55 protein-coding genes, 1 tRNA gene and 2 pseudogenes (2 of these 58 only partly in view) are annotated in these 54,028 nt (G+C 70.3%); 33 read left to right on the forward strand and 25 right to left on the reverse strand.

All coding sequences use genetic code 11. From position 1 onward, the window contains the following. A protein-coding gene (locus ACZ5SK_RS19885) for an RDD family protein (protein ID WP_468576359.1) crosses the window boundary here: on the forward strand, window positions 1–654 show its 3' portion. Its footprint begins 51 nt before the window's first position; the window shows 654 of its 705 coding nt (coding positions 52–705); the start codon falls outside the window, past its left edge; it ends in the stop codon at window positions 652–654. A gap of 121 nt (window positions 655–775) precedes the next feature. Here the strand turns inward: ACZ5SK_RS19885 and ACZ5SK_RS19890 are convergent, their stop codons facing one another. After that, on the reverse strand, window positions 776–1,123 hold the full coding sequence (locus ACZ5SK_RS19890; protein ID WP_334579525.1) for a hypothetical protein: 348 nt from the start codon (window positions 1,121–1,123) through the stop codon (window positions 776–778). A gap of 355 nt (window positions 1,124–1,478) precedes the next feature. Between ACZ5SK_RS19890 and ACZ5SK_RS19895 the strand changes: the two genes are divergently transcribed. Then, window positions 1,479–3,830, forward strand: coding sequence for an immune inhibitor A domain-containing protein (locus ACZ5SK_RS19895; RefSeq protein ID WP_468576360.1), 2,352 nt, complete (start codon window positions 1,479–1,481; stop codon window positions 3,828–3,830). Between the two features lie 157 nt (window positions 3,831–3,987). Next, the gene (locus ACZ5SK_RS19900) at window positions 3,988–4,341 is read left to right on the forward strand and encodes a hypothetical protein (protein ID WP_334579527.1); all 354 of its coding nucleotides are present in this window, start codon (window positions 3,988–3,990) and stop codon (window positions 4,339–4,341) included. Between the two features lie 24 nt (window positions 4,342–4,365). Here the strand turns inward: ACZ5SK_RS19900 and madM are convergent, their stop codons facing one another. The 4 genes from madM to ACZ5SK_RS19920 form a co-directional block, all read right to left on the reverse strand. Beyond that, window positions 4,366–5,130, reverse strand: a complete 765-nt coding sequence (madM, locus tag ACZ5SK_RS19905; RefSeq protein ID WP_334579528.1) for a malonate transporter subunit MadM — start codon at window positions 5,128–5,130, stop codon at window positions 4,366–4,368. Window position 5,131: 1 nt separating this feature from the next. Next, window positions 5,132–5,575 carry a malonate transporter subunit MadL gene (madL, locus tag ACZ5SK_RS19910; RefSeq protein WP_334579529.1) on the reverse strand — a complete coding sequence of 148 codons (444 nt, stop codon included), beginning with the start codon at window positions 5,573–5,575 and terminating at the stop codon, window positions 5,132–5,134. Window positions 5,576–5,678: 103 nt separating this feature from the next. After that, window positions 5,679–7,214: an AMP-binding protein gene (locus ACZ5SK_RS19915; RefSeq protein ID WP_334579530.1), complete on the reverse strand. Its 1,536-nt coding sequence runs from the start codon at window positions 7,212–7,214 to the stop codon at window positions 5,679–5,681. After that, on the reverse strand, window positions 7,211–8,617 hold the full coding sequence (locus ACZ5SK_RS19920; protein WP_334579531.1) for a malonyl-CoA decarboxylase domain-containing protein: 1,407 nt from the start codon (window positions 8,615–8,617) through the stop codon (window positions 7,211–7,213). Before ACZ5SK_RS19920 ends, ACZ5SK_RS19915 begins: the two co-directional genes overlap by 4 nt. Window positions 8,618–8,765: 148 nt before the next feature. Between ACZ5SK_RS19920 and ACZ5SK_RS19925 the strand changes: the two genes are divergently transcribed. Then, window positions 8,766–9,416: a GntR family transcriptional regulator gene (locus ACZ5SK_RS19925; RefSeq protein ID WP_334579532.1), complete on the forward strand. Its 651-nt coding sequence runs from the start codon at window positions 8,766–8,768 to the stop codon at window positions 9,414–9,416. A gap of 27 nt (window positions 9,417–9,443) precedes the next feature. Here the strand turns inward: ACZ5SK_RS19925 and ACZ5SK_RS19930 are convergent, their stop codons facing one another. The 4 genes from ACZ5SK_RS19930 to clpS form a co-directional block, all read right to left on the reverse strand. Beyond that, a complete protein-coding gene (locus ACZ5SK_RS19930) occupies window positions 9,444–9,866 on the reverse strand; it encodes a M67 family metallopeptidase (protein ID WP_334579533.1) in 423 nt (140 codons plus the stop codon). 171 nt (window positions 9,867–10,037) lie between these two features. Continuing rightward, the gene (locus tag ACZ5SK_RS19935; RefSeq protein ID WP_334579534.1) at window positions 10,038–11,489 is read right to left on the reverse strand and encodes an amino acid permease; all 1,452 of its coding nucleotides are present in this window, start codon (window positions 11,487–11,489) and stop codon (window positions 10,038–10,040) included. A 337-nt stretch (window positions 11,490–11,826) separates the two neighbouring features. Beyond that, window positions 11,827–12,435: a DUF2017 domain-containing protein gene (locus ACZ5SK_RS19940; protein ID WP_334579535.1), complete on the reverse strand. Its 609-nt coding sequence runs from the start codon at window positions 12,433–12,435 to the stop codon at window positions 11,827–11,829. An 11-nt stretch (window positions 12,436–12,446) separates the two neighbouring features. Next, a complete protein-coding gene (clpS, locus tag ACZ5SK_RS19945) occupies window positions 12,447–12,764 on the reverse strand; it encodes an ATP-dependent Clp protease adapter ClpS (protein WP_334581322.1) in 318 nt (105 codons plus the stop codon). Between the two features lie 58 nt (window positions 12,765–12,822). Between clpS and ACZ5SK_RS19950 the strand changes: the two genes are divergently transcribed. The 8 genes from ACZ5SK_RS19950 to ACZ5SK_RS19985 all read left to right on the forward strand — a co-directional run bounded on the left by ACZ5SK_RS19950 (window position 12,823) and on the right by ACZ5SK_RS19985 (window position 20,593). Further along, window positions 12,823–14,178, forward strand: a complete 1,356-nt coding sequence (locus ACZ5SK_RS19950; protein ID WP_334579536.1) for a nicotinate phosphoribosyltransferase — start codon at window positions 12,823–12,825, stop codon at window positions 14,176–14,178. A gap of 99 nt (window positions 14,179–14,277) precedes the next feature. Then, the gene (locus tag ACZ5SK_RS19955; protein WP_079661961.1) at window positions 14,278–14,862 is read left to right on the forward strand and encodes an isochorismatase family protein; all 585 of its coding nucleotides are present in this window, start codon (window positions 14,278–14,280) and stop codon (window positions 14,860–14,862) included. Between the two features lie 114 nt (window positions 14,863–14,976). After that, window positions 14,977–16,068 carry a LacI family DNA-binding transcriptional regulator gene (locus tag ACZ5SK_RS19960; RefSeq protein ID WP_361700996.1) on the forward strand — a complete coding sequence of 364 codons (1,092 nt, stop codon included), beginning with the start codon at window positions 14,977–14,979 and terminating at the stop codon, window positions 16,066–16,068. A gap of 106 nt (window positions 16,069–16,174) precedes the next feature. Beyond that, complete coding sequence (locus tag ACZ5SK_RS19965) at window positions 16,175–16,270, forward strand: putative leader peptide (protein WP_020132206.1); 96 nt, start codon at window positions 16,175–16,177, stop codon at window positions 16,268–16,270. Between the two features lie 99 nt (window positions 16,271–16,369). Further along, window positions 16,370–16,648 (forward strand): MoaD/ThiS family protein, encoded by a 279-nt coding sequence (locus ACZ5SK_RS19970; RefSeq protein ID WP_079661963.1) that lies wholly within the window; start codon window positions 16,370–16,372, stop codon window positions 16,646–16,648. Between the two features lie 15 nt (window positions 16,649–16,663). Continuing rightward, a complete protein-coding gene (locus ACZ5SK_RS19975) occupies window positions 16,664–17,614 on the forward strand; it encodes a PLP-dependent cysteine synthase family protein (RefSeq protein WP_457495081.1) in 951 nt (316 codons plus the stop codon). 276 nt (window positions 17,615–17,890) lie between these two features. After that, window positions 17,891–19,963: a putative Ig domain-containing protein gene (locus ACZ5SK_RS19980; protein WP_334579539.1), complete on the forward strand. Its 2,073-nt coding sequence runs from the start codon at window positions 17,891–17,893 to the stop codon at window positions 19,961–19,963. A 135-nt stretch (window positions 19,964–20,098) separates the two neighbouring features. Beyond that, the gene (locus ACZ5SK_RS19985; RefSeq protein ID WP_361700988.1) at window positions 20,099–20,593 is read left to right on the forward strand and encodes a hypothetical protein; all 495 of its coding nucleotides are present in this window, start codon (window positions 20,099–20,101) and stop codon (window positions 20,591–20,593) included. A 15-nt stretch (window positions 20,594–20,608) separates the two neighbouring features. Here ACZ5SK_RS19985 and ACZ5SK_RS19990 read toward each other — a convergent pair whose 3' ends face one another. Further along, window positions 20,609–21,094 (reverse strand): type II toxin-antitoxin system PemK/MazF family toxin, encoded by a 486-nt coding sequence (locus ACZ5SK_RS19990; RefSeq protein WP_334579541.1) that lies wholly within the window; start codon window positions 21,092–21,094, stop codon window positions 20,609–20,611. Window positions 21,095–21,363: 269 nt separating this feature from the next. Between ACZ5SK_RS19990 and ACZ5SK_RS19995 the strand changes: the two genes are divergently transcribed. Beyond that, window positions 21,364–22,116, forward strand: a complete 753-nt coding sequence (locus ACZ5SK_RS19995; RefSeq protein ID WP_361700985.1) for an MBL fold metallo-hydrolase — start codon at window positions 21,364–21,366, stop codon at window positions 22,114–22,116. Between the two features lie 101 nt (window positions 22,117–22,217). On the opposite strand, the gene ACZ5SK_RS20000 is transcribed toward ACZ5SK_RS19995, so the two are convergent. Together ACZ5SK_RS20000 and ACZ5SK_RS20005 are read right to left on the reverse strand one after the other, a co-directional pair. Then, window positions 22,218–23,468: a PTS transporter subunit EIIC gene (locus tag ACZ5SK_RS20000; protein WP_334579543.1), complete on the reverse strand. Its 1,251-nt coding sequence runs from the start codon at window positions 23,466–23,468 to the stop codon at window positions 22,218–22,220. A gap of 139 nt (window positions 23,469–23,607) precedes the next feature. After that, complete coding sequence (locus ACZ5SK_RS20005) at window positions 23,608–24,909, reverse strand: PTS transporter subunit EIIC (protein ID WP_334579544.1); 1,302 nt, start codon at window positions 24,907–24,909, stop codon at window positions 23,608–23,610. A 231-nt stretch (window positions 24,910–25,140) separates the two neighbouring features. Here ACZ5SK_RS20005 and ACZ5SK_RS20010 point away from each other — a divergent pair, with 231 nt between their 5' ends. The 4 genes from ACZ5SK_RS20010 to rdgB all read left to right on the forward strand — a co-directional run bounded on the left by ACZ5SK_RS20010 (window position 25,141) and on the right by rdgB (window position 27,369). Further along, window positions 25,141–25,374, forward strand: a complete 234-nt coding sequence (locus ACZ5SK_RS20010; protein ID WP_079661971.1) for a PTS sugar transporter subunit IIB — start codon at window positions 25,141–25,143, stop codon at window positions 25,372–25,374. Between the two features lie 77 nt (window positions 25,375–25,451). Then, entirely contained in the window at window positions 25,452–26,189 is a 738-nt protein-coding gene (rph, locus tag ACZ5SK_RS20015) for a ribonuclease PH (protein ID WP_079661972.1), read from the forward strand. 126 nt (window positions 26,190–26,315) lie between these two features. Next, window positions 26,316–26,732 carry a hypothetical protein gene (locus tag ACZ5SK_RS20020; RefSeq protein ID WP_334579545.1) on the forward strand — a complete coding sequence of 139 codons (417 nt, stop codon included), beginning with the start codon at window positions 26,316–26,318 and terminating at the stop codon, window positions 26,730–26,732. Window positions 26,733–26,766: 34 nt separating this feature from the next. Beyond that, window positions 26,767–27,369, forward strand: coding sequence for an RdgB/HAM1 family non-canonical purine NTP pyrophosphatase (rdgB, locus tag ACZ5SK_RS20025; protein ID WP_334579546.1), 603 nt, complete (start codon window positions 26,767–26,769; stop codon window positions 27,367–27,369). Between the two features lie 54 nt (window positions 27,370–27,423). Here rdgB and ACZ5SK_RS20030 read toward each other — a convergent pair. The 4 genes and pseudogenes from ACZ5SK_RS20030 to ACZ5SK_RS20045 all read right to left on the reverse strand — a co-directional run. Then, a tRNA-Leu gene (locus ACZ5SK_RS20030) sits at window positions 27,424–27,508 on the reverse strand. Further along, window positions 27,508–28,008: an HNH endonuclease gene (locus tag ACZ5SK_RS20035; protein WP_334579547.1), complete on the reverse strand. Its 501-nt coding sequence runs from the start codon at window positions 28,006–28,008 to the stop codon at window positions 27,508–27,510. The genes ACZ5SK_RS20030 and ACZ5SK_RS20035 overlap by 1 nt, the downstream gene beginning before the upstream one ends. Beyond that, the gene (locus ACZ5SK_RS20040; RefSeq protein ID WP_334579548.1) at window positions 28,005–28,658 is read right to left on the reverse strand and encodes an HNH endonuclease signature motif containing protein; all 654 of its coding nucleotides are present in this window, start codon (window positions 28,656–28,658) and stop codon (window positions 28,005–28,007) included. Before ACZ5SK_RS20040 ends, ACZ5SK_RS20035 begins: the two co-directional genes overlap by 4 nt. Before the next feature lie 156 nt (window positions 28,659–28,814). Continuing rightward, window positions 28,815–29,126: pseudogene (locus ACZ5SK_RS20045) on the reverse strand (GNAT family N-acetyltransferase); the annotation flags it as partial. 4 nt (window positions 29,127–29,130) lie between these two features. On the opposite strand from ACZ5SK_RS20045, the pseudogene ACZ5SK_RS20050 reads away from it, so the two are divergent. Both ACZ5SK_RS20050 and ACZ5SK_RS20055 read left to right on the forward strand, forming a co-directional pair. Beyond that, window positions 29,131–29,226: pseudogene (locus ACZ5SK_RS20050) on the forward strand (transcriptional regulator); the annotation flags it as partial. 13 nt (window positions 29,227–29,239) lie between these two features. Next, window positions 29,240–29,830 carry an HD domain-containing protein gene (locus ACZ5SK_RS20055; protein WP_457495083.1) on the forward strand — a complete coding sequence of 197 codons (591 nt, stop codon included), beginning with the start codon at window positions 29,240–29,242 and terminating at the stop codon, window positions 29,828–29,830. A 93-nt stretch (window positions 29,831–29,923) separates the two neighbouring features. Here ACZ5SK_RS20055 and bcp read toward each other — a convergent pair whose 3' ends face one another. Continuing rightward, window positions 29,924–30,391, reverse strand: a complete 468-nt coding sequence (bcp, locus tag ACZ5SK_RS20060; RefSeq protein WP_457495084.1) for a thioredoxin-dependent thiol peroxidase — start codon at window positions 30,389–30,391, stop codon at window positions 29,924–29,926. Window positions 30,392–30,587: 196 nt separating this feature from the next. Between bcp and ACZ5SK_RS20065 the strand changes: the two genes are divergently transcribed. From ACZ5SK_RS20065 to ACZ5SK_RS20075, 3 genes are all read left to right on the forward strand, one after another. Then, entirely contained in the window at window positions 30,588–32,216 is a 1,629-nt protein-coding gene (locus tag ACZ5SK_RS20065) for an IS200/IS605 family accessory protein TnpB-related protein (protein WP_468415509.1), read from the forward strand. 80 nt (window positions 32,217–32,296) lie between these two features. Next, the gene (locus ACZ5SK_RS20070; protein ID WP_334579552.1) at window positions 32,297–32,626 is read left to right on the forward strand and encodes a DUF3618 domain-containing protein; all 330 of its coding nucleotides are present in this window, start codon (window positions 32,297–32,299) and stop codon (window positions 32,624–32,626) included. A gap of 155 nt (window positions 32,627–32,781) precedes the next feature. After that, window positions 32,782–33,084: a GroES family chaperonin gene (locus tag ACZ5SK_RS20075; RefSeq protein WP_244373722.1), complete on the forward strand. Its 303-nt coding sequence runs from the start codon at window positions 32,782–32,784 to the stop codon at window positions 33,082–33,084. Window positions 33,085–33,202: 118 nt separating this feature from the next. On the opposite strand, the gene ACZ5SK_RS20080 is transcribed toward ACZ5SK_RS20075, so the two are convergent. Beyond that, entirely contained in the window at window positions 33,203–35,644 is a 2,442-nt protein-coding gene (locus ACZ5SK_RS20080; RefSeq protein ID WP_468415511.1) for a transglycosylase domain-containing protein, read from the reverse strand. Between the two features lie 297 nt (window positions 35,645–35,941). On the opposite strand from ACZ5SK_RS20080, the gene ACZ5SK_RS20085 reads away from it, so the two are divergent. The 4 genes from ACZ5SK_RS20085 to ACZ5SK_RS20100 are packed head-to-tail and all read left to right on the forward strand — an operon-like array spanning window position 35,942 to window position 39,557. Next, a complete protein-coding gene (locus tag ACZ5SK_RS20085) occupies window positions 35,942–36,742 on the forward strand; it encodes an ABC transporter permease (protein ID WP_334579554.1) in 801 nt (266 codons plus the stop codon). 49 nt (window positions 36,743–36,791) lie between these two features. Continuing rightward, a complete protein-coding gene (locus ACZ5SK_RS20090) occupies window positions 36,792–37,556 on the forward strand; it encodes an ABC transporter permease (RefSeq protein WP_457495097.1) in 765 nt (254 codons plus the stop codon). Between the two features lie 12 nt (window positions 37,557–37,568). Continuing rightward, window positions 37,569–38,654 (forward strand): ABC transporter ATP-binding protein, encoded by a 1,086-nt coding sequence (locus ACZ5SK_RS20095; protein ID WP_334581324.1) that lies wholly within the window; start codon window positions 37,569–37,571, stop codon window positions 38,652–38,654. 9 nt (window positions 38,655–38,663) lie between these two features. After that, window positions 38,664–39,557, forward strand: coding sequence for a DUF1707 SHOCT-like domain-containing protein (locus tag ACZ5SK_RS20100; protein ID WP_334579555.1), 894 nt, complete (start codon window positions 38,664–38,666; stop codon window positions 39,555–39,557). 43 nt (window positions 39,558–39,600) lie between these two features. Here ACZ5SK_RS20100 and ACZ5SK_RS20105 read toward each other — a convergent pair whose 3' ends face one another. Then, entirely contained in the window at window positions 39,601–40,929 is a 1,329-nt protein-coding gene (locus ACZ5SK_RS20105) for an SGNH/GDSL hydrolase family protein (protein ID WP_457495085.1), read from the reverse strand. 161 nt (window positions 40,930–41,090) lie between these two features. Here ACZ5SK_RS20105 and ACZ5SK_RS20110 point away from each other — a divergent pair, with 161 nt between their 5' ends. Both ACZ5SK_RS20110 and ACZ5SK_RS20115 read left to right on the forward strand, forming a co-directional pair. Continuing rightward, window positions 41,091–42,404, forward strand: coding sequence for a DUF445 domain-containing protein (locus ACZ5SK_RS20110; RefSeq protein ID WP_361700958.1), 1,314 nt, complete (start codon window positions 41,091–41,093; stop codon window positions 42,402–42,404). A gap of 136 nt (window positions 42,405–42,540) precedes the next feature. Continuing rightward, complete coding sequence (locus tag ACZ5SK_RS20115; protein ID WP_468576367.1) at window positions 42,541–44,076, forward strand: MFS transporter; 1,536 nt, start codon at window positions 42,541–42,543, stop codon at window positions 44,074–44,076. 72 nt (window positions 44,077–44,148) lie between these two features. On the opposite strand, the gene ACZ5SK_RS20120 is transcribed toward ACZ5SK_RS20115, so the two are convergent. Beyond that, the gene (locus tag ACZ5SK_RS20120) at window positions 44,149–45,594 is read right to left on the reverse strand and encodes an alginate lyase family protein (protein ID WP_468576368.1); all 1,446 of its coding nucleotides are present in this window, start codon (window positions 45,592–45,594) and stop codon (window positions 44,149–44,151) included. 145 nt (window positions 45,595–45,739) lie between these two features. Next, window positions 45,740–46,516, reverse strand: coding sequence for a GbsR/MarR family transcriptional regulator (locus ACZ5SK_RS20125; protein ID WP_468576370.1), 777 nt, complete (start codon window positions 46,514–46,516; stop codon window positions 45,740–45,742). Window positions 46,517–46,740: 224 nt separating this feature from the next. Between ACZ5SK_RS20125 and ACZ5SK_RS20130 the strand changes: the two genes are divergently transcribed. Then, window positions 46,741–47,409 carry a DUF4097 family beta strand repeat-containing protein gene (locus tag ACZ5SK_RS20130; RefSeq protein WP_361700946.1) on the forward strand — a complete coding sequence of 223 codons (669 nt, stop codon included), beginning with the start codon at window positions 46,741–46,743 and terminating at the stop codon, window positions 47,407–47,409. A gap of 40 nt (window positions 47,410–47,449) precedes the next feature. After that, on the forward strand, window positions 47,450–48,268 hold the full coding sequence (locus ACZ5SK_RS20135; protein WP_468576372.1) for an alpha/beta fold hydrolase: 819 nt from the start codon (window positions 47,450–47,452) through the stop codon (window positions 48,266–48,268). An 80-nt stretch (window positions 48,269–48,348) separates the two neighbouring features. Here ACZ5SK_RS20135 and ACZ5SK_RS20140 read toward each other — a convergent pair whose 3' ends face one another. After that, complete coding sequence (locus tag ACZ5SK_RS20140) at window positions 48,349–48,660, reverse strand: hypothetical protein (protein WP_334581325.1); 312 nt, start codon at window positions 48,658–48,660, stop codon at window positions 48,349–48,351. 204 nt (window positions 48,661–48,864) lie between these two features. On the opposite strand from ACZ5SK_RS20140, the gene ACZ5SK_RS20145 reads away from it, so the two are divergent. Further along, window positions 48,865–50,220, forward strand: coding sequence for an alpha/beta fold hydrolase (locus ACZ5SK_RS20145; protein WP_468576373.1), 1,356 nt, complete (start codon window positions 48,865–48,867; stop codon window positions 50,218–50,220). A 74-nt stretch (window positions 50,221–50,294) separates the two neighbouring features. Here ACZ5SK_RS20145 and ACZ5SK_RS20150 read toward each other — a convergent pair whose 3' ends face one another. Together ACZ5SK_RS20150 and ACZ5SK_RS20155 are read right to left on the reverse strand one after the other, a co-directional pair. Continuing rightward, window positions 50,295–51,440, reverse strand: a complete 1,146-nt coding sequence (locus ACZ5SK_RS20150; RefSeq protein ID WP_468576375.1) for a CU044_5270 family protein — start codon at window positions 51,438–51,440, stop codon at window positions 50,295–50,297. Then, the gene (locus ACZ5SK_RS20155) at window positions 51,437–52,132 is read right to left on the reverse strand and encodes an RNA polymerase sigma factor (RefSeq protein WP_334581326.1); all 696 of its coding nucleotides are present in this window, start codon (window positions 52,130–52,132) and stop codon (window positions 51,437–51,439) included. The genes ACZ5SK_RS20150 and ACZ5SK_RS20155 overlap by 4 nt, the downstream gene beginning before the upstream one ends. 337 nt (window positions 52,133–52,469) lie before the next feature. Between ACZ5SK_RS20155 and ACZ5SK_RS20160 the strand changes: the two genes are divergently transcribed. After that, on the forward strand, window positions 52,470–52,820 hold the full coding sequence (locus ACZ5SK_RS20160; RefSeq protein WP_334579565.1) for a hypothetical protein: 351 nt from the start codon (window positions 52,470–52,472) through the stop codon (window positions 52,818–52,820). A 71-nt stretch (window positions 52,821–52,891) separates the two neighbouring features. Here the strand turns inward: ACZ5SK_RS20160 and ACZ5SK_RS20165 are convergent, their stop codons facing one another. Next, a complete protein-coding gene (locus ACZ5SK_RS20165; protein ID WP_334579566.1) occupies window positions 52,892–53,617 on the reverse strand; it encodes an SDR family NAD(P)-dependent oxidoreductase in 726 nt (241 codons plus the stop codon). Between the two features lie 101 nt (window positions 53,618–53,718). Between ACZ5SK_RS20165 and ACZ5SK_RS20170 the strand changes: the two genes are divergently transcribed. Beyond that, window positions 53,719–54,028 carry the start of a helix-turn-helix transcriptional regulator gene (locus ACZ5SK_RS20170; protein WP_334579567.1) on the forward strand. It continues 575 nt past the right edge of the window, so the window shows 310 of its 885 coding nt (coding positions 1–310); its start codon is at window positions 53,719–53,721; its stop codon lies beyond the right edge, outside the window.

The following is a 54,028-nucleotide window of genomic DNA, read 5'->3' on the forward strand; positions in this document are numbered from 1 at the left end:
GACCCGTTCAGGAAACGGCCCTCGCAGCAGCCCCCGCGGTCTCCGTACGGCGAGGGGCAGGGCGGCTCGCCCTACGACACCCCGCAGGGGCCGTACGGCGGCGGTCCCTCCGGCGAAGGTCCGTCCGGCGGCGGTCCGCACGGGGGCGGGGGCGGTCCCTACGGTGGTGACCCTTACGGCGGTTACCCCGAGGACCCGCTGGCCGGGATGCCCCCGCTCGCCGACAGCGGCAAGCGCACGCTGGCGAGGATCATCGACATGATCCTCGTCTTCGCCGTGGTGTCGCTGCTGGCGTGGGCCTTCGGGGTCGCGCAGTACACGACGGACGCGGACAAGATCGAGTTCGGCAAGACCTTCGGACGTGAGCTCGTCGCCGCGATCCTGTACGTCGCGTACGACACGGTGCTGACCGCCCGGTTCGGCCAGACGCTGGGCAAGAAGTGGTTCGGCATGCGCGTGGCCGACCTCGACGACGGCTCCACTCCCGCCGTGCAGACGTCGCTGATCCGCGCCCTGGTGCTGTGGGTGCCGTTCGCGTTCTGCTGCGCCTGTCTGTGGACGGCGGTCTGCGGCGGCTGGAGCTTCTTCGACAAGCCCTACAAGCAGGGCCTGCACGACAAGGCGGCCAAGACGGTGGTGGTCAGCACCACCTGACACACAACCAGCCGACCAGCCAGCCGACCAGCCAGCCGACCGGCCGACCAGCCAGCCGACCGGCACGACCGAGGGCCCGCGTCTGATGCCCGGCGCGGGCCCTCGGTCGTGCCGCTGGGTCTCAGGGAGCCGTGGGCTCCCGGACGGGCTCGGACGCCGAGGCGACCGACGCCGGTACGGGGGCGCTCACGGGCGCGTGCACAGGAACGGGAGCAGGACCGGGCGCCGGAACCGGAACAGGTGCGGTCCGGTTCGCGGGTCGGCGCGTCGCGGAGCGGGCCACGGGGGCCCGCGACGGCTTCGGCGTCGGCACCGTCATGGCGACGAGCACGCCGAGCGCGACCGCGGCGACGACGACGACGGCGATCCCGGGGCCCGAACTCGTCTGTGACAGCAGCAGCATGGCGAGCGTCGAGAGGATGACGGTGCAGGAACCGTATGTGAGCTGTGCAACAGTCGGACGAGGCATGGCAATCGTGTCCTCGGAAGCGGGGGCGTTCTCGACTCTATTCGCCTGCATGCCCGAGTGGACCGAGCGGTAAGCGTGACCTAACCCACGGCGCCGGTGCACAGGGGGCGCACGGAGTCATGGCGTCCACCAAGTGGACTGCCCCGCGCGCCTGTCTCATTACAGTCATGTGTCCGTATTGCGAACACCGGCTTCCAATAATGCAGTTGTCTTGCTCAAGTCAAGGTCTGTCTTTTCTCGTAAACCAGTAGTCAAATGGCGTCACTTGACTACACGCGTATAACAGCGCGCGGACCTTCCTTGACAGGGATCCCCCCTTTCCGCGCGCACGGGCGCGTGCGTGGGAGGACATCAAGTGACCAGTAGATCTTGGACGTTCAGGACGGCCGCGACGGTCGTCGCCCTCGCGGCGGCCTCGGCGACGTTCACGACGTTCGCCGTGGCGCAGGCCGCCGAGACCGGATCGGTGCAGGCCCCCGCCGCGGACGGGCAGGACCCGCAGCCGGCGAAGGCCCGCGAGCACGACTTCGACGGGCCGCTCAGCAAGACCCTGGACGCCCAGCGCCAGGAGGCCCTCAGGCAGGTCATATCCGGCGAGGCGTCGGTGAAGGACCGCGACGGCTCGAAGGTCGTCCAGCTCAAGAGCCGCAAGGGCGCCGGCAAGTACGTCGAGCTCGGCCGGGAGAGGACCGACAAGATCTTCACGATCCTCGTCGAGTTCGGCGACCAGGTCGACCCCCGCTACGGCGGCACCGCCGGCCCGCTGCACAACCAGATAGCCCAGCCGGACCGGGCCGTCAACAACTCCACGGCCTGGCAGGCGGACTACGACCAGAAGCACTTCCAGGAGCTGTACTTCGGCACCGGCAAGAAGACCGAGTCGCTGAAGAAGTACTACGAGAAGCAGTCCTCGGGCCGCTACTCGGTCGAGGGCGAGGTGACCGACTGGGTCAAGGTCCCCTACAACGAGGCCCGTTACGGCTCCAACGACGCCACCACCGGCGCCTGGTACGCGGTCCAGGACGGGGTCAACGCCTGGGTCGCCCAGCGCGAGGCCGCCGGCGCCACCGCTGCCCAGATCAAGACCGAGCTGGCCGCGTTCGACCAGTGGGACCGTAACGACTTCGACGGCGACGGCGACTTCAACGAGCCCGACGGCTACATCGACCACTTCCAGATCGTGCACGCCGGCGAGGACGAGTCCGCGGGCGGCGGCGCCCAGGGCGAGGACGCGATCTGGGCCCACCGCTGGTTCGCCTTCGGCACCGACGCCGGCTCCACCGGCCCCGCCGGCAACAAGCTGGGCGGCGCCCAGATCGGCGACACCGGCATCTGGGTCGGCGACTACACCATCCAGCCGGAGAACGGCGGACTCGGCGTCTTCGCCCACGAGTACGGCCACGACCTCGGTCTGCCGGACGAGTACGACACCTCCGGCGGCGGCGAGAACTCCACCGGCTTCTGGACCCTGATGTCCTCCGGGTCCTGGCTCGGCACCGGCAAGGAGTCCATCGGCGACCTGCCCGGCGACATGAACGCCTGGGACAAGCTGCAACTGGGCTGGCTGGACTACGACACGGCCAAGGCGGGCGCGAAGTCCACCCACACGCTCGGCGTCGCGGAGTACAACACCAAGAACCCCCAGGCCCTCGTGGTCCAGCTGCCGGAGAAGAAGGTCACCACCGAGATCGTCGCCCCGGCGCAGGGCGCCACGCAGTGGTGGAGCGGCAGCGGCAACGACCTGAAGAACACCCTGACCCGGACGGTCGACCTGACCGGCAAGACGTCCGCCGCGCTGTCCCTGGACGCCTGGTGGGACACCGAGAAGGACTACGACTACCTGTACACCGAGGTCTCCACCGACGGCGGCGCCACCTACACGCCGATCGACGGCACCCTGGCCGACGGCAGCGCCGTCCCGCGCGACGGCAGCGGCAAGCCCGCCCTCACCGGCACGGTGGACGCCTACCAGAAGCTGACGTTCCCGCTGGACGCCTACGCGGGCAAGCAGATCAGCGTCCGCTTCCGTTACGCCACCGACGGCGGCGTGGCGCAGAAGGGCTTCACGGCCGACGACATCACGCTGACGGCGGACGGCGCCGCGCTCTTCACCGACAACGCGGAGACGGCGGACGCGGCCTGGACGGCGAGCGGCTTCTCGCGCATCGGCGGCTCCATCACGGACGACTACGCGCAGTACTACATCGCCGAGAACCGCCAGTACGTGTCGTACGACAAGACCCTCAAGGTCGGCCCGTACAACTACGGCTTCTCGACGACCCGTCCGGACTGGGTCGAGCACTACCCGTACCAGAACGGCCTGCTGATCTGGAAGTGGGACACCTCCCAGGCGGACGACAACACCAGCGCCCACCACGGCGAGGGCCTCATCCTCCCGGTGGACGCGCACCCCACCCCGCTGAAGTGGTCCGACGGCACCCTGATGCGCAACCGCGTCCAGGCCTTCGACTCCACCTTCAGCTGGTACCCGACGGACGCGATCACGCTGCACAACGCGGACGTCGCGACCAGGATCAAGTCCCGTCCGGGCGTCCCGGTCTTCGACGACGGCAAGTCGACGTACTACGACCCGACGACCCCGCTCGCGGGCGTCAAGGTCACTGACACCAACACCTCGATCAAGATCGTCGGTGAGCCCCTGAGCGGCTCGACGATCACGGTGAAGGTCGGCCCCTCGGCGAAGTAGCCGACGTTTTCGCAGGTCAGACATGTATCGGCGGTGACCCCCTGGCGGGTTGCCGCCGATCGTGTTTAGGTGCCTCCTGTGCTTCGCTTATTGACACCGACACGGACGCCGGCGCTGACGCCGACCTCGATACCGACTCGCACGGGGGTGTGACCGCATGGCCGCAGGAGGCTTCTGCAAGCTGCCCGACGGCATGGTGGTGGTGGCGCTGAACCTGCCCCGCCCCGCCGCCCGGGAGGGCCTCCCGGGCCCCTCCACGGACGTCCGCGTCCTCGTCCACGCCCACAACCGCGCCAGAGCCCTGACCAGGCTCCGCAACCTGGGCCTGAGAGCCGTCTACCTCCGCGGCAACGCGGCCCCGCCCACCCCGGACGAGATCACGGCGGTCCTCCACCACCCCGACGGCCTCATCTGGCGCACGGCCCCCGACAACGGCGTCCCGGTCGGCGTCATCGCGGTCCCGGAACTGTGGCGCCCGATCCGGTCACTGCTGCGGAGGGCGGCGGCGTAGGCGCCCGCGCCCGGAGGCCGGCTGTCACCCGCCGACGATCGCACGCAGGGTCACATACAGCAGCGAGGGGCCGAGCAGGCAGCCCACGCCCGTGTAGAAGGTGGCCGTCATGGCTCCGTAGGGCACCAGGCGCTTGTCGGTGGCCGCGAGCCCGCCGGCCACGCCGGAGGTCGTGCCCAGCAGTCCGCCGAACGCCATGGCGGACTTCGGGTTGTTCAGGCCGATCAGCGGGGCGACGAGCGGTGTCCCCACCATGACCACCACGGATTTGACCAGCCCGGCCGCCACGGACAGCGCGATCACGTCCGAGCTCGCGCCCACCGCCGTACCCGTCACCGGCCCGACGATGTACGTGGCCGCGCCGGCGCCGATGGTCGCCAGCGACTTGGCGTCCGAGTAGCCGAAGCAGGCGGCGATGACGGCCCCGACCACGAACGACAGGACGACGCCCAGCAGGATCGACAGCCCCCCGGACAGCCCGGCTCGCTTGATCACCTTCAGGTCGACGCCGTAGGCGGTGGAGACGATCGCGAAGTCCCGCAGCATCGCGCCGCCCATCAGCGCGAGCCCGGAGAATGCGGTGACGTCCGCGAGGCCGTGCTGGCCGTCGGTCGCGGCGCCGCCCCAGTAGGCCAGGACCAGGCCGAGGAGGATGGCGATGGCCGAGCCCTGAAGCCGGCCGCGGGTCAGCTTCGCCGACAGCCACCCGCCGACCAGCATCAGCGCCCCGACCAGCGCGAAGGCCACGAGCAGACCGTTGTCCTCGAGAACGGCTTCGAACCGGTCCATGTCAGGCCTCCTGCTTCTCGTCCGCGGCCGGCGTCACCGGCGGCTCCAGTGGTTCCAGCGGTTCGCCCGGTTCGCCGATCCGCGCCAGCGCGGGCACCAGGGCGAACCCCACGGCGACCGCGGCGAGGCCCGCCAGGATCGCCATGGGGCCGCCGGTGACGGCCTTGACCACGTTCTGCGCGGCGGCCATGCCCACGACGATCGGGATGTACATCGCGCTCCAGAAGAGCACGCCCTGTTCGGAGGCCTCGGGGAATTTGCCCCTCTTGCGGAGCTGATGGGTGACCGCGATCAGCAGGATCATGGCGAAGCCCACTCCGCCGACATTGGCGTCGACGCCGACGGCGGCGCCGATCAGTTCACCGACGAGCGTGCCCGCGAGCATGCACACCGCCAGGGCCGCGACTCCATAGATGACCATCGTCTTCTCCACACTGAGAGACATTGGGGGGACAGTTGGGAAACAGGGGATGTGCGGGATGTGCAGGATGTAAGGGGCGAGCGGGATGTACGGGACGAGCAGGATGTACGGGACGAGCGGGGTGGGATCAGGCGTCGGCGCCGGCGTCCGTGCCGGTGAACAGGTCGCGGTAGCGCTCGCGCAGTTCGGCCTTCTGCACCTTGCCCATGACGTTGCGCGGCAGCTCCGCGACGACGCGCACGGCACGCGGGTGCTTGAACCGGGCGAGGTCGCCGGTGATGAAGTCCAGCAGCTCACGGTCCTGGGGCCGCTCTCCCGGCGCCGGGACGACGACGGCCACCACCGTCTCCCCGAAGTCGGGGTGGGGGACCCCGATCACCGCGGACTCCAGCACCTTGGGGTGGGCGTCGAGCAGCTCCTCGATCTCCTTGGGGTAGATGTTGTAGCCGCCGGAGATCACCAGGTCCTTGCCCCGGCCGACGATGCACAGATAGCCGTCCTCGTCGATGCGGCCCAGGTCGCCGGTGATGAACCAGCCGTCCGCACGGAACTCGGCAGCGGTCTTCTCGGGCATCTGCCAGTAGCCGGTGAACACGTTGGGGCCGCGGACCTCGATGCTGCCCACCTCGCCGTCGGCCAGGGCCCGTCCGGTCTCACGGTCCGCCACCCGGATCTCGGTGCCGGGGAGCGGCTTGCCGACGGTGCCGGGCTTGCGCGGCCCGCCGTCGTAGGGGTTGGTGGTGTTCATGCCGGTCTCGGTCATCCCGTACCGCTCCAGGATGGCGTGGCCGGTGCGGGCCTCGAAGGCTTCGTGGTCGCTCGCGAGCAGCGGGGCGGAGCCGGAGACGAACAGCCTCATCGAGGCGCAGGCCCGCGGGGTGAGCCGGTCGTCCTTCAGCAGCCGGGTGTAGAAGGTGGGCACGCCCATGAGCACCGAGGCCCGGGGCAGCAGGTCGATGACCGTCCCGGCGTCGAACTTCGGCAGGTAGTACAGGGAGGCGCCGGCCGTGAGGGTCATGTTCACGGCGACGAACAACCCGTGGATGTGGAAGATCGGCAGGGCGTGGATCAGCCGGTCCTCGGCGGTGAACCGCCAGGCCTCCAGCAGCGCACGGCAGTTGGAGGCGAGGTTGCCGTGGGAGAGCACCGCGCCCTTGGAGCGCCCGGTGGTGCCGGACGTGTAGAGGATCGCCGCCGGGTCGTCGGCCGAGGCGTCGAAGATGTCCTCGTGGCGGCCGTCGCCGTCGAGGAGCGTGCCGTCGCCGGACGTGCCGAGGGTCTCGACGACGAGCCCGTCTGCGGCGCGGTGCGCGTGGTCGGCCCGGTGCTCCGGAGAGCAGACGAGGACGCGGGGCCGGGCGTCCTTGAGGAAGTAGTCCATCTCCGCGCCGGTGTACGCGGTGTTGAGGGGCAGGAAGACACCGCCGATCTGCAGCGTCGCCAGGTACAGCGCGACGGCCTCCGGTGACTTCTCCACCTGCATGGCGACCCGGTCACCGGCGGTGACGCCGTCGGCGACGAGACGGGCGGCGATCCGTTGCACGGTCCGCGCGGTCTCGCGGTAGGTGACGCCCCGCCCGTCGGGCAGCTCGAAGAGCGCCTTGTCCGGCTGTCGCTCCGCCTGCTCCGCGAACGACCGGAGAATGGTCGGGAAGGGTGTCATCGGTGCTGTTCCTCTCTGGTGCTGCACGGCGTCGTCCTGGGCGGCGTCGTCCTGCGCGGGCTCGTTCTCGGGGAGGTCGGGGAGGTCGGGGAGGCCGGGAAGGTCGCGAGGTCGGGGAGGATGCCCCGCAGGGGCCCGTCGACGGCCACGGTGCGGCGGCGGACGAAGTCCTCGTGCCGGCGCTCCAGCCGGTCCGGCTCGTAGCGGTAGTTGATCATCGCGCCGTAGGACTGCTCCCAGGCCTGCGGCGAGGTGTTCGCCGGCCAGTTCAGCTGCCAGGCCGCTGCCCCGTTGCCCAGGTGGAAGCGGGCGACCGGGTCGAGCGGGCGTCCGTCGTCGTGCCGTTCGACCGCGATGTACCGGGCCAGGACGGGGAGGAGCCGGGACCGTATCCGCTCGGCGTCCGCCGCCGCGAGGTTCGCCGGTTCCGCCACGGCGTCCAGTTCTGCGGCGAGCAGCCGCAGCTCGGCGTCCCGCTCCGCCTGCCCGGTGAGCCAGCGCCGGAATCCGGGGATGGGCGAGAGCGTGGCGAACTGCGTCAGGTGCGGCAGCTGCTCCCCCACATGCTCGATGACCTGTTTGATGAGGAAACTGCCGAAGGACACTCCGGCCAGTCCGTCCAGGGCGTTGTTGATCGAGTAGAGCGCGGCGGTGTCCGCCTGCGCCGGGCTGAGCGCGGGGCCGGGCTCCAGCAGCGGGGCGATGTCGTCGGGCAGCCCGCGCACCAGGGCGACCTCCACGAAGATCAGCGGCACTTTTCCGGTGGCCGGGTGGAAGAAGGCGTAGACCCGGCGGTCCTCGGGCTCCAGACGGCGCCGGAGCTCGTCCGTGCCCGCCATCGGGTGCACCTTCTCGCCCTCCAGCAGGTGCCGGCGCAGCTCCGCCGACGCCTCCCAGGTGACCTCCGACATGCGCAGGAAGCCGCGGTTGAACCAGGAGGTGAGCAGGTGGTGGAAGTCGTGGTCGAGGGGCCGTAGCTCCGGGTGCCGGCGGGTCAGCCGGCGCAGATCCGCGCGCATGCCGACCAGGGCGAGCGTGGCGTCCGGCGCGTGGTTCATCCGGCGGAGCAGTTGCTGACGGGCCGGCTCGACCACGTCGAAGAGACGTACCAGCTCCTCCTCGCCCTGGAACCCGCGGTCCCTGACCGCCTCCCAGCGGTGGAAGGCCGCGCGGACCTGATCGGCGTCCACGTCGTAGGTCTTGGTGACGTGGGTGAAGAAGGCGTGCTTGGCGGTGTCGTCGAGCTCCGCGTAGGAGGTGAGGGCGCGGGCCGCGACCGCGCGCATCGAGGCTTCGCCCACGTCGCTCATCAGGACCTCGCAGGCCGCGAGGAGCCGGTCCAGGGGGTCGTGCCGGGGTTGCAGGTCGCTCAGCAGCCAGCTGTCGCGCGATTCCTCTTCCATGTCCGGTCGCCCGCTCCTCTCGCCCCCGCGTCGTATGCATCACAGGTCGCGATGTATATAACAGCTGCACCGTAGAGTACGGAGGCGAGGTGCACCAGCCCCTGGACACTCGGAGGTGGGCATGGCCCGGATCCCGGAATCCCAGCGCGTGAGAGAAGCGCTCGAGAACGCCGTCGTGGAAGGGCTCTACCGCCCCGGAGAACGACTGGACCCGGCGCAGCTGGAGAGGGAGTTCGGCTGCTCCCGCACACCGGTCCGAGAGGCCCTCCAGGCGCTGGAGCGCTCCGGACTCGTGCGGATCCGCGCCAAACAGGGCACCTACGTCACCGAGTTGAGCGTCTCCGAGCTGGCCGAACGCTTCGAGGTCATGGCCGAGCTCGAAGGGATGGCGGCACGGCTGTCCGCCCGCCGCATCGACCAGGAGTCGCTTCACCAGCTCGAACACGCCCTGGGGGAATGCGAGAGACACGCGCTGGCGGGTGACGCCGACGGCTACTACTACGCCAACGCCGGCTTTCACGGCGTCGTCTACGACGCCTGCGGCAACGAATACCTGCGGCAACAGGTCCATGAGCTCAAGCGGGCCCTACAGCCCTACCGGCGGCTGCAACTGCGCGTACCGGACCGTATGCGGCGTTCCCTGGCCGAGCACAGGGAGATCGCCGACGCCATCGCGCGCGGCGACGCCGAGGTCGCGGAGGGCGCCGCTCGCGATCACGTGCTCGTCCAGGTCAAGGAGTTCAGTCAGCTCGTACGGACCTGGAGACATGTGACCCGGCCGGCGCACAGCGCCGGGTGAGACACGTCCCGAGCCCGGCAACGCGACTCAGTACGCCTCCACCACCTTCACGTCCTCCTCCGTGACCACGCCGTCCACGATGCGGAACGAGCGGAACTGGAAGTCGCCGAGCGAGTCGGTGTCGGCCGTGGAGACCAGGACGTAGTGGGCGCCGGGCTCGTTGGCGTAGGAGATGTCCGTGCGGGAGGGGTAGGCCTCGGTCGCGGTGTGGGAGTGGTAGACGATCACCGGCTCCTCGTCGCGGTCGTCCATCTCGCGGTACAGCTTGAGCAGGTCGCCCGAGTCGAACTCGTAGAACGTGGGGGACATGGCCGCGTTCAGCATCGGGATGAAGCGCTCGGGGCGGTCCGAGCCGGCCGGGCCCGCGACGACGCCGCACGCCTCGTCGGGGTGGTCCTTGCGCGCGTGCGCGACGATCTGGTCGACGAGGGTCTGGGTGATGGTCAGCATGCCCGTCAGGATAAGCAAGCGGGCTGCTCCATACCGAGGGACGGTACGGAGCAGCCCACATGACGGACACGCCCTAAGGGACGCGGGGCCCTGACATGTGCGGCTCCGCCGCGTGGGCGCGACCTGCCACGACGAGTCCGCGGGCGGGCGACAGCCTTCCTCCCGCGGCGCTCAGCCGACCTTCTCCAGCTCCGGCTCGCGGCGATCCGCGATCTCCGGGTTGCGCCACTTCAGCACGGCCCAGCCGCAGGCCAGCGCGGCGGCCCAGCCCGCCATCACGTACAGACAGACGCGGGAGTCGGCGTCGTACGCGATCAGGCCGGTGACGAAGAGCAGGAACACGATGGCCACCCAGCTGAACGCCGAGCCGCCGGGCGCGGGGAAGCTGGACGCGGGCAGCCGGCCCGCGACGACCGCGCGGCGGTACAGGACGTGGCTGATCAGGATCATCAGCCAGGTCCAGATGCCGGCCGCGGTGGCGACGGAGGTGACGTAGCCGAAGGCCTTCTCGGGGACGACGTAGTTCAGGACGACGCCGATGCCCATGAAGAGGACGGAGACCGTGATGCCGAAGGCGGGCGTCTTGGTCGACGACAGCTTCTTGAAGACCGCCGGGGCCTCGCCGCTCTCGGCCAGGTTCCGCAGCATGCGGCCCGTGGAGTACATGCCGGAGTTGCAGGAGGACAGCGCCGCGGTGAGCACGACGAAGTTGACGATGCCCGCGCCCGCCGGGATGCCGATCATCGCGAACGCCTTCACGAAGGGACTGACGCCCTCCGCGAACTCGGTCCACTTCACCACGCAGAGGATGACGGTGAGCGCGCCGACGTAGAACAGCGCGATGCGCCACGGCAGCGTGTTGATGGCCTTGGGGAGCGTCTTCTCCGGGTTCTGCGACTCGCCCGCCGTCACGCCGACCAGCTCGACCGCGAGGTAGGCGAACATGACGCCCTGCAAGGTCATCAGGGAGGAGCCGACACCCTTGGGGAAGAAGCCGTCGAACTCCCACAGGTTGGAGACGGCGGCGGTGTCACCGGCGTTGCTGAAGCCGAAGGTCAGCACGCCGAGGCCGATCACGATCATGCCGATCAGGGCCGTGACCTTGACCATCGAGAACCAGAACTCCAGCTCCCCGAAGACCTTCACCGAGATCAGGTTGACCCCGAAGAGGATCACCAGGAACACCAGCGCCGTCACCCACTGGTGGACGGACGGGAACCAGTAGTTGACGTAGATCGCGGCGGCCGTCAGCTCGGCCATGCCGGTGACGACCCACATCAGCCAGTACGTCCAGCCGGTGAAGTAGCCGAAGAACGGGCCCAGGAACTCGCGGGAGTACTCCGCGAACGAGCCCGAGACCGGGCGGTACAGCAGCAGCTCGCCGAGCGCCCGCATGATGAAGAAGACGATCGCGCCCGCGAGGGCGTACATCAGGATGAGGCTGGGACCGGCCTTGGCGATGTTCGCGCCGGCGCCCAGGAAGAGACCGACGCCGATGGCGCCGCCGATCGCGATCATCTGGACCTGGCGGCTGCCGAGTCCGCGCTCGTACCCCTCTTCAGAGGTTTTCTCCGTGGCGTCCTTGTCGGCCTTGTCGTCCTTGTCGACCTGAGCGGAGGTCATGTGTCTGTGCGCCTTTCTCCGAATCCCCCCGTGTACTGGAGCTGCCCGGCCGACGGTCCGCCGGCCATACGGCGCACCCGGCGGGACATGGGTGGCGTCCGCCGGGCGATCGTGAAGATTTATCACGCCCGCAACGCTGATCACCGGCAGGACGTGTGGCGCACACCACAGGAAGAAGCGGACAAAACGCATCCCCGGACGGCATAACCGGCCGGGGAGGTAACGTGATCGTTATCCGGATTTGAGCGTCCGCTGAGCGAACGCGAGTGTGGACGAACCAGGACAAGTCCTACGACAGTCAAGCCCTACGGCAGTCAAGTCCTACGACAGCCAAGTCCTACGGCATAAGGGTCGTCACGAGCGTCTCCTGGAGCCCGCCCAGCCACAGGTACGCCATCACCATCGGCTTGCGCGGATCCTCGTCCGGCAGCCGGTAGAGGAGGTCGGTGTCGTCCTCGTCGGTGATCTCCAGCCGGGAGCCGATCGCGAGCCGCAGGTCGTTCAGCGCGCGCAGCCACTGCTGGGACTCCTGCGGGGTCAGCTTCAGCACCGCCCCGCCCTCGCCGGCGGCCTCGGCGGCCAGCGTGTCCAGCGAGCGCACCACCGCGAGGGCGTTCTCGCGCTTGCCCGCCCTGAGGTCGTTCTCGGTGTAGCGGCGGAACTCGGCGGAGTGCGCCTGCTGCTCGTCCGCCTGCTGCGGCCCCGGGGTGCCCTCCGGGTCGGTGTAGGCGTCCGGGAAGAGCCGGCGCAGCACCGGGTCGGCGGGGGGCTCGCTCGGCCCCTCGGCGAAGAGCTCGGCGAGCGGGTCGTCGGGGGCGTCCTCGGCGGGGCCGGGGCCGATCAGCTCCAGGAGCTGCACGGCCAGCGACCGGATGATGGAGATCTCGACGTCGTCGAGTGCGACGGCCGCGCCGCCGCCGGGGAGCGGTTCGAAGTGTCCAGGCATATGAGGGGAGGCTACTTCCGGTCCTGCTGGAGGGTGGCCCACAGGCCGTAGCCGTGCATGGCCTGCACGTCGCGTTCCATCTCTTCGCGAGAGCCGCTGGAGACGACCGCCCGGCCCTTGTGGTGGACGTCGAGCATGAGCTTGGTGGCCTTGTCCTTGGAGTAGCCGAAGTACGACTGGAAGACGTACGTCACATAGCTCATGAGGTTGACCGGGTCGTTGTGGACGATCGTGACCCAGGGGACGTCCGGCTCGGGTACGGCGAAGACCTCCTCCGCCGATTCGGTGCGTTCGATCTCAAGGGGAGCGGGTGACGTCACAAGGCCCATGCTGCCACGCATCCGGGAAATCGTCACACCGACGAAAAGGGGTGTAGCATCTGTTGCCATGAACACAGCGGACCTTGGGCTGCCGGTGGACGTCCCCTCTACGGCGCTCTTCACTGACCAGTACGAGCTGACGATGCTGCAGGCCGCCCTGAAAGCGGGCACGGCCGAACGGCGCAGCGTGTTCGAGGTCTTCACCCGGCGACTGCCGGAAGGCCGGCGCTACGGCGTCGTCGCGGGCACCGGGCGGGTCCTGGACGCCGTCGAGAACTTCCGCTTCGACGCCGACGTCCTCGGCTTCCTGCGCGAACGCGGCATCGTCGACGCGGAGACCCTGGACTGGCTCGCCGGATACCGCTTTTCGGGTGACATCTGGGGCTACCCCGAGGGCGAGGTGTACTTCCCGGGCTCGCCGATCATGCGGGTCGAGGGCTCCTTCGCCGAGTGCGTGCTCCTGGAGACCGTGGTCCTCTCCATCCTCAACCACGACTCCGCGATCGCGGCCGCCGCCTCCCGTATGTCCTCCGCCGCGGGCGGGCGCCCCCTGATCGAGATGGGCGCCCGCCGCACCCATGAACTGGCCGCGGTCGCCGCCTCCCGCGCCGCCTACGTCGGCGGCTTCGCCACCACCTCCGACCTCGCCGCCGGCTTCCGCTACGGCATCCCCACCGTCGGCACCAGCGCCCACGCCTTCACCCTGCTCCACGACCACGAGCGGGACGCCTTCCAGGCCCAGGTGAACTCCCTCGGCCGGGGCACCACCCTCCTCGTGGACACCTACGACGTCGCCGAGGCCGTCCGCGTGGCGGTCGAGGTGGCGGGACCCGAGCTCGGCGCGGTCCGCATCGACTCCGGCGACCTGCTCCTCGTCGCCCACAGGGTCCGCCAGCAGCTCGACGAGCTCGGCGCGCGCGACACCCGCATCATCGTCACCTCCGACCTCGACGAGTACGCCATCGCCTCCCTCGCCGCGGCCCCCGTGGACGCCTACGGCGTCGGCACCCAGCTCGTCACCGGCTCCGGGCACCCCACCTGCTCCATGGTCTACAAGCTGGTCGCCCGCGCCGAGTCCGCCGACCCCAGGGCCCCCCTGCTGCCGGTCGCGAAGAAGTCGTCCGGCGGCAAGACCTCCATCGGCGGCCGCAAGTGGGCGGCCCGCCGGCCCGACGCGTACGGCGTCGCCGAGGCCGAGGTCGTCGGCACCGGCGACGTCCCCGCCGAACTGGCCGACCACCAACTGCTCGTCGAGCTGGTCAAGGGCGGCCAGGTCGTCGCCCGCGAGCCCCTGGACGTCGTCCGCGACCGCCACACGGCGGCCCTCGGCCGCCTCCCGCTCTCCGCCACCCAGCTGTCCCGCGGCGAACCCGTCATTCCCACGGAGTATGTACAGGACCACCCGGGTAACTCGGGTAACTAGGACGCGTGCCCGGCGCACACACCGGGCGACGCCCCCTCCCGCACGACCGCCAAAGTCTCTAGGCTCAATTACTTCAACCTCAGTCGAAGGACACCGCCCATGCGCCGCGCCTTGATCGTCGTAGACGTGCAGAACGACTTCTGCGAAGGGGGCAGTCTCGCGGTGGCCGGCGGCGCCGACGTGGCCGCCGCGATCACCGAGTTGATCGGGCAGGCCCCCGCCGGATACCGGCACGTCGTGGCCACCCGCGACCACCACATCGCCCCCGGCGGCCACTTCGCGGACAACCCCGACTACGTCCACTCCTGGCCCGCGCACTGCGTGGCCGGCACCGAGGGCGTCGGCTTCCACCCCAACTTCGCCCCGGCCGTCGCCTCCGGCGCCATCGACGCCGTCTTCAGCAAGGGCGCCTACGCGGCCGCCTACAGCGGCTTCGAGGGCGCCGACGAGAACGGCGTCAAGCTGGGCGACTGGCTGCGCGCCCGCCAGGTCGACGAGGTGGACGTCGTCGGCATCGCCACCGACCACTGCGTACGCGCCACGGCCCTGGACGCGGCCCGCGAGGGCTTCCGCACCCAGGTCCTGCTGGACCTCACCGCGGGCGTGGCCAAGGAGACCACCGACCGCGCCCTGGAGGAACTGCGCGAGGCCGGCGTCGACCTCTCCGGGAAGCCGGTCGTCTAGGCGTATTGATCACGAGCGGGGGCGGTGTCCCTCCCTCGATTACTGACCTGCCCCGACCGACGGCCCGCGTTACCGTTTCCGCAAGGTGTGCCCGCACGACTCGCCCCCACGGAGATGGTGTTGACGCAACGCTCGCATGTACGGCGCCCCACGCTCGAGGACGTCGCCCGGCAGTCGGGAGTGTCGAAGTCGACCGTGTCCCGGGTGGTCAACGGGGAGGCCCGGGTGAGCGCGGAGGTCGTCGACCGGGTCCGTCGGGTCGTCTCCGAGCTCGGCTATGTCCCCAACCAGGGCGCCCGCCAGCTCGTCACCCACCGCACCGGCGCGGTCGCGGTCGTCGCCGCCCAGCCCGCCGACCGGCTCTTCCTCGACCCGTTCTTCGACTGCCTGCTGCGCGGCATCCGCCGCGAACTCGCCCGGCACGGCGCCCAGGCCGTTCTGCTGTTCCTCGACGAACCCGACGACTACGCGCGCGTGGCCGACTATCTGGGCGGCGGCCATGTCGACGGCGCGCTGCTGTTCTCCCTGCTCCCCGGCGACCGCCTGCCGGAGATGATCGACCGCCTCGGCCTGCCCGCCGTCTTCGGCGGCCGCCCCCTCCTGCGCGACGGCGACACCGTGCACGGCCACGCCTACGTCGACGGCGACAACCGCGGCGGCGCCCGGCAGGCCGTCCAGCATCTGGTCTCGCTCGGACGGCAGCGCATCGCCACCGTCGCCGGCCCCTACGACCAGGAGAACTCCGCCGCCGACCGCCTCGCCGGCTACCGGGACGTTCTGCCGGGCGCCCCGGCCGAACTCGTCGAGAGGGCCGACTACACCCGGCAGGGCGGCGCCGCCGCCATGGCCGCGCTGCTGGACCGCCGCCCCGACCTGGACGCCGTGTTCGTCGCCTCCGACTTCATGGCCTCCGGCGCCCTTGAGACCCTGCGTGAGCGCGGCCGCAGAGTCCCGGACGACGTGGCCGTCGTCGGCTTCGACGACCTCGCCTCCATCGCCGAGACGACCGACCCGCCGCTGACCACCGTCCGCCAGGACGTGAAGGAGATGGGCCGGCTGATGGCACAGCTGCTGATGCGGGACAGGACGGCGAGCGGGATGGCGGGCGGGGTCGCGGGAGGGGCGGCGGAGGGAGCCGGGCACGTGGCGTCCGAGGTGTCCTCCGTTGTCGTCCCCACACAACTGGTGCGACGGGCCTCCGCTTGATCCGTCACCTGGGCATCGGAGCCCCGGTCTCACTCCCCGGCCCGATTACGTCCACCATGTGGGATCACACTCCTGGGCGCGGACCGGGAATCGATACGATGAGCGCATGGTTTTGAACGACGTGAGCGAGAAGACGCCGGGCGCACTGCTCGTGGCGCGGCTGCACGTCGACCTGTGCAGGCTCGCCAGCGCCATCTGTTGACGCAGGCCCTGCCGCCGCACGGCCGTGAGCCGCGGCGCCCACATGCACGTTTTCCGCGCTGCCCGCACCGCACCTTCCTCCCGACAGGAGCCCTGAGCCATGGCCATCGAGGTCCGCATCCCGACCATCCTCCGCCAGTACACCGACGGTCAGAAGGCGGTGGAGGGCAGCGGTGACACCCTCGCCGACCTGTTCACCGACCTCGAGACCCGGCATGCGGGCATCCACGCCCGCATCGTGGACGACGGCAAGCTGCGCCGCTTCGTGAACGTGTACCTGAACGACGAGGACGTCCGCTTCGTCGACGGCATCGACACCAAGCTGACCGACGGCGACACCGTGACGATCCTGCCGGCCGTGGCCGGCGGCATGGCCTAGGCCGGCAGACCGGCCATGCGCTACGACTCCCCGCTGGCCGCGGTGGGCAACACCCCTCTGGTGCGCCTGCCGCGGCTCTCGCCGTCCGCCGACGTCCGCATCTGGGCCAAGCTGGAGGACCGCAACCCCACCGGCTCGGTGAAGGACCGCCCCGCCCTGCACATGGTCGAACAGGCGGAGAAGGACGGCCGCCTCACCCCCGGCTGCACCATCCTGGAGCCGACCTCGGGCAACACCGGCATCTCGCTGGCCATGGCGGCCAAGCTCAAGGGCTACCGCATGGTCTGCGTGATGCCCGAGAACACCTCGCAGGAACGCCGGGACCTGCTCGGCATGTGGGGCGCCGAGATCATCCCCTCCCCGGCCGCGGGCGGCTCCAACACCGCCGTCCGCGTCGCCAAGGAACTCGCCGCCGAGCACCCCGACTGGGTGATGCTCTACCAGTACGGCAACCCCGACAACGCCGGCGCCCACTACGCGACGACCGGCCCGGAGATCCTCGCCGACCTCCCCTCGATCACGCACTTCGTGGCCGGCCTCGGCACGACCGGCACCCTCATGGGCGTCGGCCGCTACCTCCGTGAGCACAAACCGGACGTGAAGATCGTCGCCGCCGAGCCGCGCTACGACGACCTGGTCTACGGCCTGCGCAACCTCGACGAGGGCTTCGTACCCGAGCTCTACGACGCCTCCGTCCTCACCACCCGCTTCTCGGTCGGCTCGGCGGACGCCGTGACCCGCACCCGGCAACTCCTCCAGCAGGAGGGCATCTTCGCGGGCGTGTCCACCGGCGCGGCCCTGCACGCCGCGATCGGCGTCGGCAACAAGGCGCTGAAGGCGGGGGAGAGCGCCGACATCGCGTTCGTCGTGGCGGACGGCGGCTGGAAGTACCTCTCGACGGGCGTCTACACGGCGGCCACCACCGAGGAAGCGATCGAGACCCTCCAGGGCCAGCTCTGGGCGTAGGGCGGGCATCGGCATAGAGCTCATCAACGGCGCGTCAGCCCCCTCCTACGAGGGGGCTAAACGCTGTCCATAGGGCGGCAAAGAACTCCCTTCGGCACTGCCGGTCGCCGCATCCGCGGGGCTACGTTCGGCGCGCACCCTGTCATGTCTCGCTCACTCGACGCACGGGGTGTCGACCATGTTCGCAATGTCATGCTCATGATCGCGCGGCTGCCGCCGCTACGCGCGTCACGGGCCTGCCCATCAGTTCGACCCCACCGATGGAGGCAGTACCCCATGCGTGAGTCACACCCGAGCAAGCGGAGACGGAGCCTGCGAAGACTCCTGACCGTCGCCGTGCCCGCCCTCACCCTCACCGTCGCAGGGCTCATGGCCGCACCCTCCGCAGGCGCCCAGCCCGCCCCGGCCACCGCACACCCCTCCCGCGTCACCCAGAACACGCAGGCCCTCACCGCCCCCGAGCGGCAGACCGTCCACCCCACCGGCAAGGCCGGACAGAAGGTCCCCACCACCCGCCTGTGCGCCACCGCCGCGCCCGGCCACGCGTCCTGCTTCGCCCAGCGCCGCACCGACATCAAGCAGAAGCTCGCCTCCGCGCTCGCCGCCGCCGCGCCCTCCGGTATCAGCCCCGCCAACCTGCACAGCGCCTACAACCTGCCCTCGACCGGCGGCTCAGGCCTGACCGTCGCCGTCGTCGACGCCTTCAACGACCCCAACGCCGCGGCCGACCTCGCCACCTACCGCTCGACGTACGGCCTCTCGGCCTGCACCAAGGCCAACGGCTGCTTCAAGCAGGTCAGCCAGACCGGCTCCACCACCTCGCTGCCCACCAACGACACCGGCTGGGCGGGTGAGGAGGCGCTCGACATCGACATGGTCAGCGCCGTCTGCCCGAACTGCAACATCGTCCTCGTGGAGGCCAGTTCGGCGACCGACTCCGACCTGGGCATCGCCGAGAACGAGGCCGTCGCGCTGGGCGCGAAGGTCGTCTCCAACAGCTGGGGCGGCGGCGAGTCCTCCTCCCAGACCAGCGAGGACACCCAGTACTTCAAGCACCCGGGCGTCGCCATCACCGTCTCCTCCGGCGACTCCGCCTACGGCGCCGAGTACCCCGCGACCTCCCAGTACGTGACGGCCGTCGGCGGCACCGCGCTCTCCACCTCCTCCAACTCCCGCGGCTGGACCGAGTCCGTGTGGAAGACGTCCAGCACCGAGGGCACCGGCTCCGGCTGCTCCGCGTACGACACCAAGCCGAGCTGGCAGACCGACACCGGCTGCTCCAAGCGCATGGAGGCCGACGTCTCCGCCGTCGCCGACCCGGCCACCGGCGTGGCGGTCTACGACACCTACGGCGGCTCCGGCTGGGCGGTCTACGGCGGCACCAGCGCCGCCGCGCCCATCATCGCGGGCGTCTACGCCCTCGCCGGAACCCCCGGTTCCAGCGACTACCCGGCGAAGTACCCCTACTCCCACACGAGCAGCCTGTACGACGTCACCAGCGGCAACAACGGCTCCTGCTCGACCTCGTACTTCTGCACCGCCGGCACCGGCTACGACGGCCCCACCGGCTGGGGCACCCCCAACGGCACCGCCGCCTTCACCTCCGGCACGTCCACCGGCAACACGGTGACCGTCACCAACCCCGGCAGCCGCTCCACCACCACCGGCAGCTCGGTCAGCCTGCAGATCAGCGCCAGTGACAGCGCGGGCGCGACCCTCACCTACAGTGCGTCCGGCCTGCCGACCGGCCTGTCGATCAGCAGCTCGACCGGACTGATCTCCGGTACGGCGAGCACGGCGGGCACGTACTCCGTCACCGTCACCGCCTCCGACAGCACCGGCGCGTCCGGCTCGGCCGCCTTCACCTGGACGGTGAGCACCTCCGGCGGCGGCACGTGCACCTCGGCGCAGCTCCTGGGCAACCCGGGCTTCGAGTCCGGCAACACCACCTGGACCGCGAGCTCGGGCGTCATCACCAACTCCAGCAGCGAGGCGGCGCACGCCGGCTCCTACAAGGCCTGGCTCGACGGCTACGGCTCCAGCCACACCGACACGCTGTCCCAGTCGGTGACCGTCCCGAGCGGCTGCAAGGCGACGTTCACCTTCTACCTGCACATCGACACCGCGGAGACCTCCACCAGCACCGCCTACGACAAGCTGACGGTCACCGCGGGCTCCACGACCCTGGCGACCTACTCCAACCTCAACGCGGCCACCGGCTACAGCCAGAAGTCCCTGGACCTGTCCTCGTACGCGGGCTCCACGGTCACGCTGAAGTTCACCGGCGCGGAGGACTCCTCGCAACAGACCAGCTTCGTCGTCGACGACACAGCGGTGACGACCGGCTGATCCTGCCTGTTCCTGCACCTGTTCCTGTTCCTGCGCGTGTGGGAGGGGAAGAAAGGGAGCCGGATGCTCGGGAGAAACGTCACACCTGAGTCCGGGCACCTCCCCCCTCCCACACAGCAGGAAGGCGGCGACCCCATGCGCCGTACGACGTTCCACCGCACGACCGCCGTCGCGGCCCTCACGGCGACGGCGTTCCTTCTCGCGGGCTGCGGCGCCGAGAACCACGACCGCACGGTCTCCACGGCCCCGACCACGACACCCCCGACCACGACGCCCCCGACCGCCGCCGACCAGGGCTGCACGGCGTCGAAGCCGACGCCCGCCCAGCTCACCGCCGCCGACGACGGCCGTAAGGTCTGTCTGCGGGTGGGCGGGCAACTGCGCCTCGACCTGGACGGCACAGAGACCCGACCGTGGACCGCCGTCCCCGCCGCCGGCGACGTCCTCAAGGCGACCAACGCGGGCATCGGCACCCCGCCGGGCGACGCCATCGCCGCCTACGACGCGGTGGCCGCCGGCACCGCCCGCCTCACCGCCACCCGCCCGTTGTGCGCCGAACCCACCGGCCAGGGTCAGGTGTCCTGCAAAGGCCTCAAGGAATGGAGCGTCACCGTGACCGTGAAGCGGTGACGAGCGGGCTCGGCCTCAGTCGGCCAGGTGGCGGACCTGGTCCCACAGGACCGGGTCGACCACCCCCACCCGGCGCCGGAAGTCCCGCACCGGGACCTGGCGCAGCTCGTCGGTCTCCAGGAAACTCGGCCGCCCCTGCGCATCCCCGACGGCGCCCGGCGGCAGCGGGATCACCCCGGCCCGCTCGTCGTGGTACTTGCTGGTGATCTTCGCGACGGTCACCCGGTCCCCGCGCACCATCAGCACCAGACACGGCCGGTCCTTCGCCCCCGGCCCGTCCTCGAACGGCACGTCCGCCCACCAGATCTCCGCGGGCTGAGGATGCCCCGCGGCCACGCCGCGTCCGCGCGTCGTCCGGCCCGTCGCCCGCCCGGTGGGCCGGCCCGGCGGACGGGTCCTGCGCCGCTGCTGCCGATGCCCCCGCCCCCAGCCGTCCACGAGCGTGGCGACGACCGCGAGCAGTACCACCGCCGCGAGCGCGAGCCACCAGGACGTGTCCATACGACGACGTTACCGGCGCGCGCCCACCACCGCGCGCCCTTCGCCCGCCTCACGCGCCGCCGGTCCAGCCGAACCGGTGACACCACAGGTGAGTTCGCCCACAACGGCCCCTGGCGGAGGAGCGACCCGGGGTTTTGCGCCTTACGCTCGACGGACCGCACGACCCCTGTCGCCCCATTTGACGATCATTCGTTCCCGACCCGTCCCCCGGATCCTTCCCGGTACTCATCGGTACCTCTGGGTTTCCCGCCAGCGGAGGTTTCTGTTTCATGAAGCTCACCGTCGTCGGCTGCTCGGGGTCGTTCCCGTCCGCGGAATCGGCCTGCTCGAGCTACCTCGTCGAGGCCGACGGCTTCCGGCTGCTGCTCGACATGGGCAACGGCGCCCTGGGCGAGCTGCAGCGCCACTGCGGTCTCTACGACCTCGACGCGATCTTCCTGAGTCATCTGCACGCCGACCACTGCATCGACATGTGCGCGTACTTCGTCGCACGCTACTACCGGCACGACGGCGGGCGCTGCGCCCCGATCCCGGTCTACGGCCCGGAAGGCACGGAGCACCGCCTGACCACGGCCTACGCCGACACCCCGTCGGCGTCCTCCATGAGCGAGGTCTTCGACTTCCACACGGTCAAGCCGTCCACCTTCGACATCGGCCCGTTCACCGTGCACACCGAACGCGTGGCGCACCCGGTGGAGGCGTACGGCATCCGCGTCGAGCACGGCGGCCGGTCGCTGACCTACTCCGGCGACAGCGGCGTCAGCCCGGCGCTGGAGGAACTCGCCCGCGACACCGACCTGTTCCTGTGCGAGGCCGCCTTCACCCACGGCAAGGAGAACATCCCCGACCTGCACCTCAACGGCCGTGAGGCGGGCGAGGCGGCGAGCCGGGCGGGTGCGCGCAAGCTGGTGCTGACCCACATCCCGCCGTGGACCGACCCCCAGGTCAACCTGGCCGACGCCCGCGCGGTGTTCGACGGTCCGGTGGAGCTGGCGGCGCCGCGGGTGACGTACGAGATCTGACAGTCCCCAGCCGTACGAGGTTCAGGCGTACGGCACGACGAAGGCCCCCGGAGCAGCGAGCTCCGGGGGCCTTCGTGTGCGCAGCGGCTATGAACCGGCTCTCACGCCTTGGTGAGGTCCTCGACCTCCTCCTCGGGCTCGCGGCCCGGGGTGGGCAGGTTCCACTTGGTGATGGCGAAGCGGAAGACGAAGTAGTAGATCGCCGCGAACACCAGACCGATCGGGATGATCATCCAGGGCTTGGTGGCGAGGTTCCAGTTCAGCGCGTAGTCGATGAAGCCGGCGGAGAACGTGAAGCCCGCGTGGACACCGAGGGCCCAGGTGATCGCCATGGACAGCGCCGTCAGCACCGCGTGGATCGCGTACAGCAGCGGCGCGATGAACATGAACGAGAACTCGATGGGCTCAGTGACACCGGTGACGAAGGAGGTCAGGGCGAGCGAGATCATCATGCCCAGCACGGCCTTGCGGCGCTCGGGACGGGCGGTGTGCGCCATGGCGAGCGCGGCGGCCGGCAGACCGAACATCATGATCGGGAAGAAGCCCGACATGAACTGTCCAGCGGTCGGGTCACCGGCGAAGAAGCGGGTGAGGTCGCCGTGCACGACGGTACCGGCGGAGTCCTTGAAGTCGCCGATCTGGAACCAGGACACGGAGTTCACGAACTGGTGCATGCCGACCGGGATCAGCGCGCGGTTGATCAGGCCGAACAGACCGGCGCCCAGGGCTCCGAGACCGGTGATCCACTCGCCGAAGTTCGAGATGCCCTCACCGATCGGCTCCCAGACCAGACCGAAGAAGACGCCCATGGCCGTACCGACGAACGCCATGATGATCGGCACCAGGCGGCGGCCGTTGAAGAAGCCGAGCCAGTCCACCAGCTGCTTGCGGTGGTACCGCTGCCACAGCACCGCGGACAGCAGACCCATCAGGATGCCGCCGAGCACACCGGGGTTGTTGTAGGTCGCGGCCACGTCCGCGCCCGCTTGGACCTTGGCCTCGGTGACCGGGAACGCCTTGAGGACGTTGCTGTAGACCAGGAAGCCCACCAGGGCGGCCAGCGCGGTCGAGCCGTCCGACTTCTTGGCGAAGCCGATCGCGACGCCTATGCAGAACAGCATCGGCAGGTTGTCGAAGATCGCACCGCCGGCCGTGGCGAACACCGCCGTGAGCTTGTCGGGCAGGTGCAGCTTGTCGTGGACGTCCGTCTGCCCGAGTCGCAGCAGGATGCCCGCCGCCGGCAGCACGGCGATGGGCAGCTGCAGGCTGCGGCCGACCTTCTGCAGGCCCTGGAAAAGACCGGATCCCCACTTCTTCGTGGGGGCCGCCGTGGGCGCGGTGGCGGTGCTCATAGACTTCCTCCATCGGGTGGTGGTCTACACCACTCAGTGGTGTAGACCATGTTGTAGCACGATGAAGGCGGCATAAGGAACCCACGGTTCCCGTGATCCTGGGACTACCCTGGGCTACGTCGAAGAGCCCTACGCAGGGCTATGCCTTGGTGACATCCTCCCGCTCCTCCTCCCTCTCCCGTCCCGGCGTTTTCAGGTCGAACTTCGTGATCGCGAAACGGAAGATCACGTAGTAGACGGCGGCGAAACACAGCCCGATCGGGATCATCGCCCACGGCTTCGTCGCCAGGTTCCAGTTGATGACGTAGTCGATGAGCCCGGCCGAGAAACTGAAGCCGTCGTGCACGCCGAGCCCCCACGTCACCGCCATCGACGCCCCCGTCAGCACCGCGTGCACCGCGTACAACGCGGGCGCGACGAACAGGAACGAGTACTCGATCGGCTCGGTGATGCCCGTGACGAACGACGTCAGCGCCACCGACAGCATCAGACCGCCGATCTCCTTACGACGCTCCGGCCGCGCGCAGTGCGTGATCGCGAGCGCCGCCGCGGGCAGCGCGAACATCATGATCGGGAAGAAACCGGACGTGAACTGTCCCGCGTCCGGGTCGCCCGCCAGGAACATGTTGATGTCACCGTGCACGACCGTCCCGTCCGGCTTGGTGTAACTGCCGAACTGGAACCAGATGGGCACGTTCAGGAACTGGTGCAGGCCGATGACGAGCAGCGCACGGTTCGCGACGCCGAAGATGCCCGCACCCCACGCGTCCAGCCCGTCCAGCCAGTCGCTGAAGTTCTCCAGCCCGTCGCCGATCGGCGGCCAGATCCACAGACACAACGCGGCGAACGCGATCGCCACGAACGCCATGATGATCGGCACCAGCCGCCGCCCGTTGAAGAAGCCGAGCCAGTCCACCAGCTTCGTCCGGTGATAGCGCTGCCAGAAGAACGCCGACAGCAGCCCCATCACGATTCCGCCGAACACCCCGGGATTCTCGAACGTGAACGCCGTCACGGTCTGGTCGACCGTCGCGATGCAGCCGATGTTGGGGATGGCCTTCGCCCCGGCGGGACAGTCCTTCGGGAACTGACGCAGCACGTTGTAGTAGACGAGGAACCCCGCCACCGCTGCCAGCGCCGTCGAACCGTCCGCCTTCTTCGCCATCCCGATGGCCACACCCACGCAGAACAGCATCGGCAGCCCCAACTCGGAGTTGAGCAGCGCACCGCCCGCGCCGGCCATCACCTTCGAGACGTCCGTCCAGCCCAACCCGTCGTCCCCGAACACATCGGGCTGGCCCAGCCGGTTGAGGATTCCCGCGGCCGGCAGCACCGCGATCGGCAGCTGCAGACTGCGCCCCATCTTCTGCAACCCCAGGTACACCCCGTGCCAGCGCCGGCGCGCGGGGCGGGCCTCGGTCTCGGCGCTCTCGGAACTCATCGTTTGGCGACCGCCTGTCAGGTGGTGTAGACCAGCTACGGACGATTGAGCTGCGTGACGTCATCCTCAGTCACGCACGAAACGATCGCTCGCAAAGTTGGGCCAACTGTGGGTTACTGCGACAAAGCGGTTCGTAGAGCGGTTCGTGGAGCGGTTCAGGGAACGTTCGTGGAACGGCACGCATCGCCGTTCGGATCGCGGTTCGCATCAGGGAATTCAGGGAGACGGAACATGGCCACCAAGGCTGAGAAGATCGTCGCCGGACTCGGCGGTCTCGACAACATCGAAGAGATCGAGGGCTGCATCACCCGCCTGCGCACCGAGGTCGTCGACCCGACCAAGGTCGACGAAGCCGCCCTGAAGGCCGCCGGCGCACACGGCGTCGTCAAGATGGGCACCGCCATCCAGGTCGTCATCGGCACCGACGCCGACCCCATCGCCGCGGAGATCGAAGACATGATGTGAGCCCTCGCGCTCACTCGTCAGGGGCTCTTCCCACCGTGGGAGGAGCCCCTTCCGCCGCTGCGGCTAGGCTCAGCGCCATGTCTCGAATCGACGGCCGCACCCCCGAACAGCTCCGCCCCGTGACGATCGAACGCGGCTGGAGCAAGCACGCCGAGGGCTCCGTCCTCGTCTCCTTCGGCGACACGAAGGTCTTCTGCACCGCCTCCGTCACCGAAGGCGTCCCCCGCTGGCGCAAGGGCAGCGGCGAGGGCTGGGTCACCGCGGAGTACTCCATGCTCCCCCGCGCCACCAACACCCGCGGCGACCGCGAGTCCGTCCGCGGCAAGATCGGCGGCCGCACCCACGAGATCTCCCGCCTCATCGGCCGCTCCCTGCGCGCGGTGATCGACTACAAGGCGCTCGGCGAGAACACCATCGTCCTCGACTGCGACGTCCTCCAGGCCGACGGCGGCACCCGCACGGCCGCCATCACCGGCGCGTACGTGGCGCTCGCCGACGCGATCACCTGGGCCCAGGGCAAGAAGCTGATCAAGGCCGGACGCCAGCCGCTCACCGGCACCGTGTCCGCGGTCTCGGTCGGCATCGTGGGAGGAGTGCCCCTGCTGGACCTCCGCTACGAGGAAGACGTCCGCGCCGAGACCGACATGAACGTCGTCTGCACCGGCGACGGCCGCTTCGTCGAGGTCCAAGGCACCGCCGAAGCCGAGCCGTTCGCCCGCGAGGAGCTCAACTCCCTTCTGGACCTGGCCGTTTCCGGCTGCGCGGAACTCACTGTCCTGCAGCGCACGGCACTTGATACGGTCCTGGAAAAGTAAAGGGAACATCAAGGACACGCCAACGGGGCGGCGGGCGCGAGCAACCGGCCCGCCCGCCCGGGCGTCTTGGGCAGTACGTACGTCAACGGGGGCCTCCTGGGCCTGACCAAGGGGAGGAACACAGTTATGTCCACGGCCGCGAGCCCACGTCCGCACCGGCGTCGCCGTACCGTCATCGCCACCGCAGCGGCAGCCGTCGCCCTCACCGTGGGACTGACGGCGACCGGCTGCGACGCGGTCAACAAGGCCCTGGACTGCGTCCAGACCGCCGACTCCATCGCCGACAGCGTCACCGACCTCCAGCAGGCCGTGGAGAACGCCGCGAACGACCCCACGCAGACGCAGGAGTCGCTGACCTCCATCGAGAACAACCTCGACCAGATAGGCGACAAGACGGACAACACCGACGTCAACAAGGCCGTCGACGACCTCCGCAAGGCCGTGGACAACGTCCGCACGTCCGTCAAGAACGGCGACAACACCCCCGACCTCAGCCCGGTCACCGACGCGGCGGGCGAACTCACGAAGGTCTGCACCCCGTAGGACCTGTCCGGCGGAACTCGGGATACTGGGGGCCATGACCCGCCTGATCCTCGCCACCCGCAACGCCGGAAAGATCACCGAACTCAGGTCGATCCTCGCCGACGCAGGCCTGCCCCACGACCTCGTCGGCGCGGACGCCTACCCCGAGATCCCCGACGTCAAGGAAACAGGAGTGACGTTCGCCGAGAACGCCCTCCTGAAAGCCCACGCCCTGGCCCGGGCAACGGGCCTCCCGGCGGTCGCCGACGACTCCGGCCTCTGCGTCGACGTCCTGGGCGGCGTGCCCGGCATCTTCTCGGCCCGCTGGTCCGGCAAGCACGGCGACGACAAGGCCAACCTGGAACTCCTCCTGGCCCAGCTCGCGGACATCGCCGACGAACACCGAGGCGCCCACTTCGCCTGCGCGGCGGCACTTGCGCTGCCGGACGGAAGGGAGAGGGTGGTCGAGGGCCGCCTGAGAGGCGTACTCCGCCACACCCCGACCGGCACGAACGGCTTCGGCTACGACCCGATCCTCCAGCCGGACGGCGACACCCGCACCTGCGCGGAACTGACACCGACGGAAAAGAACGCGATCAGCCACCGGGGCAAGGCGTTCAGAGGGCTGGTGCCGGTGATTCGGGAGCTGTTGGGCTGAGCCGGACACGGAGACGGCCTGCGCATCGATCCTTCGATTCGCAGGCCGCTCATGTGCGGCGGAAGGGATTCGAACCCTCAAGCCCGATCAAGGGCCACAGATCCTAAGTCTGCTGTGTCGCCAGTTGCACCACCGCCGCTAGCCGTCTGTCATCGTACCGGGAGTTGCCCGGCGCCTTCTGCCTCCCCTGCACCAGGTACTCGTGACCGCATGACAGTTGGGACAGAGCAACCGCAGGTTTTCCCGCCGGTCGTCGCTCCAGTCCCCGTTGATGTGATCGACCTCCAGAGTCATGGGCTTGCCGAGCCACTCGGGGGCGACGCCGCAGCCCGCGCACTGTTCCGGCACTCCGATCTCCTGGAGCGCACGGCGTAGCTGCGCGGTGTCCGTCCGGCGGTTGCCTTCGTGGCTGACCAGGATTTCATCGGGGCCTTTGGCGTTGTGGCTCCGTTTGCCGCGCCGGTGCCCCTGCCCTAGGAAGTGTTCCGTCGAGATGCCCGCTTCGGCCATCCACTCACGCAGCAGCGCACGTTGCCAGTGGTTGTCGGGGCGAGCCAGATGTCGCAGCACTTCTTTGAGGGATGCGGACTGGGCGACCGCCTCGCGCAGTACGTCGTGAGTGGGTCGGGGGCGTCTCATCGGTCATCCCTGGCAGGCCGCTTGCCGCGCCCTCGGTAGGTGTCCGTTGTGGAGTGGCAATTCGGGCAGAGGAAGCGCAGATTGGCGATGCGGTTGTCGCGCCAGTTGCCGTCGATGTGGTCGACCTCCAGCGGAAGCGGTTGTCCCTGCCACAGCGCCTCGATCCCGCACAGGGCGCAACGCTCTTCCATCCCCTGCGCCAGCAACGCGCGCTTGAGGCGATCGCTTGGAACGCGTCGGGCCCCCTGAACGCCCTGCAGCTCTACGAGCAAGGCTCCAGGTGTCCGACGGTGCCTCGCGTCGCCACCTCGTGGTGGTACCTGAAAGTGCGACGTGTCGATCCCGTAGGCCTTGATCCGGCGGCTGATGTGCGTGTGGTGGCCGCCGACCACCTCCAGCCCGAGCTGCCGCAGTACCTCGCACATGTTCGTCGAGGCCGCGACCGCCGACTCCAGGACCTCCCTGGTCCACTTCACCCCCTCCCGCTCGAAGTGCGACGTATCCACCCCCAGCTTCGTCATCCGTTCCCGGATGTAGTTCCGCCTGGAACTCCCAGGCTCCACCCCCAGCCTCCTGCAGGCCTCCGACAGCGTCCGTGCCCCCCGAGCCGCCTCCTCCAGCCGCTCTCGGGTGTACGTGCTCGCGCCCATCGAAATCCCCTCCGTCTCCGACCACCCGTTCGTGGTCTCGTACGGAGTAACGAACCGCTTATCGGACAGTCACGCCCGAAATGTAAAGCTGCCTACCCCGGGGCCATCCCGGCGCAGGCCGCTTACCACCACGGCCGTCACAGTCCCGCAGGCCCGTCACGCATCCGTCTGCTTGACGAACCCGAGCGATGCCAGCCCCTCAGCCGCACAGAGACGGTCGGACGCGCCTCCCACCTCGGTCTGGAGGAGCTGGTACGCCGCACTGTGCTGGTGCCCCCAGCGCATCGCCGCGCGCCACAGAGCCCGTCCGTACCCGCAGCCGCGGTACTGGGGAAGCACGCCGAAGTACTGGGGTAGCAGGCGGACGGCTCCGCTGGGATCGGTCATGGTCTCCATCGGGCCGATGGCGCCGGCCGCGCGGCCGGCGTGCAGCACGGTGAGGACCGGGCCGACCGTCCCAGCCCGCATCTAGAGGCTCCCGATCATGTTGGATGGCGGAGACCTCTCGTCGCGTGCGCGGCGGGAGTTGGAGAGCATCCGGTACGCAATCCGCCTCGCCGAGGCGTGAGAGGAGCCCGACCGTGTCCGAGGACCAGGAGCTGACTGCGGTGGCTCGCTTCCTGTTCGAGGCGGGGACGCTCAAGAACACCAGGCGGTCCGGTTGGTGGATGGCCGGCGTCAAGGACCCGGAGTCCGTAGCGGATCACTCCTGGCGCACCGCCCTCATCGCCTCGATCATCGCCCAGATGGAAGGCGCCGACCCGGCCCGAGCCGCACTCCTCGCCGTATGGCACGACTCCCAGGAGACCCGCACCGGCGACGTGAACCACCTGGGCAAGAAGTACACCCAGGGCGAGGTGGACCCGCGTGCGATCACCGCCGATCAGGTTGCAGACATGCCCGAGGGTCTGGCCGACGCCGTCCGCGCCTTGGTCGGCGAGTACGAGGCGAAGGAGTCCCCGGAGGCCGTCTGCGCCCGGGACGCGGACAAGTTCGAGTGCATGATCCAGGGCATCGAGTACCGCGATCAGGGATACGCCCACGCGCAACGCTGGATCGACAACAGCCGCGGCCGGATCACCACAAAGAGCGGTCAGGCCCTCGCGGACGCCGTGCTGGAAACCGGCTCGCTTGACTGGCTGCGGGCCGCTCTCGGTGAGACGCCTCGCTGACGGTCGGTTATCGGACGGTCATGCCCGAAACGGGCGAGCGGCCCGCGGCCGGGGATTCCGGTGCGGGCCGCTCGTCGGCAGGGGGAGGTGGGCTCAGATGCCCAGGTCCTTGATGATCTTGGCTACGTGGCCCGTCGCGCGGACGTTGTACAGGGCCCGTTCGACCTTGCCCTGCTCGTCGACCACGATCGTGGAGCGGATGACGCCCATGTACGTCTTGCCGTAGTTCTTCTTCTCGCCGTACGCGGCATAGGCCTCGGTGACGGTCTTCTCGGGGTCGGCCAGGAGGGTGACCTTCAGGGACTCCTTGTCGCGGAACTTACCCAGCTTCTCGGGGCTGTCGGGGGAGATGCCGATGACGTCGTACCCGGCCCCGGTCAGGAGGTCGAGGTTGTCGGTGAAGTCGCAGGCCTGCTTCGTGCAGCCGGGGGTCAGGGCGGCCGGGTAGAAGTAGACGATGACCTTGCGGCCCTTGTGGTCCGACAGGGACACCTCGTTGCCGTCGGCGTCCGGGAGGGTGAAGGCGGGGGCCACGTCCCCGGGCTGGAGTCGCTCGCTCATCGGTCCAGCGTAACCGGGGGTTGGGAACTGCTGCCGGTTGACAGTGCTTGGGCACGTTTGAGCGTGCATGAGTAAGCGCTGCGGCTACGACGCGCGCGTTCGATGGAACGGGAGTTCTCGGGTCGAATGCGTGACCTTTGAGGGAGAGGCTCGTTGTGCGGTGAGGTATCTGCGGCATCGGGCGGGGGTGAGGGGCATGGGCGGGCTGCGCGAGGTGGCCGTGCCGTTCATTGTTCCCGGCCCTTCCGGTGTGGCGATCCGGACCCGGCTCAAGGACCTCACGCCTGAGGACGAGAAGGTTCTGCGCTTGGTGGGGGCGCACCTGGGCTCGCTCGCCTCGAAGGACCTCAAAGCGCGTTGCGCTGACGGCCTGAAGCACTCCACCGAGACGTGGGCGGCCCGGAAGCGGGGTCTGACGGCCGACTCGTCGTCCAGGTGGGCGGGCAGCATCACCAAGGCCACGCACGATCAGTGGGCGCTCGCCCGGCGCGGGCAGTCGGCTCACATCCAGTCCCTCGAAGCCGGCATCAGGACGCTTCGGCACCGTCTTTCCGTGCCGGTCGGCGAGAAGGGAACCAAGCGCTCCCCCGGCGGCTACCGGTCGGCGCAGGAATGGTTCCACAAGACACGCCGCCTGCATGTACTCGAAGACCGGCTCGAACAGGTTCGGGCAGACCGCGAGGCCGGACGCGTTCGCGTGGCACGCGGCGGCAAACGCCTGCTGGGCGCCCGCCAACGCCTCGACGCCGCCCAGCTCAGCGAGGCGCAGTGGCGTCAGCGATGGCAGACGGCGCGCTGGTTCCTGTCAGCCGACGGGGAATCGGGCAAGCGGTACGGCAACGAGACGATCCGCGTCACCCCGGACGGCGGGATCAGCGTCAAACTGCCCGCGCCGCTTTCCGGCCTGGCCAACGCCAAGCACGGCCGGTACGTCCTGGCCTGCACGGTGCGGTTTCCGCACCGTGGCGCCGAGTGGGCCGACCGCGTGGAAGCGAACCGCGCGGTGGCCTACCGCATCCACTACGACGTGCACCGCGGCCGCTGGTACGTGGACGCCTCCTGGCAGATTCCGGTCTCTCGGACCATCCAGATGGCCGCGGCCCTGGCCGACGGCGTGATCGGGGTCGATGCCAACGCCGACCACCTCTCCGCCTGGCGCCTCGACGTCCACGGCAACCCCGTAGGAGACCCGCGCCGCTTCTTCTACGACCTGTCCGGCACCCGGGATCACCGCGACGCCCAGGTCCGCCACGCCCTGTCCCGGCTGCTGAACTGGGCCAAGACCTGCGGCGTCAAAGCAATCGCCGTCGAAGACCTCGACTTCACCGCCGAGAAGACCCGGGAGAAACACGGCCGCCGCAAGCGCTTCCGGCAGCTCATCTCCGGCCTGCCGACCGGCAAGCTCCGTGCCCGGCTCACGTCCATGGCCGACGCCACCGGAATCGCCGTCATCGCCGTGGATCCGGCCTACACCTCCCGCTGGGGCGCCCAGCACTGGCAGCGCCCCATGGCCTCGAAGACCCGCAAGACCACCCGTCACGATGCCGCGAGCATCGCGATCGGGCGACGCGCCCAAGGGCGCCCGATCCGGCGACGGACGGCACCGCCCCGTGCACACCAGAGCGATGTGCGCGGGCATCGGACCGTCCAGGCCGGGCCGGGAACCCTGGGGCGTGAGGGACCCCGCCCCCGCGTTCCCGGACCACGGACACGATCCGTGCCGCCGGACGTGGAGAGTACGCGGGCGACCAGGGCACCCAAAACCGTTCGGGATGTCCGCAGTGACCAGGTATGGGTGCAGTACTCACTCCTGCTCACTGATTAGGAACGGTCCTGACAGTGCGGTGACGGGCGGAGCTGACAGACTGTGCGGAACAAGACACAGCTGACTTCGGAGGCCTTACCGTGGCGGAGACGTCGGACACCAGAACCCCGGCGCAGATCGAGGCGGACATCAGGGCCCGCCGCGAGGTGCTGGCGGAGACGCTGGACGAGATCGGGGTGCGGGTGCATCCGAAGACCATCGTCGGGGACGCCAAGGCGAAGGTCGTCGCCAACGTCGATCACACCCTCGGGAAGGCCTATGTGCAGGTCAACCGGGTCGTGACCGAGGTGAGGGCGCAGTTCGTGGACGGCGAGGGCGCGCCTCGGCTGGAGCGGGTCGTGCCCGTGGCGCTCGTGGTCGTCGGGGTCGTGGGACTGCTCGCGCTCAGCGGGCGGCGCCGCAGGGGCTGACAAGGGCGCCCGCCCACTGGCCCGTACCCGGCCCGCCCGCGCCGCATCCGCCTGCACCCCGCTCGCTCACGGATCCGCTTCGGGCAGGTAGGTTCAGTGGTGTGAGCGCCAACAGAAACGACCACAGTTCCCAGCACGACAAGCTGCCCATCCGGATGCTGCACGACCGTGTGCTCGTGAAGCAGGAGACCGGCGAGGGCGAGCGGCGTTCGGGTGGCGGCATTCTGATTCCCGCCACCGCGGCCGTCGGTCGCCGGCTGGCCTGGGCGGAGGTCGTCGCGGTGGGGCAGAACGTACGGACCGTGGAGCCGGGGGACCGGGTGCTGTACGACCCGGAGGACCGCGCGGAGGTCGAGGTGCGGGGCGTCGCGTATGTGCTGATGCGGGAGCGGGATCTGCACGCGGTGGCGGCGGACCGGTTCGAGGGGTCCGAGGACACCACCGGCCTGTACCTCTAGAAACCGTCAGAAGCTTCCAGAACCTCCAGTACGTCCAGAACCTCTGGACGACGGCAGAGGGGCCGGTGACCATCGTCACCGGCCCCTCTGCCGTCGTCCTGTCGGACGGCCGCTGAGGTCAGTCCCAGCCCGTGGCCGTCAGCTGGGGGCCGGCTGTGGTGCCCGACGAGGTGCCGGGGTCTCCGGTCGCGCCGTCGGTGGTCGCGCCGCCGTCGCCCGTCCCCCCGTCCGCCGCGCCGCCGTCGCCCGTGCCGCCGTCCGCGGTCCCGGTCGTGGTGCCGCCGTCGGCGGTGGGCGTGCCGCCCGTGGTCGCCGGGCCGGCGGTGTTCCCGGTCGTGCTGCCGTTCGTCGTGGCGCCGTTGGTCTGGCCGGGGGTCTCGCCCTGGCCCTGCGTCTGGCCCTTGGTGGTGTCGCCGGTGGTGCCGTCGTCGTCCGTGTCGCCGGAGGTGTCGTCCGCGGAGGAGGGCGGGGTGGACGGGTAGGCGGACTCCTCGCCGCCGTCCTGGATCTTGAGGTTGAAGTCCGAGACGGGGGTGCCCTTCAGGGCGTTCTTGGTGAACTGGGCCCAGATCTGGGTGGGCGCGCCGCCGCCGTTGATGCGGGGCAGGCCCATGGCGCCCTTGAGGGACTTGTGGTGAGCGGTCTGCGGGTCCTGGCCCATGACGGCGACGACGGTGGCGAGGTCGGGGGTGTAGCCGGCGAACCAGGCGGCCTGGTCGTCCTCGGCGGTGCCGGTCTTGCCGGCGGTGGGGCGGCCGGCGGCCTGGGCCTCGGTGGCGGTGCCGTTCTCGACGACGCTCTGCAGCATGGCGGTCGTGGTGTCGGCGGCCTCGCGGCTGACGACCTGGGAGGCCTTGGGCTTGGGCAGCTCCATGACGTCGGAGCCGTCCTTGGTGACCTTGTCGATCAGCGTGTACACGCCGTGCTTGCCGTGGTTGGCGAGGGTGGCGTACGCCTCCGCCATGTCCAGGACGCTGGCGTTGGCCGTGCCGAGGGCGATGGAGGGGTAGGGCTGGAGGTCGGGGGTGGCGGTCGGCAGGCCGAGGTCGACCGCGGTCTGCTTGACCTTGGCGGGGCCGACGTCGACGGCCATCTGCGCGTACACCGAGTTGACCGACTTGTCGGTGGCGGTGCGCACGTTGATGTCGCCGTAGTTGTAGTAGTCCTCGTTCTCGGGGGCGTAGGTGCCGCCGCTCCAGCCCTGGACGGGGCGCTTGTTGGTGCCGTCGTAGATCGTGTTCGGGGTGATCCGGCGGTTGTCCTGGGTGGTGGAGTCGTTCTGGACGGCCGAGGCGAACACGAAGGGCTTGAAGGTGGAGCCGACCTGGAAGTCCCGGCGGGTGGCGTTGTTGGTGTACTGCTTGACGTAGTCGATGCCGCCGTACAGGGCGAGGACCTTGCCGGTCTTGGGGTCGACGGCGGCGCCGCCCGCGCGGACGTAGGAGTCGACCTTGCGTTCCTTCGGGTCCAGCTTGGCCATCAGCTTGTCCTTGACGGCGTCGACGAAGGCGTTTTGCTTGGACTTCTGCAGGGTGGTGGTGATGCGGTAGCCGCCGGAGTCGAGCTCGTCCTGGGTGACGATCTTGTTCTCGCGCAGGTAGTCCTTGATCGCGTTGACGAGGTAGCCGCGCTGACCGGACATCCCGGTGTCGGCGCCGGAGGTCTCCTTGGGGGTGGGGAACTTCATGCCGGTGCGGGCCGCCTGGCTGAGCCAGCCCTTGGTCACCATGCCGTCGAGGACGTAGTTCCAGCGGGCCTGCGCGGCGGCCTTGTTCTCGGGGTGGGCGATGACGTCGTACTCGCTGGGCGCGTTGACCAGCGCGGCGAGGTAGGCGCCCTGGGCGGGGGTGAGGTTGCTCGCGTCGACGCCGTAGTAGGCCTTGGCGGCGGCCTGCATGCCGTAGGCGTTGCGGCCGAAGTAGCTGGTGTTGAGGTAGCCCTCGAGGATGTCGTCCTTGGAGGTCTCGCGGTCCAGCTTGATGGAGATGAAGAACTCCTTCACCTTGCGGGTGACGGTCTGTTCCTGCGCGAGGTAGTAGTTCTTCACGTACTGCTGGGTGATCGTGGAGCCGGACTGCTTGCCCTTGCCGAGGGCGGTGTTCCAGCCGGCCCGCAGCATCGCCTTGGGGTCGATGGCGGACTCGGTGTAGAAGTCGCGGTCCTCGGCGGCCAGGACGGCGTGCTGGGCGTCCTTGGAGATCTGGGCGAGGCCGACGTTCTCGCGGTTGACCTTGCCGTCGCGGGCGATCTCGGTGCCGTCGGCGTAGAGGTAGACGTTGGACTGCTTGGTGGCGAGCGCGTTGGCCGGTGGGATCTTGACCATCGAGTAGCCGAGGAAGAACAGGCCGACGATCAGCAGGACGCCGATGACGAACGTGCCGAGCACCATCCGCCAGGTCGGCAGGAGGCGGCGCCAGCCGGTGCGCCTCGGTCGCTTCACCTTCTTGCCCTCCTTGCCTTCCCCGGCTTCCGTGCCGTCCGGGCCACTTCCTCCGTCACCCGCCTGGGGCCTTCCTGGTGAGCCCTCGGTCGGCTGCTGCGGCTGCGGCTCGTCACTCATGTGTTGCAGGACTCCTGTTTCGCGTCGTACGTTCCCGTACGCCTTTAACGCCTCTTACGTCTGTTACGTCTCTTACGTCTCGTAACGCCCGTACGCCTCGTACGCCTCGTACGCGTTGAGCGCCCCCTGCTGAAGACTCTCGCACCGAGCGAACCGTTCCCGGCAATCGGCGCGCGTTCCGTCACACGTCGTGCCCGGAAAACGCGTGGCATGCGACCGGAGGTGCGCACTAGGCTCCTGCGCTTCGGTGTCGAAGAGGACGCCAAGGATGACTAGCGGGCGAGGGGGACGGTTGCCTTGGGATCGGCGCGTTTGTACGCGGCCGTCGCAGCGGGGGGTTTCAGAAGGTACGCGACCTACCGGGTGGCCACGGCCGCCGGAGTGTTCACGAACACCGTTTTCGGCCTGATCCTCGTCTACACATACCTGGCGTTGTGGGACGAGCGGCCGCACCTCGGGGGCTACGACCAGGCGCAGGCGGTCACTTATGTGTGGCTGGGGCAGGCGCTGTACGCGACGCTGGCGATCCAGGGCGGCGGCTTCGAGATCGAGTTCATGGAGCGGATCCGCAGTGGTGCGGTGGCGATCGACCTGTACCGGCCGGCGGACCTGCAGGCGTGGTGGCTGGCGAACGACATGGGGCGGGCGCTGTTCCAGTTGGTCGGGCGGGGAGTGATCCCGTTCGCCCTCGGGACGGTGTTCTTCCCCACGGCGCTGCCATCCGATCCGGTGACCTGGCTGGCCTTCCTCCTGGCGCTCGTGCTGGCGATGCTGGTGAGCTTCGGGATCCGGTTCCTGGTGGCGCTGAGCGGGTTCTGGCTGCTCGACGGCACGGGCGCGATCCAGGTGATGATGGTCACCGGGATCTTCTGTTCGGGGATGGCGCTGCCGTTGAACGCGTTCCCCGAGCCGTACGGCGACATCGTGATGGCGCTGCCGTGGGCGGCGCAACTGCAGATGCCCGCCGACCTGTTGTTCGGGCAGGCCGATCCGCTGCCCGTGTTCGCTTTCCAGGCGGTGTGGGCCGTGGTGCTGCTGGGCGCGGGGCGGCTGGTGCAGTCGGCCGCGGCGCGCCGGGTGGTGGTGCAGGGTGGGTGAACGAGGCCGTCTGACGGAGGGCCTGCGGGCCTACGCGCTGATCTCCGCGATGTGGATCCGCTCCACGCTCGCCTACCGGTTGTCCTTCGTGATGACGGTGCTGGGCGGTCTGCTGGTGACCGGTCTGGACTTTGTCGCGATCTTGCTGATGTTCTCCCGGGTCGACATGCTCGGCGGCTACGGGCTGCCCGAGGTGGCGTTCCTGTACGGACTGTCGGCGACGGCCTTCGGGGTCGCGGATCTTGCGATGGGCTCGGCGGGGCGGCTCGGCACGCGCGTGCGTGACGGCACGCTGGACACCCTGCTGGTGCGTCCCGCGCCGGTGCTGGCCCAGGTCGCCGCGGATCGTTTCGCGCTGCGCCGGATCAGCCGTATCACGCAGGGGCTGCTGGTGCTGGGCTATGCGCTGGTCGCCCTCGATGTCGCCTGGACCCCGCTGAAGGTGCTGCTGGTGCCGCTGACGGTGGTGTCCGGCGGGGTGATCTTCTCGGCGGTGTTCGTGGCGGGCGCGGCGTTCCAGTTCGTGACGCAGGACGCGGCGGAGGTGCAGAACGCCTTCACGTTCGGCGGGCAGACGATGCTGCAGTATCCGCCGACCGTGTTCGGTACGGAGCTGGTGCGCGGGGTGACCTTCGTCTTCCCGCTGGCCTTCGTCAACTGGGTGCCCGCCGCCTATGTGTTGGGGCGGCCGTATCCGCTGGGGCTGCCCGAGGGGGCCCAGTTCGCGCCGCCGCTGGTGGCGGCGGTGTGCTGTGTGCTGGCGGGGTGGGCGTGGCGGGCGGGTCTGCGGACGTATCGGAGCACCGGGAGCTAGGGCGTGACAGAGATGGCGGGCATGGCGGGCATGACAGGCGCGGCGGACGGGACGGACGCGGCGGACGGGCGCTTCATCGAACTGGACGGCGTCGAGAAGGTCTTCGACGTGCGCAAGAAGACCGGGTTCCTCAGGCGGGAGGTGCGCCGGGTGCGGGCGGTCGACGCGATCTCCTTCACCGTGGCGCGCGGCGAGATGGTCGGCTACATCGGGCCGAACGGCGCCGGGAAGTCGACGACGATCAAGATGCTGACGGGGATCCTCACGCCGAGCGGCGGCCGGCTGCGGGTCGCGGGCATCGACCCGTCCCGTGAGCGGACGCGGCTGGCGCACCGGATAGGGGTGGTGTTCGGGCAGCGGACGACCCTGTGGTGGGACCTGCCGCTCATCGATTCCTACCGGCTGATGCACCGCATGTACCGCATCCCGGACGGCCGTTACCGCGAGAACCTCGACCGGCTGGTCGAACTCCTCGACCTGTCCGCCCTGTTGGACGTTCCCGTGCGTCAGCTCTCGCTCGGGCAGCGGATGCGCGGCGACATCGCGGCGGCGCTGCTGCACGATCCCGAGGTGCTGTATCTCGACGAGCCGACGATCGGCCTGGACGTGGTCTCCAAGGCGCGGGTACGGGAGTTCCTGCGGGAGCTGAACACCGAGCGCGGCACGACGGTGCTGCTCACCACGCACGACCTCCAGGACATCGAGCAGTTGTGCTCCCGGGTGATGGTCATCGACCACGGCCGGCTGGTCTACGACGGTGCGTTGGCGGGGCTGCACGAGGCGGGCGAGAGCGAGCGGACGCTGGTGGTGGACCTGGAGCGGGAGCTGCCGCCGATCGAGGTGGGGGAGGCGGCGCGGGTGGTGAAGGTGGACGGTCCGCGCCAGTGGCTGGCGTTCCCCGCGGCGCAGTCGGCGGCTCCGCTGGTCGCGCGGATCGCGGCGGAGTATCCGCTGGTGGACCTGTCGGTGCGGGAGCCCGACATCGAGGCCGTGATCGCGAAGATGTACGCCGAGCGCGAGGGCGAGCGGGCGGCGGAACAGGCGGCGGGACGCGCGGTGGGACAGGAGAGCGTAGTGCCCGGGCCCGGGACCTCGTAGGCTGCTGATATGACCGACGACGACGCAGTCCCCGGTTCTCCCGAAGGGGTCCCGGGTCTCCCCGACGCAGTCCCGGGTCCCGCCGAACTCCGTGCCTCCGACGCCGATCGTGAGCGGGTCGCCGAGGTCCTGCGGGACGCCGTCGCGGAGGGCCGGCTCGACATGACGGAGTTCGAGGAGCGGCTCGACCAGACGTACAAGGCGCGCACGTACGGGGAGTTGGCGCCGATCACCCGGGATCTGCCGGTCGCCGGGGTCACGCCCCCGCCGGTCGTGTCGCTGAGCAAGGAGTCGCCGGCGGACGGCAGTTGGGCCGGGCGGATCGTGGGCGGCGAGGGCTCGTCGACGTGGGCCGTGGCCGTGATGTCGGGGTTCCAGCGCCGGGGCCGCTGGACGGTCCCGCGGCGGTTCGACTGCTTCGCCTTCTGGGGCGGCGGGGAGATCGACCTGCGCGAGGCGGACTTCGCCGCCGGCGAGGTCGTGATCAACTGTGTGGCGATCATGGGCGGGGTGCAGATCATCGTGCCGCCGGGCGTCGAGGTCGTCGTCCGCGGGATCGGTGTGATGGGCGGCTTCGACGACGGGGCGACGGGCGTGGCGGGGGATCCGGGCGCGCCGCGGGTGGTCGTCACCGGGTTCGCGTTCTGGGGCGGGGTCGGCGTCGAGCGCAAGAAGACGAAGGCCGCGCGCCGGCAGGAGAAGCTGGACCGCAAAACGGCGATGCGCGAGCTGCACGCCGGCTTCCGGGACGACGTCCACGAGGCCCACCGGCGGATGCTGGACGGTCACCGGGACATGATGCGTGACCGCCGCGAGGAGCACCGGGAGCGGCACGAGGAGCGGCGCGAGCGGCACCGGGAACGCCGGGAGGAGCGGGACAGGCGCCGCTACGGCGACTACTGAGAACCGCCCCCGTGCGTCCCGCGGTTCCGCCGGACAGGCGGCCCTAGAGTGCCGCCGGCGCCGAGCCCGCCGGCTTCGGCAGGGCGACGGTCTGCGCCAGCTTGCGGTAGCCCCGGTCGCTGGGGTGCAGATGGTCGCCGGAGTCGTATTCGGCGCGCAGGCTGCGCGGGTCGTAGGGGTCGCGCAGCGCCTTGTCGAAGTCGACGACCTCGTCGAACACCCCGCCCGCACGGATCGCCGCGTTGACGCGCTGCCGTACGTCCTCGCGGGCCGCGGTGTAGCCGCGGTGGCCGCGGAACGGGGTGAGGGTGGCGCCGACGACCTTGACGCCGTGTGCGTGGGCGCGGTCGGTGAGGGTGCGCAGGCCGGCCACGATGCTCCGCGGGGCGGCGGGCTGCTCGCCGCGCAGGATGTCGTTGATGCCGAGGTCGATGACGACGGCCTTCACGTTGGTCGCCCCGAGGACGTCCCGGGCGAAGCGGTTCAGGCCGCTCGCGCCGCGGCGGGGGTCGTCGGCGAGGACCCGGTTGCCGCTGATGCCCGCGTTGACGACGCCGTAGCGGGGCGTGTCGCCACGGGAGGGCCCGGCTGTGCGCAGCCGGTCGGCGAGGACGTCGGGCCAGCGGCGGTTGGCGCCCGCGGTGGAGGTGACGCCGTCGGTGATGGAGTCGCCGAGGGCGACGACGGTGCCGTCGGCCTCGTTGCTGAGCACGTCCAGCGCGGTCAGATAGCGCCAGTACGGGCTTGTGTCGGTGAACGCGGCGCCGGTGACGTCCTCGGTGGACTCGCCCTCGGCGACGTAGCTGGTCTGCCGGGCGCGCGGGTGGAAGGTGACCGGGCCGGCGGAGGTGGGGGAGTAGGTGCTGACCAGGACGTCGGCGTCGGACGGGACGGCGACGGTGACGGCGTCGCTGACGGTCTGCCCGCCCGCCGGGACGACGACGGTCGTGGCGCCGCCGAAGGTGAGCCGGCGCAGGGTGTCGGGGTCGGCGGCGGCGCTGTCGTCGCCGGCGGCGACGGCGAGGGTGGCGTGGGTGACGGTGAGGGGGCCGGCGCCGTAGAGGTTGGACAGGGTGACGCGGGCACTCGTCCCGCCGACGCCGGTGTGCACGACGTTGCGGACCGTGCGGCCCGCCATGCCGTCGGATGCGGTGCCGGGTTCGGCGCCGGCCGGGGCGGCGGCCCAGGCGCCGACCCAGACGCCCGTCGAGACAGGGGCCGCGTCGTGGGCGCCGGGGGGTGCGGCGAGGGCGGTGTCCGTGCGCGGGCCGGGGCCGTGGTCGGCGGCGGCTCCGACGTATATCGCGGCGGACAGGGCCACGATCAGGGCGGTGATCGCGGACAGCAGCACACCACCGTGACGCCTGGTCATGCGGGCGTGGTTCTCCTAGGCGAGGGGAGCGGAACGCTCCGGAACGGGGGTAGGAGCTCACCCTTGACCTCCCGTCCTACAGACGCCGGGAACTCCTGTTCCGTTCCGGGAGTCGGTCAGGAAGGGACAATGTGTGCGGGATCACCGAACGGGTGGAGCAAATGGAACGTAGCGAAGCGGCGGCGCCGGACGGGACCACGTCCTATCGCGCCATGACCTCCTTCACTCCGGCGGACGAGGAGCGCCGGCGCGGCGTGCGCCGGATGAAGCTCACCGCGGCCGGGCTGCTGCTGTTCGTGGCCGTGGTCTACGTCCTCGCCGAGTGGGCCTCCCACCGGGGCGCGGGTGCCTGGGCGGGCTATGTGGCGGCGGCCGCGGAGGCGGGCATGGTGGGCGCGCTCGCCGACTGGTTCGCGGTCACCGCCCTCTTCCGGCACCCGCTGGGCCTGCCCATCCCGCACACCGCGATCATCCCGAACAAGAAGGACCAGCTGGGCGTCTCGCTGGGCGAGTTCGTCGGCGAGAACTTCCTCTCCGAGGACGTCGTACGGCAGCGGCTGCGCGCGGTCGGCATCGGCACCCGGCTGGGCTCCTGGCTCGCCGAGCCCGAGCACGCCGACCGGGTGACGGCGGAGCTTGCGACCGCGCTGCGGGGCGCGCTGACCGTGCTGCGCGACTCGGACGTGCAGGCGGTGGTGGGGGAGGCGATCACGCGCCGGGCGGACGCCCAGGAGATCGCGCCGGGCATCGGGAAGATGCTGGAGAAGGTCGTCGCGGACGGCGGCCACCGGCGGGCCGTCGACCTTGTGGTGACCCGGGCGCACGACTGGCTGGTGCTGCACGCCGACTCGGTGATGGACGCCGTGCAGGGCGGGGCGCCGGGCTGGACCCCGCGGTTCGTCGACAAGAAGGTCGGCGAACGCGTCTACAAGGAACTGCTGCGTTTCTGCGCGGAGATGCGGGACATGCCGACCCACCCGGCGCGCGGCGCCCTCGACCGTTTCCTCAGCGACTTCGCCTCCGACCTGCAGTCCGACACGGACACCCGGGCGCGGGTGGAGCGGCTCAAGGGCGAGGTGCTGGGCCGCGGCGAGGTCCAGGACCTGATCGCGTCCGCCTGGAGCGCCGTCCGCTCCATGATCGTCGCGGCGGCGGAGGACGAGCGCAGCGAGCTGCGCCTGCGCGTACGGGCCTCGCTGCTGTCCCTGGGCGCGCGGATGGCCACCGAACGCAAGGTTCAGGACAAGGTCGACAACTGGGTCGAGGGTGCGGCGGTGCACGTCGTGACGACGTACCGGCGCGAGATCACCTCCCTGATCACCGACACGGTCGCGAGCTGGGACCCGGAGCACACGACCCGCAAGATCGAGGCCAACATCGGCCGCGACCTGCAGTTCATCCGGATCAACGGCACGGTGGTGGGCTCGCTGGCCGGGCTGGTCATCTACGCGGTGGCGCGGTGGCTGGGGGCGTGACACGGCCGGGGGCATGACACGGCTGGGGGCGTGACACGACTGCGGGTGTGACACGACTGCGTGCGTGAAGCGCCGGTGGCGTAACAGCGGTGGTGACGGGAACCCGGCCGAGGTTCGCTCGATGTGGAGGGAGCCCATGACCACCGCGCAGGCCGCTACCGGCCGTACCGTCACCACCGACATCCCCGCCCGCCTCGACCGCCTGCCCTGGTCGCGCTGGCACTGGACGATCGTCATCGGACTGGGCACCGTGTGGATCCTGGACGGCCTGGAGGTCACGGTCGTCGGGAACATCGCCGGCCGCCTGTCGGAGCCCGGCAGCGGCCTGCCGATCACCTCCGGCCAGGTCACCGGCATCGCGGCCGCGCTGTACGTGGCGGGCGCCTGCGCCGGCGCCCTCTTCTGGGGCCGGCTGACCGACAAGTGGGGCCGCAAGAACCTGTTCATGATCACCCTGGCGGTCTATCTGGCCGCCACCGCCCTGACCGCCGTCTCCTTCGACACCTGGTGGTTCCTGCTCTTCCGCTTCCTCACCGGCTTCGGCATCGGCGGCGAGTACGCGGCCATCAACTCCGCGATCGACGAGCTGATCCCGGCGCAGTACCGCGGGCGCGTGGACCTGATCATCAACGGCAGCTTCTGGTTGGGCGCGGTCGCCGGTTCGCTGCTGTCGATCGTCGCGCTGAACACGGACGTCTTCGCGGCGGACGTGGGCTGGCGGCTGACGTTCGCGCTCGGCGCCGTCCTCGCCCTGGTGATCCTCCTCGTACGACGACACGTCCCGGAGAGCCCCCGCTGGCTGCTGATCCACGGCCGGGACCGGGAGGCGGAGGAGATCGTGACGTCGATCGAACGGCGCATCGAGGCCGAACGGGACGCTCCCCTGGCCCGCCCGGAGGGCGAGCTCACGATCCATCAGCGCCGCAGCGTCTCCTTCGTCGAGATCGGCCGCACGGTGTTCTCCGACTACCGGCGCCGCTCGATCCTCGGCTTCGCCCTCTTCATCGGCCAGGCCTTCCTCTACAACGCGATCACCTTCGGCTTCGGCGCGATCCTGACGACGTTCTTCGACGTGCCGAGCGGCAACACGGGCTACTACTTCGCCGTCATCGCGATCGGCAACTTCTGCGGCCCGCTGCTGCTGGGCAGGCTGTTCGACACGGTCGGCCGCCGGGTGATGATCGCGTCGACGTACCTTCTCTCCGGTCTGCTGCTGTTCGCCACGGCCTGGCTGTTCGACCGGGGCACGCTGACCGCGACCACGATGACGGCCTGCTGGTGCGCGGTGCTGTTCTTCGCGTCGGCCGGCGCCTCCAGCGCCTACCTCACGGTCTCCGAGGTCTTCCCGATGGAGACCCGCGCGATGTCCATCGCCTTCTTCTACGCCCTCGGCACCGCCGCCGGCGGCATCAGCGGCCCCCTGCTGTTCGCCGACCTCACCGACACCGGCAAGGTCGGCGACACCGTCCTGGCCTTCTGCATCGGCGCGACCCTGATGTGCGCGGCGGGCCTGGTGGCGGCGTTCCTGGCGGTGAACGCCGAACGCCGCTCCCTGGAGGACATCGCCCGCCCCCTGACCGCGGCGGCGACCAAGGCCCGCAAGGCGGCGAAGCCGACGACACCGGGCGGCCCGGGACCGTCCGGCCCGCGCCCACGCAAGGCCACAGCTTGAGCCCGTGGCCGCCTGTGTCCGGCTCCTCGCCTCGGGGGGGGCGTGTCTCTACTCCGTCCTTTACTCCGTCCTCTACTCCGTCTCGCCCCGGGTGCGGCCGCGGCGGCGCAGCAGCAGGAGGCCGCCGGCCAGGGCGGTGAGGCCGGTGGTGGCGGTCCAGGCGACGACGTCGGTGGAGCCGGTGGCGGCGAGGTCGCCGTGCCCTCCGGCGGCGGACGGCGCGTTGGCCGGGGTCGCCGAAGGGGACCCGGACGCGGAGGGGGCTGATCCGGGTGCGGAGGGGACGGCCGAGGCGCCGCTCGACGCCGGGGTGTCCGCGGCGTTCGTCGTCGACCTGTCCCGGGTGAACGCCAGGGTGCCGAAGCCGAGTTGGTCGTAGCCGCCGCTGTTGGGGCCGTAGTCCCCGCCGCCGCCCTCGGGCGCGGCCTTGGCGGCGATCCGGGTGAGGTAGGGGGCGGACAGTCCCCGGCGCTTGGTGTAGTGGTTGGCGATCATCGCCCAGATCGGCCGGGTCATCGCCGGGTCGACGCCCGCCGCGTCCGAGGCGGTCTCCTTGCCGGACCAGCCCCCGATCGCCCCCTTCCTGCGGGTGTTGGCGGTGTAGGCGACGTCGCCGCCGAGGCTCCACTTGGCCACGTACTGGGCGCCCTTGAGGAAGCGGCTGTCGTCGTAGCCGTAGAGGTCGATGCCCTGGTTCCAGGCCATCTCGCAGAACGTGCCCATCAGGCCGACGCCGAGCAGCGCGTGCCCCTGGTCGCGGCCGGCCTCCAGCCACTCGGCGAGGCCGTCGTCGTGCACGACGGGGATCGCGTTCCTGACGGCGCCGAGCCCCGCGCCGCTCTTGAAGTACTCGACGGCCCGCTCCACCTGGGCGCGGTCGTCGCAGAAGATGCCGGTGGCCAGGACGCAGGCCATGGCCGTGAGGTCCCAGTTGGGCCAGTAGTTGGTGATGACGGCACCGTTGTGGTGGGTCAGGAAGTCCTCGCTGAGCGGGGAGAAGACGGTGGTCAGCATCTTCTGGAAGCGTTCGAGCTCGAAGCCGTCGTGGTCGCGGACGAGTTCGGCGGCGTTGGCGAACTGGTAGCCGTACAGCCCGGCCGCGAGAAACCGGTCCGCGGAGCCCTGCAACGACGTCAGCTTCGCCGACCAGGCGTTGAGGATCGCGACGGCCGTGTCGGCGTACGCGCTGTCCCCGCCGACGTGGAAACGCAGACCGTTCTGGTAGGCGGCGTGGATGTCGTTGTAGAGGGTCGTGTAGTTCTGCGGCGAGCCCCCGCCCCGGTACACGGTCGCCTGCGGGTTGGCCGTCCAGCCGCTCTGCGCATGCCGGTTGGCGGTGAGCCTGGCGTACCCGGCCGTGTAGGGCGCGGCGCCGGCCTTCACCTTCGTGGCCATGCGTGCCAGGTCGGCGCCGGTGTGCAGCAGGCCGGGGTGCGCGTAGCCCGCCGCGGACGCGGGCGGTGCCGCGGTGACACCGACGGCGGTTGCACCGGCGGCCACACCCGCGGCCTTCAGCATGCTCCGGCGGCTGACGCTGATCTGTCGAGGACGAGTCAGATGCATGCACGGGAGACGCACGGGGGCGGAGCCGATAACGAAAACCCGACGACCGACGCCCGGGGGGCTTGGTCGCGAAGCGGGACCTGGACGGTCGCCGCGCTGTCTATCCGCGGTCCGATCCTGGCTCGACGGCGGGGTCCGAGGGCGTGCCGGGTTCGGGTGTGGCGTATTCGGGTGTGGCGTAGAGGATCTCGCGGGCCTGTTCCGCGGCGCGGATGATGCTCTCGCCGATGAAGTCGACGAAGCGGGCGATGTTCTCCAGGCGGGCGGCGGCCGGGGTGTGGCGGCCGAGGACGGCGACGCCCTGCCGTGCGGTCTCGGCGAGCTGGGTGTTGGCTCGGGCGCTGGCGATCGTCGACTGGTACCAGACGTCGCCGTCGGCGACGTAGCGGTCGCGGCGGCGCTCGTCGCGTTCCCGGCGCACGAGGCCCTGGCTTTCGAGGAACGTGATCGCCTTGGAGATGGACGCCGGGCTCACCTGGAGGTGCTGGGCGAGTTCGGACGCGGTGAGGCTGCCCGCGTCGGTGGTGAAGAGGCAGGTCAGCACCCGGGCCATCATCTTGGGCAGGCCCGATTGCATGAGGAGGGTGGTGAAGGTCTCCTCGTACTCGCGTACCGCCTCGGGGTCGCGTCCGTGGGCCTGTGCGGGGGTGTGGGGGTGTGGCGGCGCGGTCTGCCGGCGGCGGTGGGTGCGGCGTTCGGTGGCGCGGTGGGCGAGGTCGGCGCGGTAGGCGGTGGGGCCGCCGTTGCGCATCACCTCACGCGTGATCGTCGAGGTGGGGCGGTCGAGACGTCTGCCGATCTCCGCGTAGGCGAGCCCGTCGGCCAGCCCCAGCGCGATCTGCTGGCGTTCCTGCTGGGTGAGTCTGCCTCCCGGCATCGCGATCTCCTTTGTGCTCCGTGATGCCTCCAACATAGCGTTCACTCCTCACCCAATGCAACGACTCGAACGACCGACGTTGCGTTGCGCTCATATCCGTTGCAACGATACTTGACCTTCTACCTGCATTGATGCAAGTTCTAAGCAACGAACCTGTTGCGCGATTTCTGAACGCTACGTAGCTTTTCCGATGTCAGAAACGACAGGCGCAAGAGGAGAGCACGATGCAGAAGTACGACACCCCCACCCCGATCTCCGCCGTCCTCGACATCCCCGCGGGACGCGTCCAGCTCATCGCCGCCGACCGGAACGACACCACGGTCGAGGTCCTGCCCGCGAACGCCACGAAGGGCCGCGACGTGAAGGCCGCGGAGCAGACCAGGGTCGAATACGCCGACGGCGTCCTGCGGATCGCGACCTCGGCGGCGACGAACCAGATCCTCGGCCCCTCCGGATCCATCGAGGTGACCGTCAAGCTGCCCGCCGGCTCCCGCGTCGAGGCGAAGGCGGCCGGCGCCGAATTCCGCGCCGTCGGACGGCTCGGCGACGTCGCCTTCGACGGTGCGCACGGCACGACCAAGCTCGACGAGGCCACGAGCGTGCGCCTCACCGCCCTCGCCGGCGACGTCTCGGTCGGCCGCCTGGGCGGCCCTGCGGAGATCAGCGCCCAGAAGGGCGACATCCACATCGCCGAAGCGGTGTGCGGCTCGGTCGTGCTGCGCACCGGGATGGGCGACGTGTCGGTCGGCGCCGCCCACGGAGTCTCCGCCTCGCTGGACGCGAGCACCGGCTACGGCCGGATCCACAACTCGCTCAGGAACACCGAAGGCACCGCCGGCCTGACCATCCACGCGACCACCGCCCACGGCGACGTCACCGCCCGCAGCCTTTGACCCTCAGCCTCCGACCCTCAGTCTCCCAAGGAGCGCCGTCATGACGAAGAACAGCACTTCCTCGACCGATGTGAAGTGGACCGGCATGGTGCCGGTCGACGACACGGCACTGGCCGTCACCGACACCGGCGGTCCCGGTGTCCCCGTGGTCTACCTCAACGGCCAGTTCGCCACTCAGGGGTACTGGCGGCGGGTCATCGCCGAACTGGGGACGGGGTGGCGGCACATCACCTACGACGAACGGGCCCGCGGCAGGAAGTCCAAGCGTTCCGCGGACTACTCCTTCGAGGCCGCCGTCCGGGATGTCGATGCCGTTCTCGCGGCCAGGGACGTGGACCGGGCGCTGGTGGTGGGCTGGTCCTACGGGGCGTTCGTCGGGGCGCACTGGGCCGGCCGGAATCCCGACCGCGCCCTGGGCGCGGTCCTGGTGGACGGCGCGCAGCCGTACGACTGGCTCGACGAGGCCATGGAGCAGCGGATCCGGAAGCTGTTTCGGCTGATGGGCTGGTTCACGCCGCTGCTGCGCCCGACGGGCCTGACCCCGCGGATGACCGCCGACCAGCAGGCGACCAGCAACATCGAGCTCGGCAGGCTCTCCCGCGAGCGCGAACTGGGTCCCGTGCTGGACGGCATCACCGTCCCGGTGCGGTATGTGCTCGCTTCGGGGTCGTCCTTCGGAAGCAAGGGCGATGAGCAAGAACGCATTCGCGCCGGCCTCGATCAGGCGTTCGAACGCAACCCGAACATCCAGCTCGGCGCGAAGGTCGCCAGCAACCACGGTGCGATCCTGAAGAAGGACTTCACGGCCGTCGCCGAGGCCGTACGCGATGTCGCCGCCCTCGACCGCGGTGGGCGCTGAAGACACGACCGGCGGACCGGCGGACCGACGAAATCCCGCCCGTCGCCCGTACTCCTGCCGAGACCGGCCGCCGCTGACGCTCAGGCGCGCCGGTCCGCCACCGCCCACGACGCGAGCGCGACCGCGCCCGCCACGCCGAACACCGACGGCCAGGCGCCCACCTTCTTCGCCAGCGGATGCGACCCCGCGAAGGCGGCCACGTACGCCGCCGTCAACGCGCCCGCGGCCTTCCCGCCGGCCTGCCGCCGCCACTGCTGCGCCGCCGCGGCCCCCGCGGCGGCGAGGACGACCCCGCCGAGCTGCCGCTTCTTCGTCCACCGGGCCACACCGAACCCGCCGACCAGCCCACCCGCGGCGATCGCCGCGCTGGGAATCCTGGCCGTCTTCGCCATCTTCGCCATGTCCGCCTGCCTCCCATTTCCGTCGCCCCGAGGCTAACGGGCGGGCCCGTCGGGCCGACCTCCGGGCTATACAGGAGGGCCATACGGGAGGGCTATGCAGGAGGGCCATACGGGAGGGCTATGCAGGAGGAGGGCTATACAGGAGACCAAGCCAGCCGTGCCAGAAACCCACCCCAGGACGGACGGACCTCCGACGTGACGCCCTGCACCCTCACCACCCCCGACGGAATCCACCTCTCCTACCGCGACGAGACCCCTCCCCGCCCCGCGACGGCGCCCCCGGTCCTGCTCCTGCACGGACTGGCGGGCCACCAGGGCGAATGGGACGACCTGACCGCCCGTCTCCTCGCCGACGGCCACCGCGTGGTGAGATACGACGCCCGAGGCCACGGCGCGAGCACCCGCACCCCGGCCGACATGACGAGAGCGGCCGCGGTACGGGACGCCGTAGCGCTCCTGGACGGGCTCGGCCTTCCCCCGGCGATCCTCCTCGGCCAGTCCCTGGGCGGCCTGACGGCCCTGCTGACGGCGGCGGCGCACCCGTCCCGCGTCAGCTCCCTGATCCTGGTGGAGGCGGGCCCGGCGGGCGGCGACCCGGAACTGCCCGAGCAGATAGGGAGCTGGCTGGACAGCTGGCCGACCCCGTTCCCGACCTTCGGTCAGGCCGTCGCCTTCCTCGGCCACGAGGCCTGGGCGAGAGGCCTGGACTGGCGACCGGACGGCAGCGGGACGGGCGGCAGCGGGACGGATACGGGCGGCAGTGGGACGGATGCGGGCGGGACGGGTGCGGGTGGGTACGCCCGCGTCGACCGCGACACGATGGTCGCGGCGGTGGCGGAACTCGCCACGCGGGATTACTGGGAGGAGTGGTCCCGGGTGACCTGCCCCACCCTGGTGGTCCGCGGCGAGAACGGCACGATGCCGGCCGAGGAACAACGCCGGATGCAGACCCGTCGCCCCGCCGACACCCACGTCACGGTGATCCCGGACGCCTCCCACGACGTCCACCTGGACCGCCCTGCGGCCCTGCACGAGGCGGTGACGACCTTCCTGCGCGCTGTCCCCGAACTCCCTGAACCCGAACCAGGCGAACCCCCGGAACACGCGAGGTTCGCCGAGTACCTGCGGGCCCTCGAACGGGTCCCGCCCGCAGAGGAGGCGACCTTGGTCCGTCGCGTCCTCACCGACCCGGACCGCCAGATGGCCCGCGCGGCGGTGCTCCGGCACCTGGACCGCAGGGCGGCGACGCTCCACCGCTCCGACGACACGACCTGGCAGACCTGGACGGACCCGCTGGCCGAGCTCGTACGCGACGACCCCTTCCTCACCGCCCGCCTCCGGGAGTGGACCGTCCTGCACACCGTCACCGCCGACCCCTCCTGGAACCCGGCGACGGCCGAGGTCCTGCTCACCGCCTCCGACTGGCTGCAACGCAGACTCGCGGAGACCCCGGGCGTCCCGGCCCCCGCCCTCGCCTTCCTGGCCGAGCACGGCCGCACGAGGAGAGTCCGCACGGCGGCTGCGGCTGCGGCTGCGGCGAGGCAGAGGTGAAGCGCAGCGCCGTCGTCAGTCTCGGTCGGCCTCAGAGCCTCAGAGATCACGCCACAAGCCCCGCCGCCCTCGGGCTAACTCCGCCCGGCCCGACGGCGGTCGCCGGGGACCTGACCGCGCCTGTCGACGACGGCGCGGTCCAGCACCGCGCTGGTGAACAGGACCGTCCCGGCCTCGGCACGCTCGGTGTCCCGGCTGAAGACGGTGCGTTCGCCGAGGTAGTCGAGGGTCGCGCGATCGAAGATCCACTCCGTGCGGGTCCCGTCCGCCGTGTCCTCACGGGCGATCGCGATCCCGTGCCGTCCCGCCGCGTCGACGGCGTCGGGCAGCTCGGTCACGCCGGGAATGCGGGCGGTGGCCCGGTAGAAGGCGGCGGCGTTGGCGGAGGGCATGATCTGCTCCCTGAGAAGGTCGCCGATCTGGTTGAAGACGGCCTGACCCCGGTCCTTGCGGGTCTCGTCCCGCGGCGTCTCCTCGTAGAGCAGCTTCAGCAGCGCGCCGGGATCGGTGGGCAGGGAGGCGAGCCAGGCGTAGGTGGGCCGTTCGATCCCGGCGGGGTAGCCGGCGTCCTTCGGATCGGTGCCGTCCGGCACGCCCACCTCGATCGGCCAGTCCTGCCCGTCCTCGCGGATCAGCCCGACGTCGATCGTGGACCCCGCCCGCTGCGAGAACCACACCTGCCGCTCGTGCAGCTTCCCCAGCTTGACTGGTCCCTCGAAGACGCCTTCGTTCCCGGCCGTCCTGCTCCGCACGTACACGAACTGGTCCTCGCCCACCGCTTCGACGTCGGTCCGCATGGCGACAGCGGCGATACGGTCGAGGGTCACGCCGGCGCTGTGACCACCGCCGCTGTCCGCGCCGCCCGTACGGCCGGCGCCCGCCCGAGCCGCCGTGCCACCACCCCCCTCGTGCTGCCCCGCGCCGATCCCGACGGTGAGCCCGGCCGCCAGCGCGACGGCGACGGCCCCGGCGACGAGCGCGGGCCGCGACCACCGGCGGGGCCTCGGCAGAGAGCGCACGCCGTCCATCGCGTCCCGCCGGTCACGGTCATGGTCGATGAGCTGCATCAGAACGTCCTTGTGATGGGAGTGACGCCCGGACGGCAGCCCTCGCTCGACGGGACCGGCCGGCAACAGCCGCGCCAGTTCCCCGAGTTCCTCGAGTTCCTCGAGTTCCTCGAGTTCGTCGAGTTCGTCGAGTTCCTCCGGAGTGGAGTTCATCGGGCTTCCTCCTGAATGGGCAGGACCGCGAACGCGGTCTCACTCCCTACCTCTCCGCGACGGGCACGCGGTTCCATAAATCCCGTATGCGAGTGTTGTGCAGCGCGTTTCCGGCGCCCCGCCTCCTCTTCCTCCACTTCCGCCACGAAGCCCCGAAGCCGGGCCCGCGCCCGCGACAGCCGCGACCGGACGGTCCCCACAGGCACCCCGAGAGCCTCGGCGGCCTGCGCGTAGTCGAGCCCGCCCCACACGCACAGGGCGATGACCTCCCGCTCGTGCCGCCTGAGCCGTCCCAGCACCCGTCGCACTTCGGCGAGCCGGCGGGCGTCGTCGACCCGTCCGACGACGTCCTCGGCGAAGTCGTCGACAGCCTCACCGGCTCCGGCTCCGGCTCCGGCTCCGGCCGCGGCCTCGGACCGCCGGGCGAGAAAGGCGAGCCGCCGCCGAAGACTCCGGTCCGCGTTGCGCGCCTTGTTGGTGGCGATCCCGAACAACCAGGGCCGCAACGACCCCCCTTCGGCCTCCACGTCCCCGCGCCCCCGCCAAGCCGCGAGAAACGTCTCCGACATGACCTCCTCGGCGACCGACCAGTCACCGGTCAGCCGCAGGGCATGGTGGTAGACGGCCGTGGCATACAGCTCGTACAGCTCGGAGAACGCCTCACGCTCCCCGCCCCGCACGCGCCCGCGCAAACGCCCGTCGTCGTCATCGTTGGACCTCACACATCTACCTCTCCGGGCCGGGGAGGCAGTTCCCGTGGCGTCGATCACACCCGACGCCTCCGGCGCCCGGCACCGCGCGGGCAGGCGCGCCACCGCGCGGGCCGAACGTACACCCGACGCCGGCTTCGGCAGACATGACGGAAGCATCCACTCCACGACGACGACTGATCACCTTCCGGCGAGTTGTGATCATCTGCGGAGATGACTGCGTGTCGTGTGCGCGGCGCTGGTGACCTGGTGGCGTGACCCGGGATGGCGCGCGCATTCCCGTGTCACCCGTCACTCTCCACCTCACCGGAGGAAACACATGAGCGCTGCTGTCCGACGGACCGTCTACGCCCTGGCCGCGGTCACCTCGGTCCTGCTCTCCCTGGTCGCGTTCGACTCGTTGTCCTCGTCCTCGGCCGACGCCGCGGTCGCCACCTCCGTCGTCAAGTCGAAGTACTTCACCGGCGGCGAAACCACGATCTCCTGCCCGTCCGGCTGGACGGCGACGGGCGGCGGCGTCGGCGCCGACGTCGTCGCGAGCATGTACGTCGCCCGTACGGAGCCCACGCGCAACTCCTCCGGCAAGCCCGTCGGCTGGAAGGGCAACGTCCGGCAGAAGTCGAACGGCGGCCCGGCCAGCGGCACGATCTACGTCGTCTGCGCCCCCTGACACCACCGGTAGCCACCGCACGGCGAAGGCCGCCGCCCCACGGGGCCCGGCCTTCGCCTACCGGACCGGGCCTACCAGGGAAGCGGCCCCGCCGCGTCGAAGTACCCGCCGGTCGGACCGTCGGAGCCCACCTGCGCCATCCGGACGATGATCTCCGCGCCCTCCTCGACGCTCTGGACGCCGGTGTTCCCGTTGAGGTCGGTCTTCGTGAACCCGGGCTCCACCACGTTGATCCGCATCGCCGGGAACGCCTTCGCGAACTGCACGGTGATCATGTTGACCGTCGCCTTCGAGGCCGGGTAGGCGACGCCCGGATAGCCGTACGCCGGCGTACTCGCGTCCGCGACCCGCGTCAGGGAGCCCAGACCGCTGCCGACGTTGACGACGACCGGCGCGGGCGAGCGCAGCAGCAGCGGCAGGAAGGCGTGCGTGACGCGCACCATGCCGAAGACGTTCGTCTCGAACACCTCCCGCATGTGCTCGGCGGTCACTTCCGCCGCACCGATCACGCTGTTGCCGACGCCCCGGCTCTCGATGCCCGCGTTGTTGATCAGCACGTCCAGTCCGCCGTCCGCCTCGATCGTCTTGGCCGCGGCCTCGACGGAGACGTCGTCGGTGACGTCCAGCCGCACCCATCGCGCCCCCAGCCGCTCGGCGGCCCGCCGCCCACGCTCGGCGTCACGGCTGCCGACGTAGACGCTGTGTCCCGCGGCGACGAGCCGCCGAGCGGTCTCGAAACCGAGCCCTTTGTTGGCCCCGGTGATCAGTGTCGTTGTAGTGGTGGTCGTCGTAGTCATGACCCCAGGCTGCATCGGAGGGCGGGCATCAGCCAGGAGCCCCGTCTTCCTGGGACTGCCGGTACCAGGAAGACCCGGGCCGGGCGGTGCACAGTGGTGACATGGCGACCACGGACTTCGGGCGGACGATACGACGATGGCGGGACCGCGTCTCGCCGGCCGCGGCGGGACTGCCCTCGGGCGGCCACCGGCGCGCCCCCGGCCTGCGCCGCGAGGAACTGGCGATGCTGGCGGGCATCTCGGTCGACTACGTCACCCGCCTGGAACAGGGCCGGGCCGCGAACCCCTCGGAACAGGTCGTAGAGGCCCTCGGACGAGCACTGCGCGTCTCCCCGCCCGAACGCGAACACCTCTTCCACGCCGCCGGACTCGTACCGCCCGGCCAGGGCACGGTCCCGGCGTACATCGCAC

The sequence above is a fragment of the Streptomyces sp. NPDC031474 genome, from assembly GCF_055581185.1.

Excerpts from the sequence above, each read along its gene's own strand:
- ACZ5SK_RS19970 (WP_079661963.1), top strand. The coding sequence starts at position 16,370 with ATGGCCATCGAGGTCCGCATCCCGACCATCCTCCGCCAGTACACCGAC.
- ACZ5SK_RS19915 (WP_334579530.1), bottom strand. The coding sequence starts at position 7,214 with ATGACACCCTTCCCGACCATTCTCCGGTCGTTCGCGGAGCAGGCGGAG.
- ACZ5SK_RS20065 (WP_468415509.1), top strand. The coding sequence starts at position 30,588 with ATGGGCGGGCTGCGCGAGGTGGCCGTGCCGTTCATTGTTCCCGGCCCT.
- ACZ5SK_RS19985 (WP_361700988.1), top strand. The coding sequence starts at position 20,099 with ATGCGCCGTACGACGTTCCACCGCACGACCGCCGTCGCGGCCCTCACG.
- ACZ5SK_RS20105 (WP_457495085.1), bottom strand. The coding sequence starts at position 40,929 with ATGACCAGGCGTCACGGTGGTGTGCTGCTGTCCGCGATCACCGCCCTG.
- ACZ5SK_RS20005 (WP_334579544.1), bottom strand. The coding sequence starts at position 24,909 with ATGAGTTCCGAGAGCGCCGAGACCGAGGCCCGCCCCGCGCGCCGGCGC.
- ACZ5SK_RS20040 (WP_334579548.1), bottom strand. The coding sequence starts at position 28,658 with ATGGGCGCGAGCACGTACACCCGAGAGCGGCTGGAGGAGGCGGCTCGG.
- ACZ5SK_RS19955 (WP_079661961.1), top strand. The coding sequence starts at position 14,278 with ATGCGCCGCGCCTTGATCGTCGTAGACGTGCAGAACGACTTCTGCGAA.
- ACZ5SK_RS19950 (WP_334579536.1), top strand. The coding sequence starts at position 12,823 with ATGAACACAGCGGACCTTGGGCTGCCGGTGGACGTCCCCTCTACGGCG.
- ACZ5SK_RS20100 (WP_334579555.1), top strand. The coding sequence starts at position 38,664 with ATGACCGACGACGACGCAGTCCCCGGTTCTCCCGAAGGGGTCCCGGGT.
- ACZ5SK_RS20090 (WP_457495097.1), top strand. The coding sequence starts at position 36,792 with ATGTGGATCCGCTCCACGCTCGCCTACCGGTTGTCCTTCGTGATGACG.
- ACZ5SK_RS20000 (WP_334579543.1), bottom strand. The coding sequence starts at position 23,468 with ATGAGCACCGCCACCGCGCCCACGGCGGCCCCCACGAAGAAGTGGGGA.
- madL (WP_334579529.1), bottom strand. The coding sequence starts at position 5,575 with ATGTCTCTCAGTGTGGAGAAGACGATGGTCATCTATGGAGTCGCGGCC.
- ACZ5SK_RS19995 (WP_361700985.1), top strand. The coding sequence starts at position 21,364 with ATGAAGCTCACCGTCGTCGGCTGCTCGGGGTCGTTCCCGTCCGCGGAA.
- ACZ5SK_RS20135 (WP_468576372.1), top strand. The coding sequence starts at position 47,450 with ATGACGAAGAACAGCACTTCCTCGACCGATGTGAAGTGGACCGGCATG.
- ACZ5SK_RS20115 (WP_468576367.1), top strand. The coding sequence starts at position 42,541 with ATGACCACCGCGCAGGCCGCTACCGGCCGTACCGTCACCACCGACATC.
- ACZ5SK_RS19990 (WP_334579541.1), bottom strand. The coding sequence starts at position 21,094 with ATGGACACGTCCTGGTGGCTCGCGCTCGCGGCGGTGGTACTGCTCGCG.
- ACZ5SK_RS19920 (WP_334579531.1), bottom strand. The coding sequence starts at position 8,617 with ATGGAAGAGGAATCGCGCGACAGCTGGCTGCTGAGCGACCTGCAACCC.
- ACZ5SK_RS20125 (WP_468576370.1), bottom strand. The coding sequence starts at position 46,516 with ATGCCGGGAGGCAGACTCACCCAGCAGGAACGCCAGCAGATCGCGCTG.
- madM (WP_334579528.1), bottom strand. The coding sequence starts at position 5,130 with ATGGACCGGTTCGAAGCCGTTCTCGAGGACAACGGTCTGCTCGTGGCC.
- ACZ5SK_RS20035 (WP_334579547.1), bottom strand. The coding sequence starts at position 28,008 with ATGAGACGCCCCCGACCCACTCACGACGTACTGCGCGAGGCGGTCGCC.
- ACZ5SK_RS19940 (WP_334579535.1), bottom strand. The coding sequence starts at position 12,435 with ATGCCTGGACACTTCGAACCGCTCCCCGGCGGCGGCGCGGCCGTCGCA.
- ACZ5SK_RS20120 (WP_468576368.1), bottom strand. The coding sequence starts at position 45,594 with ATGCTGAAGGCCGCGGGTGTGGCCGCCGGTGCAACCGCCGTCGGTGTC.
- ACZ5SK_RS19975 (WP_457495081.1), top strand. The coding sequence starts at position 16,664 with ATGCGCTACGACTCCCCGCTGGCCGCGGTGGGCAACACCCCTCTGGTG.
- ACZ5SK_RS20110 (WP_361700958.1), top strand. The coding sequence starts at position 41,091 with ATGGAACGTAGCGAAGCGGCGGCGCCGGACGGGACCACGTCCTATCGC.
- ACZ5SK_RS20130 (WP_361700946.1), top strand. The coding sequence starts at position 46,741 with ATGCAGAAGTACGACACCCCCACCCCGATCTCCGCCGTCCTCGACATC.
- ACZ5SK_RS19935 (WP_334579534.1), bottom strand. The coding sequence starts at position 11,489 with ATGACCTCCGCTCAGGTCGACAAGGACGACAAGGCCGACAAGGACGCC.
- ACZ5SK_RS19965 (WP_020132206.1), top strand. The coding sequence starts at position 16,175 with ATGGTTTTGAACGACGTGAGCGAGAAGACGCCGGGCGCACTGCTCGTG.
- clpS (WP_334581322.1), bottom strand. The coding sequence starts at position 12,764 with ATGGGCCTTGTGACGTCACCCGCTCCCCTTGAGATCGAACGCACCGAA.
- bcp (WP_457495084.1), bottom strand. The coding sequence starts at position 30,391 with ATGAGCGAGCGACTCCAGCCCGGGGACGTGGCCCCCGCCTTCACCCTC.
- ACZ5SK_RS20140 (WP_334581325.1), bottom strand. The coding sequence starts at position 48,660 with ATGGCGAAGACGGCCAGGATTCCCAGCGCGGCGATCGCCGCGGGTGGG.
- ACZ5SK_RS20080 (WP_468415511.1), bottom strand. The coding sequence starts at position 35,644 with ATGAGTGACGAGCCGCAGCCGCAGCAGCCGACCGAGGGCTCACCAGGA.
- ACZ5SK_RS19890 (WP_334579525.1), bottom strand. The coding sequence starts at position 1,123 with ATGCCTCGTCCGACTGTTGCACAGCTCACATACGGTTCCTGCACCGTC.
- ACZ5SK_RS20165 (WP_334579566.1), bottom strand. The coding sequence starts at position 53,617 with ATGACTACGACGACCACCACTACAACGACACTGATCACCGGGGCCAAC.
- ACZ5SK_RS20160 (WP_334579565.1), top strand. The coding sequence starts at position 52,470 with ATGAGCGCTGCTGTCCGACGGACCGTCTACGCCCTGGCCGCGGTCACC.
- ACZ5SK_RS19980 (WP_334579539.1), top strand. The coding sequence starts at position 17,891 with ATGCGTGAGTCACACCCGAGCAAGCGGAGACGGAGCCTGCGAAGACTC.
- rph (WP_079661972.1), top strand. The coding sequence starts at position 25,452 with ATGTCTCGAATCGACGGCCGCACCCCCGAACAGCTCCGCCCCGTGACG.
- ACZ5SK_RS19900 (WP_334579527.1), top strand. The coding sequence starts at position 3,988 with ATGGCCGCAGGAGGCTTCTGCAAGCTGCCCGACGGCATGGTGGTGGTG.
- ACZ5SK_RS20095 (WP_334581324.1), top strand. The coding sequence starts at position 37,569 with ATGGCGGGCATGGCGGGCATGACAGGCGCGGCGGACGGGACGGACGCG.
- ACZ5SK_RS20075 (WP_244373722.1), top strand. The coding sequence starts at position 32,782 with ATGCTGCACGACCGTGTGCTCGTGAAGCAGGAGACCGGCGAGGGCGAG.
- ACZ5SK_RS20010 (WP_079661971.1), top strand. The coding sequence starts at position 25,141 with ATGGCCACCAAGGCTGAGAAGATCGTCGCCGGACTCGGCGGTCTCGAC.
- ACZ5SK_RS19960 (WP_361700996.1), top strand. The coding sequence starts at position 14,977 with ATGGTGTTGACGCAACGCTCGCATGTACGGCGCCCCACGCTCGAGGAC.
- ACZ5SK_RS20020 (WP_334579545.1), top strand. The coding sequence starts at position 26,316 with ATGTCCACGGCCGCGAGCCCACGTCCGCACCGGCGTCGCCGTACCGTC.
- rdgB (WP_334579546.1), top strand. The coding sequence starts at position 26,767 with ATGACCCGCCTGATCCTCGCCACCCGCAACGCCGGAAAGATCACCGAA.
- ACZ5SK_RS20150 (WP_468576375.1), bottom strand. The coding sequence starts at position 51,440 with ATGAACTCCACTCCGGAGGAACTCGACGAACTCGACGAACTCGAGGAA.
- ACZ5SK_RS19930 (WP_334579533.1), bottom strand. The coding sequence starts at position 9,866 with ATGCTGACCATCACCCAGACCCTCGTCGACCAGATCGTCGCGCACGCG.